This is a genomic window from Microbacterium lemovicicum (assembly GCF_003991875.1).
GTDB lineage: Bacteria > Actinomycetota > Actinomycetes > Actinomycetales > Microbacteriaceae > Microbacterium > Microbacterium lemovicicum.
Genome location: NZ_CP031423.1, coordinates 1,938,193 through 1,995,863 on the forward strand (window position 1 = coordinate 1,938,193; position 57,671 = coordinate 1,995,863).

Consider the following 57,671-nt stretch of genomic DNA (forward strand, 5'->3'; position numbering starts at 1 on the left):
GCTCGACACGGTCGATGTACCCCGACAGCACGACGCCGTGCTCATGATCCTCGGCGCCCTCGACGGCGATCGGGACCTCGAAGTGCGGCTCGGCGCCGATGAGCGTGCCGCCGGCATGCTCGAAGCGGCGCAGGTAGAGGTGCAGGCGACGCACGAGGTCGCGCGCCCGCGCCTGCTCGGCACGGTCGCGCCACGGCGCCTCGAAGGCCAGCTGTCCCCAGCGTGATTCGACCTCGCGCCACAGCGACTCCTCGTCCGAGCCGGCGGCGTGCTCGAGCGCCGCGTGGATGATGGTGCCGATGCCGGCGGTCGTGTTGCCCGGGTCGCCGCCGAGGTCGCCGATGACCCAGTTCAGCTCGCACTCCTCGAGGGCGTGGAGGCGCGACGGCGAGACCCGCACGTCTTCACGGTCGAGATCGCGCAGCGGCGCGGTGGAGGTGGGGCCGGCGACGCCGTACCAGTCGAGGGGATGCGCGCCCGGCACCGCGGCGTCGCTGAGCAGCGCGAGCTGCGACGCCGCGCGCTCCCGCACCCGCGCCGGCGACGACGGGTCGGTGAGGGCGCGACGGTGCCGTGCGACCGTGCCGCGCAGCGAGAGCGGGTGCTCCATGTCCCTGCCCGCGGACTCCGCCGTCGGCAGGAGCTCGAAGAACGGACTTGGCCCCGTGTCGTCGTCGTCCACGGCGGTGACGATCAGCTGCGCGCGGGCACGGGAGACGGCACGCGCCAGAAGCCGCAGCTCGTCGTGCATCGCCGCACGGCGGCGGTCGAGCACACCTGGGGCAGGTGCGTCGTCCCGCACCGCGGCATCCGCGAGCCGCCACGTCTCCAGCAGGCTGCCGCGCAGGCGGGTGTTGGGCCACACACCGTCCTGCACGCCGGCCACGACGACCGTGTCGAACTCGGTGCCCAGGGCGCCGGCGGGCGTCAGGATGCGCACGGACTGCTGCGGCGGCGGGGCCGACAGGCGATCCTCCGCCACGTCGGAGTCGAGCAGGCCGCGGACGAACACGCGCGGATCGGCGTCGGTGCCACGCTCCACGAACCGCTTGGCCGATTCGAAGAGCGCGACGACGGCGTCGAGGTCGCGGTGCGCCTGCTCGGCCAGCGGGCCGGAGCCGGCGGCGGCCTCGACGAGTGGCCGCTGCAGGCGGCACTCCTCCCACGCCGTCCAGAGGAGCTCGTGCGCCGTGGCGCCCTCGGCCGCCCGGCGGGCGACGAGCCCGAGAGCGCGCGCCATGCGGGCCGCGCGACGCGCCTCCCGCGTGTCGATGAGGTCGAACTCGAGCGGCTGCGCCATGGCCGAGGCCAGCAGCTCGCGCCCGGCGCGTTCCCCGTCGGCGGCGAGCTCGGCATGACGCAGAGCCGTCCGCAGACGGCGCACCTCGATCGGATCCATCCCGCCGCACGTGCCCAGCAGGGCGTCGGTGAGCTCGTCGGGCGTCCACGTCGCGGAGTCGCGCATGCCCAGCTCGAGGAGGCGCAGCAGATCGCGCGCCGGCCGGAGGGCGCCGAGCTCGCGCCCCGGCCCGCTGGCGCGCGCCGGCACCTCGCGCGCGGTGAGCTCGGCCTCGAGCGCGGACACCTGCCGCGTGTCGTGGGCGATCACGGCGCACTGCGACCACGGCACGCCGTCACGGACGTGGCGCTCCCGCAGCAGGCGCGCGATGACGTCGTACTCCTCCGAGGCCGAGCGGAGCGTCAGCGCCCGCACGGTGCCGTCGACGGGGGCGCCCGAGGGCGGTCGTCGGTGAGACACGAGGCCGACCGCGCCGATCCGCTGCGTCACCTCGCGGAGCAGGTCGGCCTGCGCGGTCGTGCCGCGGTGGCTGACGGGCAGCACGTGCACGGCACCGAGAGCGCGCGTCACACGGGCGAAGTTCTCCGGCGTCGCGCCGCGGAACGCCCCCGCCCCCACGTCGGGGTCGCCGAAGGCGATCACCGCGGCTCCGCGCGCGGCGCTGGCCTCGATGAGCTCGACGCCCCCGAGCGTGAGCTCCTGCGCGTCGTCGACGAGCACCACCCGCAGCCGGTCGAATGCGGCGACGACGGGCGAGCCGGCCGGCGCGTGGCGCAGGAGCCCGAGCGCCTCGCGCACGAGGCCCGCGGCGTCGCGGTGCGCGCCCCGCATGTCGGCTCGCACCTGGAGGTACTCCTCGGCGAACGACGCCAGCGACACCCACGCGGGCAGATCGAGCGACTCCCCCAGCGCGCGCAGCCGCGGCGGTTCGATGCCGAGCGTCGTGCACTCGGCCAGGAAGGCCCGCAGGTCGCCGCGGAATCCGCGCGTCGAGCGGATCGAGGCGCCGAGCCAGTCCGGCCACCGGCTCGTGCCCCCCGCCGCCTCGTCGTCGGCGTCGCCCGACAGGAGGTCCTGCAGGATCTGGTCCTCGTCGCCGCCGGTGAGCAGCTGCGGCGGCTCGTTGCCGGCGTTCACCTCCGCGCCGCGTACGAGCTGGAACGCGAACGACGCCACCGACCGCGCCAGCGCACCGGACGTCGCCCGCCCCACCGCGAGTGCCAGCCGGTCGCGCAGCGCCGTCGCGGTCTGCCGCGAGGGGGTCAGCACGAGCACCGCGTCGGGGTCGACACCCGATGCCACGAGCTCCGCCACGCGGGCGACCAGTGTGCGGGTCTTACCCGTGCCCGGAGCGCCGACCACGACCCCCGACGCCGAGGCCGGCAGCGTGATGACGGCGTGCTGCGCCTCGTCGTGGACGACTCCGGATGCCGCGGCCACCGGCATCCGGACGTCTGCCTCGTGACGCCCGGCGACGCTCTCCCCCATGCCCGCAACGCTATCCGCACCCGGCGACACCGCCGTTCGCCGAGAGCGTGCGCGACCCGCGCCGGGGCGGTGAGACCGTGTCATAGAGTTGGTCTGCGCCGGGGATCCGGGCTGTCGGGGAACGCCCCGCAGGCCCGCCCCGCAAGGGAAAGGCATTCATCCGTGGAGATCCGCATCGGCATCGCACAGACCGGCCGCGAGCTCAGCTTCGAGACGAACGAGGCCGCCGCCGACGTGAAGAAGTCCGTCGCCGACGCCCTCGATGCGGCCGCCACGCACGTGAGCTTCACCGACGCCAAGGGCAACTCGTACATCGTCCCCACCGCGGGACTCGCCTACATCGAGATCGGCACGGAGGAGTCCCGCCGCATCGGCTTCGTCGCCTGACCGTGGACATCCTCCTCGCCTTCATCGTGGGCGCGGCGCTCGGCATCGCCGCGCACTTCGCGGCCCCGCACCGCTCCACGCGGGGCACGGCGGTCGGGCCCGTGCTCGGGGCGATCGTCGGAGGAGCCGTGTGGGCGGCCTTCACCTGGAGCGGCGTCACCACCGAGAACCCGCTCATCTGGGTGGTCTCGTTCGTCATGCCGTTCGTCGTGACGTACCCGGTGCTGGCGTGGCTCGGCCGTGCACGCGTCACGCACGACGCGAAAGAGCGCGTGCGCCTGAAGATCTCCTAGGCGGCGAGCCCCATGGCGTCCATGCGACGCGAATGCGCGGACATCAGCTCGGTGAAGACGGGCTCCACCTTCTTCTCCTCGGCCGCGGCCAGGGTCGCGGGGCGGAGAGCCGCACGCGCGATCAGCAGCGTGTCGCCGACCAGCCGTCGTCCCCACAGAGCCAGGAGCGAACGCCACTGCTCGTCGCTGGAGATCGTCTCGCCGATGATGTCGACGATCGCCTGGCGGTCGTCGTCTCCGCGGAGGATCTTCGCGACGCGGTCGCCGGTGTCGCCGTAGCTGGCGGACAGCGCCAGATAGAAGTCGTCCAGCATCCCCGCCGTGATGTGGACGGACAGCATCGTCTCCTGCGGGCGCACGCCGTGGGTCGCGCGGCGGAAGGCGTCGAGCGGCTCACGGAACGGCAGCATCAGCGCGGTCGGGTCATCGCCCCGCGCGCGGATGAGCGCGACGAGCTCCTCGTGCTTCGTGAGGGCGGCACCGGCCGCCCGCGACAGCGACTCCTTCTGCGCGAGCTCGGGCGTCGAGGCGATCAGCTCGCTGAGCGTCTCGAAGTAGCCGAGCTGCAGGTAGGCCGCCTGCCCGAGGAAGGTGTCGATCTCGGGCGCGAGCTCCTCGAAGTCCACGCGGGTGGTGTCGCTCATCTCGCCGCGCGAGCGCAGGGTGAGCACACGACCCTGCGGGCGTCGCTGCCAGAACCAGGTGACCACGCGGCCAGCCTACTGGCGGGCCCGGCCACGCCGTGGCATCCCGAACCGGGCCATTGCGGGCTCCTCCGGTATCCTGGACCGGTCCCGGCATCGGATCGGGGCCCCCGCGCCTGTGGATGAGTGAAGGGCGTGGACCTCTCACCCCGGCGGAGATCTCACCGCCAGACAGGCAGAACATCGTGACGACCTTCGCCGAGCTCGGCGTCGATCAGGACATCGTGGATGTCCTCGCGGCCAAGGGCATCGTGGATGCCTTCCCCATCCAGGAGCAGACCATCCCGCTGGGACTCCCCGGCCAGGACATCATCGGACAGGCCAAGACCGGAACCGGCAAGACGTTCGGCTTCGGCATCCCCGTGGTCCAGCGCCTCGGGCCCGAGCCCGCCCACGGCGTCAAGGCGCTCATCGTCGTCCCGACGCGCGAGCTGTGCGTGCAGGTCTACGAGGACATCGACATGCTCACCTCCGGGCGCGCGACCAGCGTGGTCGCCATCTACGGCGGCAAGGCCTACGAGGGCCAGATCGACCAGCTGAAGGCCGGCGCGCAGATCGTCGTGGGCACCCCTGGGCGCCTCATCGACCTCAACAACCAGCGCCTCCTCGACCTCTCGAACGCCACCGAGGTCGTGCTCGACGAGGCCGACAAGATGCTCGACCTCGGCTTCCTCCCCGACATCGAGAAGATCTTCTCCAAGGTTCCCGCCGTCCGTCACACGCAGCTGTTCTCGGCGACGATGCCCGGCCCGATCGTCGCGCTCGCGCGCCGCTTCATGACCAACCCGATCCACATCCGGGCGACCGACCCCGACGAGGGGCTCACGCAGGCCAACATCAAGCACCTCGTTTACCGCGCGCACTCGCTCGACAAGGACGAGGTCATCGCCCGCATCCTGCAGTCCGAGGGTCGCGGCAAGACGGTCGTCTTCACGCGCACCAAGCGCGCCGCGCAGAAGCTCTCCGACGAGCTGAGCGACCGCGGCTTCAACACGGCCTCCGTGCACGGCGACATGAGCCAGGAGGCGCGCGAGCGCTCGATGGCCGCGTTCAAGGCCGGCAAGAAGGACGTCCTGATCGCGACCGACGTCGCGGCGCGCGGCATCGACGTGGACGACGTCACCCACGTCATCAACCACACGATCCCCGATGACGAGAAGACCTACCTGCACCGCGCCGGCCGTACCGGCCGCGCCGGCAAGACGGGCATCGCGGTGACCTTCGTCGACTGGGACGACCTGCACAAGTGGGCGCTCATCAATCGCGCCCTCGAGTTCGGCCAGCCCGAGCCCGTCGAGACCTACTCCTCGAGCCCGCATCTCTTCGAGGACCTCGACATCCCCGCCGGCACCAAGGGCCGCCTCGTGACGGCCCCGCGGACGCAGACCGTGGCGACCCAGGATGCCGCTCCGGCGCGCTCCTCGGAGCGCTCCTCCGACCGCTCGGGCGACCGCGCCCCGCGTCGTCGCCGTCGCGGGGAGTCCTCGACCGGTGCCGCGGCGCCCGCGGCCTCGGCGCCCGTCGTTCCCGCCGACCACGGCTCGGACGACGGCAACGACGGCGCCGGCACGCACGACGGCGGTGGTTCGCAGCACCACGACGGCAATGCGGCCCCTCGCCGTCGCCGCCGTCGCCGCGGCGGCTCGGGCGCCGGCGCTCCCGCGGGAGTCTGATGCGATCGGCGGGGGCCCGTGCGGGCCTCCGCCTACCCGAAGACCGGCGCTGAGCCCGTCCCCCGGTCGATGATGCGCGCCACCATGTCATCGGCGGTGGTGTTCTCGCCGGGGAGGTTCGGCTTGCCGGCCCCGTGATAGTCGCTGGAGCCCGTCACGATCAGGTCGCGCTCCCGGCTGAGCCGGCGCAGGATCTTCACGCCCGACTCGCGGTTCTCGCGGTGGTCGAGCTCGAATCCCGCCAGGCCCGCATCGAGCAGGCGCTCCAGCAGGGGCATCGGCAGCACGCCGGCGCGGCCGGCCGGATGAGCGATGATCGGCACGCCGCCGGCGCCGACCACCAATTCGACGGCGGTCACCGGATCGGGCGAGAAGAGCGGCACGTAGTAGTCGCCGCCGGCCCTCAGGATGCCGCCGAACGCCTCGGTGCGGTCGTGCACCAGGCCACGGGCGATGAGCGCGTCGGCGATGTGCGGCCGCCCGACGGTCGCCCCGTCCTGGGTCTGGGCGAGGATGTCCTCCCAGGTCAGGTCGTAGTCGCGGCCGATGAGCTCGGCCATCTGGTGGGCACGGTCGAGGCGCGACGCGCGGATGCGGTCGGTCATGGTGCGCAGGTCCGCATCGTCCGGGTCGACGAGATAGGCGAGCACGTGGATGCTGCGCCACTCGTGCTCGGCGGACAGCTCCATCCCGGGCAGGAACGTCATGCCCAGCGACGCGGCCGCCTCGGCGGCCCCCGCCCAGCCGGACGTGGTGTCGTGGTCGGTCAGGGCGGCCGTCCGCAGGCCGTGCCTGTGCGCCGCCGCCATGACCTCGCCGGCGGACTCGGTGCCGTCGGAGTGCACGGAATGCATGTGCAGGTCGCTCGGCCCATGGAAACGAGGCGATGACGGCATCCTCGAAGCGTATCGCTCCCGTCGTGGATGGCGCCCGTCTCCCACCCACCACTCCGCCGCCGCGCCGGGATCTCCCAGCCACCTGACATAGAGTCGCGGCGTGCTGCGCGTGCTGGGAGTCCTCCTCACCGCGCTCTGCGCCGTGGCGGCGGCGATCCTGACCTGGCCCCAGCTCTTCCACCTCGAGCGCACCTGGCCGATCGCGCAGCTCGTCTCCTTCCGCGGGCTCATCGCCGTGGGCTTCGCGGTGCTGCTGGTGCTTCTGCTGCTGCTCGCGTTCGCACGGCCCCTCCGCACGCTGGCGCTGTCGCTCGCCCTGGTCGCGGGCATCGCCGCGGCGGCCAACGCCGGTCTCGTCATGGTGCGCGGGATGGGAGCCGACACCCTGCCCGACAAGACACCGGGCAGCATCCGGGTCATGACCTGGAACACCGCCGGCAGCGCCACCTCTCCCGACACCGTGGCGCAGATCGCCGTCGCGATGGACGCCGACATCGTGACGCTCCCGGAGACGACCATCGAGACCGGCGAGCAGGTGGCGGTCGCCATGCGCGACCTGGGTCACCGGATGTGGGCGCACCACGCCGAGTACGGAACGGACGGCTGGGACGCGCGCTCGACGACGCTCCTCATCTCCCCCGACCTGGGTGACTACAGCGTCATCGAATCGTCGCAGGACGGCACCAGCAACACCTCCACGGTGCCGAGCGCCGTGGCGATGCCGGTCAGCGGGACGGGGCCGATCGTGGTCGCCGCCCACGCGGTCGCGCCGCGGCAGAGCTACATGCAGCACTGGCGCGACGACCTGCAGTGGCTCGCGAACCAGTGCGCCGATGCGAACGTCATCATGGCGGGCGACTTCAACGCGACGCTCGACCACATGAGCGGCCTCGGCGTCGACGGCGGCACCCTCGGCCGCTGCCACGACGCGGCGGCCGAGACCGGCAACGGCGGCGTGGGCACGTGGTCCACGAGCTTCCCCGCCCTCGCGGGCGCGCCCATCGACCACGTGATGACCTCCTCGCACTGGCGGGCGACCGGCTCGATGGTCGTCCCGAACCTGGACGGCTCGGGGAGTGATCACCGGCCCCTCGTCGTGCAGATCGAACCGGTCGACTGACCGCGCGGCGGGTGGAAGACTGGGGAGATGACCACCACGGGAGACGGCGACACGATCGCCACGACGGACACCACGACCGAGACGGCACAGGCGGCGCAGGCGGCGACGACCAACCGCAAGCAGCCCTTCCCCCGCGGCTTCCTCGACACCATCTCCACGGGCTGGGCCGAGCGTCCCGAATCGACTCCGCCGGAGCGCGACCAGGCCGCCTCCGCGGCCGCCCGCCGCGACGTCGTGTCCGCGGCCTTCCCCGGTGCGCGCCTCGTCATCCCCGCCGGTGACGCGAAGGTGCGCAGCAACGACACCGATTACCCCTTCCGCGCGCACTCCGCGTTCGCCCACCTCACGGGATGGGCCGCCGACGCCGAGCCCGGCGCGGTGCTCGTGTTCGAGCCGTCCGGCGACAGCGGCCACGACGTCACCCTCTACTTCCGCGAGCGCGCCGACCGCACCACGACGGAGTTCTACGGCGACGCCTCGATCGGCGAGTTCTGGATCGGTCCCCGGCCCTCCCTCGACGGCGTCGCGGCCGACCTCGGCATCGCGACCGCGCACATCGACGGGTTCGCGCCCGGCGACGACGACCGGGTCATCGACGCCGACGAGGACCTGACGCGCTTCGTGTCGGAGCTGCGCCTCGTGAAGGACGAGTACGAGGTCGCGCAGATGCGTCTGGCCGTCGAGGTGACCGCGCGCGGGTTCGACGACATCGTCGCCGACCTCCCCCGCATCATCGAGCACCCCCGGGGCGAGCGGATCGTCGAGGGCGTGTTCCACTCGCGGGCCCGCAGCGACGGCAACGCGGAGGGGTACAGCACGATCGCGGCATCCGGTCCCCACGCCTGCTACCTGCACTGGACGCGCAACGACGGCGCCGTCGTGCCCGGCGACCTCATCCTCATCGACGCCGGTGTCGAGGTCGACAGCCTCTACACGGCCGACATCACCCGCACGATTCCCGTCAGCGGCACCTTCACCCCCGTGCAGCGCCAGGTGTACGAGGCCGTCCGTGAAGCCGCCGACGCGGCTTTCGCGGCTGCCGTGCCCGGCGTCCGGTTCCGCACCGTCCATGAGGCCGCGATGAAGGTCATCGCGGCGAAGGTGCACGAGTGGGGTCTCCTCCCCGTGACCGCCGAGGAGGCGCTCGACGCCGACACCGGCGGCCAGCACCGTCGATACATGGTGCACGGCACGAGCCACCACCTGGGCATCGACGTGCACGACTGCGCGCAGGCGCGACGCGAGATGTACTACGACGGCGTCCTGGAGGCCGGCATGGTCTTCACGATCGAGCCGGGTCTCTACTTCCAGATCGACGACCTCACCGTGCCCGAGGAGTTCCGCGGCATCGGCGTGCGCATCGAGGACGACATCCTCATGACCTCCGACGGCCCGGTGAACCTCTCCGCCGGCATCCCGCGGACGGCCGACGACGTCGAGGAGTGGATCGCGCGCGCCGGCCGCTGATCGTGGCCTACACCGCCCCGGAGTCCTTCACCACGCGGCCCGACCTGCAGGGCACGTTCGGCATGTCGGCCTCGACGCACTGGCTGGCCACCGGCACGGCGCAGTCCGTGCTCGAGCGCGGCGGGAACGCCTTCGACGCGGCTGCGGCTGCGGCCTTCGTGCTGCACGTCGTCGAGCCGCACCTGAACGGCCCGGGCGGCGATCTGGTGGCCATCGTGCAGACGGCGGATGCCGCGGCCCCCGCCGTGCTGATGGGCCAGGGCCCGGCGCCGGCGGGTGCGAGCATCGAGCACCTGCGCGGTGAGGGTCTGGACCTGGTGCCCGGTGCGGGCGGCCTCGCCGCCGCCGTGCCCGGCGCGGTCGACGCCTGGCTCCTGCTGATGCGCGACCACGGCACCTGGGAGCTCGACGACGTCCTGGCCTACGCGATCGGCTACGCCCGCGACGGCCACCCGCTGAGTGCCGGTGCGGCGGCCACCGTGGCGCGCGTCGCCGAGCTGTTCCGCACGGACTGGCCGAGCTCCGCTGCGCTCTGGATGCCGGACGGCATGCCTCCGCCGGCCGGCACCATCGTGCGGAACCCCGCCTACGCCGCGGTGCTGGAATCCCTCATCCACGCCGCGTGCACGGTGCGCGACGACGGACCGGTGGGCCGCGCCGCGCGCATCGACGCCGCACGCCGGGAGTGGAAGACCGGCATGGTCGCGCAGGAGTCGTCCGCGTTCCTGTCCGCTCCGCACCGCCACAGCGGCACGGGGGTGCACGCGGGCGTGATCACGCCCGACGACTTCGCCGGCTTCGACGCCGGCTGGGAGCCTGCCGTCACGCGCGGCTTCCGAGGCCTGACGGTCGCGAAGGCCGGCGCCTGGTCGCAGGGTCCCGCACTGCTGCAGGTGCTCGGCATGCTGGAGCCGCTCGACGACGAACTGCTCGACCCGTCGCAGGAACGCGGCGCGCACACCATCCTCGAGGCGCAGAAGCTCGCCTTCGCCGACCGCGACGCCTGGTTCGGCGACGCCGACGTCGATCTCGACACCCTGCTCTCGAAGGAGTACCTCGCCGCGCGCCGCGCGCTCATCGGCGACACCGCATCGGCGGATTTCCGCCCCGGCGTCCTCCCCGGGCGCAGCGCGTTCCGCCCGCCGCTGCGAGAGACCTACGACGCGTTCTCGGTGGCGACCGGCGAGCCCACCGTCGCCTCCGACGGTCGCACACGCGGCGACACGTGCCACATCGACGTGATCGACCGCTGGGGCAACATCATCTCCGCCACCCCGTCCGGAGGGTGGCTGCAGTCCTCCCCCGCGATCCCCGCGCTCGGGTTCTGCCTGGGCACGCGCCTGCAGATGACGTGGCTCGAGCCGGGGCATCCGTCTTCGCTCGTACCTGGTCGCCGGCCGCGCACGACGCTCACGCCGACCCTGGTGCTGCGCGACGGACGACCGGAGTTCGCGCTGGGCTCCCCCGGCGGCGATCAGCAGGAGCAGTGGCAGCTGCTGGCGCTGCTGCGCATGACCGTCGGCGGCTACTCCCCCCAGCAGGCGATCGACGCTCCGGCGCTGCACACCACCGCACTCGCGGACTCGTTCTGGCCGCGCACATGGACGCCGGCCGGTGCCGTCGTCGAGGGCCGTCTCGGCGAGGAGCTCATCCGTGGCCTGGAGGCACGCGGACACCGCGTCACCCGCGCCGGCGACTGGTCGCTGGGCCGCGTGTCAGCGGTCGGCCGAGACTCTGCGACCGGACTGCTGTGGGCCGCCGCCAATCCCCGCGGCATGCAGGGCTACGCGGCGGGACGGTAGCCGAGCGTCTGCCTCAGCTCCTGCGCCACCAGGGGCGCGAGCGCAGCGCCGACCTCTTCGGCCGGCAGACGGCGTCCCTTCACCTCGAAGGAGTGGCCGCCGCCCTCGATCCAGACGATGCGGGCGTCCTGACAGCTCGCGACCGCAGCCTCGAGCTGCGCGTGCGGATCGATGAACGGGTCATTCGACCCCTCGATGAAGATCTGCGGTGCCGTCACCAGCGGCAGATGCTCGACGCGCGGCTTGTCGGGACGCCCCGGCGGATGCAGCGGGTAGCCGAGGTAGACGAGGGCGTCGGGTGAGATGAGCCCCTCCGCCGCGGCCATCGAGGCCATGCGACCCCCGTAGGACTTCCCCATCGCGACCATCGGCAGCCCGCGATGCAGCTCGGTCATCCGTCGCGCGATCGCCTGCCAGGTGGCGGTGGCGTGCGGAGCCGGCCCCGGCATCCGCCGACCCGCCTCGCTGTAGGGGAAGGCGAAGCGCACGACGGCGATGCCCTCCACCGCCAGCGCGTCGGCGAATCCCACGAGGAACGGATGCTGCATCCCCGCGCCCGCTCCGTGCGCGAGCCCCGCGACGGCCCAGGGTTCCGCGGGCGCGCTGACCCCGATCGAGACCTCCGTCGGCCCGACGGGCAGATCGACGGGAACGCGGTCGGCGGCCGTGCCGTCCATACCGGTCAGAGCGGCCGCGGAGTGCCCGGCTCGGCGGTCGGCGGCAGCGCGGCGCCGGGATCCGCGGCACCGGGCGGCGTCGGCGAGGGCCCGCCGGGGCCGGGGGCGATCTCCCCGGGTCCGTCGGCGCCGGGGGTCGCCGGGCCGGGAGCGGGAGGAGCGGGGGGCGCGGAGTCGGGGCCCGGCGCGGGCTCGCCGGCGGAAGCCGGACCGGAGGCGGGGCTGCCCGCGGGCACCGGCGGGATCCGCTCGCCGTAGCGCGGCGGCTCCTCGGGCGTCGGCTCCGGGGCAGGTCGCCAGGGCTCGGGGCTCGGCGCGGGCTGCGCGACGGGCGCCGCAGCGTGGGCGACCGGCGGGACGCCGTCGCGGCCGAGCACCTGACGGGCGCGGTGGATGTTGCCGTCGGCCACCGTCACCTCGTAGCGTTCGGCGGCGACCTGCATGACGGAGGCGAAGTCGCGGCGACGGCGCACGATCGCGAAGGTGATGATGCTCAGCAGCATGCCCACGGCGATGCCGATGAACATGACGCCCACGAACGCCTGGATGGGCGCCGCGGGAGTGCCCAGCACGAAGATCGCGGAGAAGAGCAGGCCGAGGAGCAGACCGTTGACGGCTCCCGACCGTGCGGCGGCGGCATAGCCGAGGCGCCCGGTCACGCGCTCGATCGAGCGCAGACCCTGCCCGACGATCGCGATGTCGCGGGCCGGTACCTCGCCGGCGATGAGGGCCGACACCGCCTTCTGCGCCGCCTCGTAGGTGGGGAACTCCGCCACCGTCTGCCCGACGTCCTCGCGTCCCGCGGGCACCCGTCCGCCTACCATGCTCATGTCCTCATCCTCTCACGGGGTCCTCCGGCCTCTCCGGGCGAGGACGCCAACCGGATCCGCGGGCGCACCGGACTACGCTGGACCGGTGAGCACGCAGAGGGTTTTCGTCGCACGCCTGGCGGGGTGCACGGTCTTCGACCCCGCGGGTGACCGGCTCGGGCGGGTGCGCGACGTCGTGGTCATCTATCGCAAGGACGATCCGCCGCGCGTCATCGGTCTCGTCGTCGAGATCCCGGGCCGGCGCCACGTCTTCGTGTCGATCGGCCGCGTCACCTCGATCGCCACGGGTCAGGTCATCACCACGGGCCTCATCAACGTGCGCCGCTTCCAGCAGCGGGGCGGTGAGGTGCGGGTGCTCGCCGAGATGCTCGGCCGCAAGGTCTACCTCGACTCCGGCTCCGTGCAGGCCGTCATCGAGGACGTCGCCATCGAGCACAGCCGCACCGGCGAGTGGGACGTGGGACAGCTGTTCCTGCGCAAGCCCAAGACGAGCGCCTCGCCGTTCGCGAAGGGCCCGACCACGTTCGCCAACTGGAGCGAGGTGCGGGAGAACGCGACGCCCGGTGAGGCGCAGTCCGCCGAGCAGCTGGTGGCCAGCTACTCCGAGCTCCGCCCCGCCGACCTCGCCAACACCCTCCTCGATCTCCCGGAGGAGCGCATGCTCGAGGTCGTCGACGAGCTCTCCGACGACCGGCTCGCCGACGCGCTCGAGGAGATGCCCGAAGACGAGCAGGTGCACATCCTCGAGTCGCTCGACGAAGAGCGCGCCGCCGACATCCTCGATGCCATGGAGCCCGACGACGCCGCCGACGTGCTCGGTCAGCTCTCCGAGGAGCAGCGGGAGGAGCTCCTCGAGCTGATGGAGCCCGAAGAGGCCGAGGACGTCCGCGCGCTGCTCATGTACCGCCCCGACACCGCCGGCGGCCTCATGACGCCGGAGCCGATCGTGCTGTCCGCCGACGCCACGGTCGCCGAGGCCCTCGCCCTCATCCGCCGGCACGAGCTGCACCCGGCTCTGGCCGCCGCCGTGTTCGTGACCCTGCCGCCGTACGAGACGCCCACCGGCCGGCTGCTGGGCACCGTGCATTTCCAGCGGATGCTGCGCTACCCCCCGCACGAGCGTCTGGGCACGATCATCGACGACTCCCTCGAGCCCGTGCCCGCCGACGCCTCGGCGGCCGAGGTCGCCCGCATGCTCGCCAGCTACAACCTCGTCTCACTCCCGGTCGTGGATGCCGCGCACCGTCTGGTCGGCGCGGTGAGCGTCGACGACGTGCTGGACTACCTCCTGCCCGACGACTGGCGTTCGCAGGACTCCGATGAGGATGCCGCGGCATCCCGCGTCCCGGTCACCACCGCGATGACCCCGCGGAGGCGCTGATGCCCCGCCAGTCGCGTCAGGTGTCGCTCGACGCGCCCCTCGGGCGCGGGAGCAAGCTCACCCGCAACCCGCAGCCGTCGAGCGACCGCTTCGGGCGGTTCTCCGAGTCGTTCGCCCGGGCGATGGGCACCAGCGGGTTCCTGATCGGCATGACGGTCTTCGTGACCCTCTGGCTGCTGTGGAACAGCCTCGCGCCCGTCGAGCTGCAGTTCGACCCGAAGGCCACCAACTTCACGCTGTTGACGCTCATCCTGTCGCTGCAGGCGTCGTACGCCGCCCCCCTGATCCTGCTCGCGCAGAACCGTCAGGACGATCGCGACCGCGTGCAGATCGAGCAGGACCGCCAGCGTGCGGAGCGCAACCTGGCCGACACCGAGTACCTCGCTCGCGAGATCGTCGCGCTGCGCATGGCGCTGACCGAGCGCTCCAGCGAGATGGTCACGCGCGACGTGCTGCGGGGCGAGCTGAAGACCCTCCTCGAGCACCTGGAGAAGGACGAGCGTCCGGAACAGACCGAGGACCGCGTCGGCGTACGGGTCGAGCGCGCCCATCGCGCGGAGCGCGCCTCGTCGTGAGCGACGCCGAAGACGTCCGGCGCCGTGTCGGCGCCGTCTCCGACCCCGAGCTCCGGCGTCCCCTCGAGGAGCTGGGCATGGTCCGCGGCGTCGAGGTGGCGGGCGATCTCGCCCGTGTCGCGATCGCCCTCACGATCGTCGGCTGCCCCGCGGCGACCCGGATCGAGGCGGACGTGCGTGCGGCCGCGGCATCCGCCCCCGGCATCTCCCGCGTCGAGGTCGAGGTCGGCGTGATGAGCCCCGAGGAGCGGAAGGCCCTCACCGAGCGCCTACGCGGAGGGCGTGCGGCGCGCGAGATGCCGTTCGGACCGGACTCCCTGACCCGCGTGATCGCCGTGACGAGCGGCAAGGGCGGCGTCGGCAAGTCGACCGTCACGGCGAACCTCGCCGTCGCGCTCGCGCAGCGGGGGCTCTCCGTCGGACTGGTCGACGCGGACGTCCACGGATTCTCCATTCCCGGGCTCCTGGGGCTCGTCGGCCCGGACGGCCTGCCGCCCTCGCCGACCCGGATCGACGACCTCATGCTGCCGCCGGTCGCCTACGACGTGAAGACGATCTCGATCGGCATGTTCCTGCGCCGCAGCACCGACGGCCCGCTCGGCGCCGTGGCGTGGCGCGGGCCGATGCTGCACCGCACCGTGCAGCAGTTCCTCACCGACGTCTTCTTCGGCGATCTGGACGTGCTGCTGCTGGACATGCCGCCGGGCACCGGCGACGTCGCCATCTCGGTCGGGCAGCTGCTCCCCCACGCCGAGGTCCTGGTGGTCACGACGCCGCAGTCGGCCGCGTCGGATGTCGCGATCCGCAGTGCTCTCGTCGCCAGGCAGACCGGTCAGCGCGTCATCGGCGTCGTCGAGAACATGGCGGCGATGACCCTCCCCGACGGCTCGACGCTCGATCTCTTCGGTGCGGGTGGGGGCGCGGAGGTCGCCGAGCGGCTGTCGACGCCGGAGGAGGAGGTCCCGCTGCTCGCGTCGATTCCCCTCAGCACGGCGCTGCGCGCCGACGGCGACGCGGGGACGCCGGTGGTCGCGGCATCCGCGTCGGATCCCGCCGCCCTCGCCGTCACGGCGCTGGCGGAGCGGATCGCGACGATGCCGCGCGGGCTGTCGGGCCGGAGCCTGACGGTGCGTCCGCGCTGACTCAGGTCGCTTCGGAGTCGAAGGGGGTCGGGCCCGCCTCGGCACGCTGGCCGGGCGTCAGCGCCGTCGCAGCGGCCCCGGCGGCGAGCATCGTCGCGGCGGTCGAGGCGGCGGTGACGGTCGGGACGGGTGCGTCGTCGAGGAGGGCCTCCCGGATGATGCGCCGCGGGTCGTACTGCCGGGGGTCGAGCTTGCGCCAGTCGACGTCGTCGAAGTCGTCGCCCATCTCCTCCTTGACGCGGGAGCGCGCGCCCTTGACGAACTCCCGTGCGCGGGTGGTGAAGCGGGCGAGTCCCTCGGCGTAGCGCGGCAGACGCTCGGGACCGATCAGGATCGCGGCGATGACGCCGATCACCAGAACCTTCTCGATGGTCAGGCCGAAGAACATGCTCACAGGTTACCCGCCGCGCCTGAGGGTGGGCTCGCGCGCGGCGACGTAGGCTGACGGGCATGGGTGATCACGACGCGGACCGCAGATTCGCCGCCGAGGCGACGATCGAGCCCGACCACATCACCCGTGCGCGCGCGCACGCACTAGAGCTCGGCGCGGCGCCCGTCAGCGCCCCCGTGGGTGCGCAGATCGCCGTGATCGCTGCGGTCTCGAACGCGCTGAACATCGTCGAGATCGGCACCGGCGCCGGCGTCTCCGGCCTGTGGCTGCTGCACGGGTCGCCCCGGGCGACGCTCACCACCATCGACAATGAGCCCGAGCACCTCGCCGTCGCCCGTGGCGCCTTCGCCGACGCGAAGATCCCGGCCGCGCGCGCCCGCTTCATCACCGGACGGGCATCGGATGTCCTCCCGCGCATGAACGAGGCGTCCTACGACATCGTGCTCGTCGACGCCGACCCGGCGGGCGTGATGGACTACGTCGAGCACGCCCTGCGCCTCGTGCGTGTCGGCGGCACGGTGCTCGTCCCCCGCGTCCTCGGCGGCGGCGCCGTCGCCGACCCGGTGCGCCGCGACGCGATCACGACCGCGTACCGCACCCTGATCCATGAGACCCAGGCCTCGCCCGCCGTCATCGGCGCGCTGTCGATCGTCGGCGAGGGCCTGCTGCAGCTCACCACCGTGCCCGACCGCACCTCCTGACGCGGTTCGCGGAGCGCTCCGCGAACGACGACGCGGCCGGCTCCCGAGAGGGAACCGGCCGCGTCGATGCGTCGGTCAGGCGGGTGCGACGACTCCACCCAGCACGTCGTAGAGCTCTTTGGCCTCGGCGTCGTTCACGGATACGACGAGGCGACCGCCACCCTCGAGCGGCACCCGCACGATGATCAGGCGCCCCTCCTTCACGGCCTCCATAGGTCCGTCTCCGGTTCTCGGCTTCATCGCTGCCATCGCGGCTCCCTTTCGTCGAATGTCTTCACGTGAAAGTTTATCGTGCGCTCGGGCACGTCGGACGACCGCGGCCGACCTCGCCGGCGGCGCTCACGGGATCTGCCAGTACGTGTACCCGAGCGCGTACATGTTGTAGATCCACCACCACTGCGCGAGCAGGCTCACGGCCAGCACGCCGAACCGCCAGACCTTCGACCGCGGCACGGCGACGGCCCCCCACAGCGGGGACAGCGGGAGGAGCAGTCGGAAGATGCTCGACTGCGGGAAGAACACCAGCAGGATGTACAGCAGATAGCTCGCCGCCCACAGCCGCAGCTCCACGCCGAGTCTGCGCACGGAGCGGCCCGCCACCAGCACCACGGCGATGAGCACGACGGATGCCGCGAGCACCACGTAGCCGACCACCGGGCCGAGTCCCCACGACGTGAACCAGAACGCCGCCGCCTGCACGAACCCCTCGAACGGGACGAAGCCGCTCTCGCCGCCCGGCAGCCAGTTGCGCCGCCAGGCGAGCTCGGTGGCGAGATAGGCGGTCGGATCCCCGGTCACGATGCCCGCGATCACCTGCCAGGAGAACCCGACGATCACCGCCAGCGCGCCGGTACCGAGGATGTGCACGACCTCGCGGGCCCGTAGGGGCTCCCGGTCGCGGGTCGCGAGGCGCCAGACGCCGAACAGGCCGAGGAAGAGGGCGAAGGCCAGCACACCGGGGCGCGTGAATCCCATGAGCGGGATCAGGAGGTACAGCAGCCCGTAGCGCCGCCGCATCACCGCGTCCAGCGCCAGCAGCATCCACAGCAGGAACAGCGACTCGGCGTAGCCGACCTGGAACATCGCCGCGAGTGGCGCGCACGAGAACAGCACCACCGCCCAGAACGCCGCCCGGGCGCCGATCCGCGGCCGCAGGATGCGGTGCAGCACCAGACACGACAGGTAGCCGGAGACGAGCGAGATCACGAGCGCGCCGGCGCCCCACGATCCGAGCAGCAGGCCGACCGCGGCCGAGGCGTAGGCGTACACGGGCATGAACGCCCACTGGTTCTCCGAGACGAGCCCGGCCGCTGTGCGCGGGAGCACGTCGGGATAGCCGTTCACCGCGGTGAACCAGTACCACGTGGCATCCCACCCCACCACGAAGGAGCCGAGCGATGGCGACGCGCCGAAGCGGGACCCGGGCACGGCCAGGGCCGACGCGAGCAGGAGGAACGCGGTCGTGACCAGCCGTGCCGCGACGTAGACCATCGCGATGCGGGCGGCGACCGGCAGGGCCGACCAGCGCCGCAGCGCGCGGGGAGCGGTCAGGGTGCTGTCAGCCACGACCGCAGTCCGCGCTCGACCGCCTCGATCTGCGCGAGCGGCACCCGCTCCTCGTCGTGGTGCGCGAGGTGCGGGTCACCGGGTCCGTAGTTCACGGCGGGCACGCCGAGGGCGCTGAAGCGGGCGACGTCGGTCCAGCCGTACTTGGGCCGGGGGACGGCGCCGACCGCGGCCACGAACTCCTGGGCGAGCGGCGCGTCGAGCCCCGGACGCGCCCCCTCCGCCAGGTCGACGATCTCCACGTCGAACCCCTCGAAGACGGACCGGACGTGACGGCTCGCCTCTGCGGCGTCACGGCTCGGCGCGAACCTGTAGTTGACCTCGACTTCGCAGAGGTCGGGGATGACGTTGCCGGCCACCCCTCCGCCGATCCGCACGGCGTTGAGGCCCTCACGGTAGGTGAGCCCTTCGACGGTGACATCGCGTGGGCGGTACTCGGCGAGCCGCGCGAGGATCGGGGCCGCGCGGTGGATCGCGTTCTCGCCGATCCACGACCGCGCGCTGTGCGCCCGCACGCCGTGCGTGCGCACGATGGCGCGGAGGTTGCCGTTGCAGCCGCCCTCGACCTCGCCGCCGGACGGCTCGCCGAGGATGGCGAAGTCGCCCGCGAACAGATCGGGGCGCGTGCGCGACAGGCGCGTGAGCCCGTTCAGGTCGGCGTCGACCTCCTCGTGGTCGTACCACATCCAGGTGATGTCGACCCGCGGCGAGACCAGCTCGGCGGCGAGCTTGAGCTGCACCGCGACGCCGGCCTTCATGTCGACGGTTCCGCGGCCCCACAGGTGCGGCTCTCCGTCGATGACGACGTCGCGCGTGGGGAGGTTGCCGTTCACCGGCACGGTGTCGATGTGGCCGGCGATGACCACGCGCTGCGCACGCCCGAGGTCGGTCCGGGCGATGATCGTGTCGCCGTCGCGGTGCAGCGTGAGGTGGCTCAGCGGCCGGATCGCCGCGTCGATCGCGTCGGCGAGGGTGACCTCGTCTCCGGACACGCTCGGGATGTCGCAGATCGCCCGGGTGAGGTCGACGGAGGACGCGGACAGATCGAGCACCGGCATGCCCCGAGTGTACCGGCGACGGCTGTGCCGCCCGGGTTCGCTAGCGTGGAGGCATGACCGGACAGCGATGGATCTGGGGCTTCGGCCTCGCGACGACGGCCGCCGACGGGACCGTGCTCGACACGTGGTTCCCCCAGCCGCAGCACGGCGGGCTGCCCCTCGGCTTCGACCCCGCGCTGCCCCCCGCCGAACTCGACCGCTTCGCCGTCCCCGACCCGCGACGCGCCGTGACCGTCGACGTGGTGGCACTGGAGATCGACGTGGATGCCGCGCCCACCTCCACCCCCGACGCGTACCTGCGCCTGCACGCACTGTCGCACCGGCTGGTGGAGCCGGGCGGGATCGACCTCACCGGCATCTTCGGCCATCTGCCGAACGTCGCCTGGACCAGTGCCGGACCGATGCATCCCGACGACGCCACCCGCCTCCGGCCCTTCCTCCAGCGCGACGGGCTCCAGATCCAAGGCCTGGACAAGTTCCCGCGGCTGCTGGACTACGTGACCCCGCCGGGCGTGCGCATCGCCGACGCCTCGCGCGTCCGTCTCGGCGCCTACCTCTCCCCCGGCACGACCGTCATGCACGAGGGCTTCGTCAACTTCAACGCCGGCACCCTGGGCGCCTCGATGGTCGAAGGGCGCATCTCGCAAGGTGTGGTGGTCGGCGACGGCAGCGACATCGGCGGCGGCGCGTCGATCATGGGCACGCTGTCGGGCGGCGGCACGCATCGGATCTCGGTCGGTGAGCGCACGCTGCTGGGCGCGAACGCCGGCATCGGCATCTCCCTCGGCGACGACTGCATCGTGGAGGCGGGCCTGTACGTGACCGCCGGCTCCAAGGTGGTGCTGGCCGACGAGCCGCCCACGGCCGACGGACGGCGCCCCTCCGTCAAGGGCGCAGAGCTGTCGGGCCGCGACGGCATGCTGCTCCGCCGCAACTCGCTCAGCGGAGCGATCGAGGCGGTCCGCCGTGCGGGCGCCGGAGTGACGCTCAACGAGGCGCTGCACGCCTGAGACTCGACGGGCTCACTCCCGCAGCCGCACCGACAGGCAGGTCACGCAGCCCTCGAGCTTCTCGAACTCGCTGACGTCCACCGTCACGACCTCGAGCCCGCGATCGTGCAGGAGGTCGCGTGTGCGCGGAGCGTCCGACGACATCAGCACCGTGCGCTCGTCGAGCACGACGACCGCCGTGCCGTGCTCCTCGGGCACCGCGAGGAACTCCGGGAACAGCGCCGGATCGTCGACGAGGGGTGCGAACCCGATCACCGTGCCGTCCGGCAGAGCGGTCACGCCCGACTTGAGGTGCAGCACGCGCGAGACCGGGATCTCGACGACCTCCCACCCCGCCGGCTCCACGACGGCGCGCAGCTGCGCGATGCCGTCGGCGTTGGTCCGCGACGACGCGCCGACGAAGACGGTGCGGCCGACCTTCAGCACGTCGCCGCCGTCGAGCGTTCCCGGGGCGGTGATCGTCGAGAGCGGGAGTCCGGCTGCTGCGGCCGCCACGCGCACGGTGACGGCCTCGCCGCGCCGCGACTCCGCTCCCGCCCGGCACAGCAGGGCGAGGTCGCCGAAGACGATGATCGCATCCTCCACGAAGACGCCGTCGGGCTGATCGTCGGCGGGATCGACCTCCAGCACCTCCCACCCGCGGGAGCGGAAGACGTCGACGTAGCCCGCCCATTGGCGCGCCGCGAGGTCGGGGTCGACCGCCACGCGGTCGAGGTGCGTCAGCTCGCCGTCGGCGAGGCGGGGCGACGGTCGGCGGACGAGAACGCGGGGCATCCCCCGACCCTACCCATCCGCCCCCGGGGCCTCAGGAGGACAGACCGGGGTAGTCGCGCGCCGGCGCACCCGTGTACAGCTGCTGCGGGCGCCCGATCTTCGTCTGCGGGTCGTTGATCGCCTCGCGCCACTGCGCCAGCCAGCCCGGCAGACGGCCGATGGCGAACAGCACCGTGAACATGCGCGTCGGGAAGCCCATCGCCTTGTAGATCACGCCGGTGTAGAAGTCGACGTTCGGGTAGAGACGACGCTCCTTGAAGTAGTCGTCCTCCAGGGCGATCTGCTCGAGCTCCTTGGCGAGGTCCAGCAGCGGGTCGCTGATGCCCAGCGCCTCGAGCACCTCGTCGGCGGACTCCTTGACGAGCTTCGCCCGCGGGTCGTAGTTCTTGTAGACGCGGTGTCCGAAGCCCATGAGCTTCACCCCGTCCTCCTTGTTCTTGACCCGCTCGACGAAGCGCTGCACGCTCTCGCCGGAGTCGCGGATGCGCCCGAGCATCTCGAGGACGGCCTCGTTCGCGCCGCCGTGCAGCGGTCCGTACAGGGCGTTGATGCCCGCGGAGATCGAGGAGAACTGGTTGGCGCCGGTGGAGCCGACGAGCCGCACCGTCGAGGTGGACGCGTTCTGCTCGTGGTCCTCGTGCAGGATGAGCAGGCGCTCCAGGGCGCGCGACATGACCGGGTTCACCTCGTACACCTCGGACAGCACACCGAAGTTCAGCTTGAGGAAGTTGTCGACGAAGCTCAGCGAGTTGTCGGGGTACAGGAAGGCCTGCCCGACGCTCTTCTTGTGCGCGTAGGCGGCGATCACGGGGAGCTTCGCGAGCATCCGCACCGTGTTCAGCTCGACGTGCTCGGGGTTGTGCGGGTCGGACTGGTTCTCGTAGTAGGTGGAGAGCGCCGAGACGGCCGACGACAGCACCGACATGGGGTGCGCCGTGTGCGGAAGGGCGGGGAAGAAGCGCTTGAGGTCTTCGTGCAGCAGCGTGTGACGGCGGATCCGCTCGTCGAACTGACCGAGCTCGTCGACCGTCGGGAGCTCGCCGTAGAGAAGGAGCCAGGCCACCTCGAGGTAGCTGCTGTTCTGGGCGAGCTGCTCGATCGGATAGCCGCGATAGCGCAGGATGCCCTTGTCGCCGTCGATGAAGGTGACGGCCGACTTCGTCGCCGAGGTGTTCACGAACCCGTAGTCCAGCGTCGTGTGGCCGGTCTGGCGCGTGAACGTCGAGATGTCGACACTCGGGATGCCGTCCGTGCCGGTGAGCACCGGGAACTCGGCGGTCCGATCCCCGATCGTGAGCCTGGCCGTCGTCGGCGCCGCCTCTGCCGGAGTGGACGTGTCCTTGGGGGTGCCCGCGTCGTTCACGAAGCCTCCATGCGATTTCTGGTCGGTCAGGGGTGCCTTCGACCCGTCGGCTTCGCAAGTGACGCGTCATCCGAGGTTCCGGCGTGCGGGGTCGGGGATGCCGCACCGCCGCGTCCTTACAGCCTAGTGGGCCTGCTGACCTCCCACCGTTCCCCCCAATGCGCGCGGGGATCCGCTGGAGGAAACCTCCAGATGACCGTCGTCGTCAGGCCGCGAGGCGCGCAGCCGCGGCACGGACGCGCTCGTCGGTCGCGGTGAGAGACAGACGGATGTGCTGCGGAAAGTGGGGTCCGTAGAAGTGCCCGGGGCCGACGAGGATGCCGAGCCCGGCCATCTGCTCGACGCTCTCCCACGCGTCCCGGCCCTCAGTCGCCCAGAGGTAGAGGCCGGCCTCGCTGCGGTCGATCCGGAAGCCCGCGGCCTCGAGTGCGGGCTTCAGCACGTCGCGTCGGGCCCGGTACAGCGCCTTCTGTGCCCGGACGTGCTCGTCGTCGCCGAGCGCCGCGATCATGGCCGCCTGAACCGGGCCGGGCGCCATCAGCCCGAGGTGCTTGCGGGCGGCGACCAGTCGTGCGGCCAGCTCCGCGTCGCCGGCGAGGAACGCCGCGCGGTAGCCGGCGAGGTTGGACTGCTTCGAGAGCGAGTAGACCGACAGGACTCCGCGCAGGTCGCCGCCGACGACGGCGGGATCCAGGATGCTGGGGGTCGCGGCATCCGTCCACGGCTCGTCCCAGCCCAGCTCGGCGTAGCACTCGTCGGACGCGATCACCGCACCGAGCTCCCGTGCCCGGGCGACCGCGCGGGAGAGGTCGGCGGCATCGCGCACCGCGCCGTCGGGGTTGCCGGGCGAGTTGACCCACACGAGCCGCGTGCCCTCGGGCCAGTGGTCCGGGTCGTCGGCGGCGACGGAAGTCGCGCCGACGAGGCGGGCGCCGACCTCGTACGTCGGGTAGGCCGCGCGCGGGTGCACGACGATGTCGCCGTCGCCGAGACCCAGCAGCAGCGGCAGCAGCGCGACGAGCTCCTTGGAGCCGATCGTGGGCAGGACATTATCCGGCGTCAGCCCCGGCACGCCACGCCGGCGCGCGTACCAGGCGGCGATCGCCTCGCGCAACGCGGGAGTGCCCACGGTCTGAGGGTAGGAGTGCGCGTCCGTGGCACGGGTGAGCGCGTCGGCGATGAGGGCCGGCGTCGGGTCGACCGGAGACCCGATCGACAGGTCGACGATGCCGTCGGCGTGCGCGCGTGCGCGGGCCGCGTAGGGCGCCATCGCGTCCCAGGGGTAATCGGCCAGATCGGTGACCGCCATCAGCGCACCCTCCGGCGGGAGATCACGAGCCCTGGGGAGGAACCGCGGTGACGACGGGGTGGTCCTTGTGGATCACGCCGACCTTCGCGGCGCCGCCCGGGGACCCCACGTCCTCGAACCACTCGACGTTCGCCTTGTAGTAGTCCGCCCACTCCTCGGGGAGGTCGTCCTCGTAGTAGATGGCCTCGACCGGACAGACGGGTTCGCAGGCACCGCAGTCGACGCACTCGTCGGGGTGGATGTACAGCATCCGGTCACCCTCGTAGATGCAGTCGACGGGGCATTCGTCGATGCAGGCACGGTCCTTCACATCGACGCACGGGAGGGCGATCACGTAGGTCACTCCCCCAGTCTAGTTCGGTCGGGCGTCCTCGCTCCGCGCGGCGGAGGGCGCGCCGGAGTCCCGCGCGGCGGAGAGATCGGGCCACGCCACGACGACCGCGACGAGCACCGGCACCGCGATGGTCCAGATGATGCCGGTGCCGATGGTGCCCTCGGGCGGCTGCGGCACGATGACCGACCCGCCCGGTCCCGCGCCCGAGAAGACGAGCGTCGCCGTCATGATGCCGAGGCCCACGAGCAGGGTCGACCAGCGGTCGCCGGTGAGCAGGCGCACCGCGGCGAGGAGAGCGGCGCTGCCGATGATCGCGAGCACCAGGCCCACCGGAAGGACACCTACCGAGAAGCTCTGCGCGATCGTGCCGGCCAGGCCGTAGACCACGCCCACCACGAGCGCGATCACCCAGGTGACGAGGCGGGGCCACAGCGAGCTCATGTCCCGAGTCTAGGCGCGCCGCCCTTCAGGCCGCCCAGCCCCAGAGCCGCAGAAGGGCGGCGGATGCCGCGGCCGCCGCGACCACCACGAGGAACGGCGCCCGCACGAGCAGCAGTCCCGCGGCGATCAGCAGCGCCGGCACGCGGGCGTCGACCACCACGTCCTGACCGACGGCGAGAGCCTGCACGCCGACGAGGGCGGCCAGCAGCGCGACGGTGAGCAGGTCGGCGATGCGCGACGGCCGCGGCGCCTCCAGCACGCGCGGCGGAACGAGGTAGCCGAGCGTCTTGAGCGCCACGCAGATGATCGCCGAGAGCAGCACGGCGGTCCACAGCGTCATGGCAGTCCCCCGAGCTCGGGGACGTCGTCGGGCTCCGCGGGACGATCCCTGCGGCCGAGCCAGTTGAACCAGCCGACGACCACGGCCACGAGGGCGGCGACGATCACCGGCAGACCGGGCATCAGCACCGGGGTGAGCACGACGGCCAGGACGGCGGCGGCCACGCCGACCGCGATCGGCTGGAGGGCGCGCAGCCGCGGCCACAGCAGCGCCAGGAATGCGGCGGCGGCCGCGGCATCCAATCCGTACGCCTTCGGGTCCCCCAGCACGTCGCCCAGCAGCGCCCCGGCGAGGGTCGACAGGTTCCAGCCCGCGTAGATGCCGAGGCCGGTGACCCAGAAGCCGATCGTCCGCGCGCGCGGGGAGTCCTGCGCGAGCGAGACCGCCGTCGACTCGTCGATCGTGAACTGCGCCGCGGCTGCCCGCCGCCAGAAGCCGCGGCCGATCACCGGTGACATCCGCATGCCGTAGGCGATGTTGCGCACCCCGAGCAGCGAGGCCGACGCGATGGCGGCGGGAGCCGCGGCGAGCCCGCCGGCGCCGATGACGCCGACGAACGCGAACTGCGATCCACCGGTGAACATCAGCAGGCTGAGCACGCAGGTCTGCCACACGTCGAGGCCGGAGGCCACGCTCAGCGCGCCGAACGAGATCCCGTAGGCGCTCGTCGCGAGGGCGACGCCGATCCCGTCGCGCCACGCACGGCTCTCCGCCCGACCGGGATCGGGGACGACGGGGGGTTCGGCGGCCACCACCCCATCATGTCGGGCCGTCGGGGGACGCATCGACGGAGCGGATGCCGCGGGACTACCCTCGACGGCATGGAGCGCATCTTCGCCATGCCGGTGTCCCGTGTCTATCCGCTCTACGTGCAGAAGGTCGAGCGCAAAGGGCGCACGCGTGCGGAGGTCGACGAGGTCACGCAGTGGCTGACCGGCTACTCGCAGGACGAGATCGACGCGCACCTGTCGGCCGACACGACGTTCCGCGACTTCTTCGCGCAGGCGCGGCTGAACCCCGCGGCATCCCTGATCACCGGCGTCATCTGCGGCGTGCGCGTGCAGGAGATCGAGGATCCCCTGATGCAGCGGATCCGCTACCTCGACAAGCTCGTCGACGAGGTGGCGAAGGGGAAGGCGATGGAGAGGATCCTCAGATCCTGAGGCCGCCGCCCTCGCCCCACCCGGGCTGACGCGAGGGTCAGACCGAGGCGTCCTGGCGCTTGAGGCGGGCCGTCGCGCGTGCGCGCTCCGTGGCGTCCAGGTTCACCTTGCGGATGCGGACGATCTCGGGCGTCACCTCGACGCACTCATCCTCGCGGGCGAACTCGAGGCTCTCCTCGAGGGACAGCTGGCGCGAGGGGGTCATGGACTCGAACGTGTCGGAGGTGGACTGACGCATGTTGGTCAGCTTCTTCTCCTTCGTGATGTTCACGTCCATGTCGTCGTTGCGCGAGTTCTCGCCGATGACCATGCCCTCGTAGACCTCCTGCGTGGGCTGCACGAAGAACGACATCCGCTCCTGGAGCGCGATGATCGCGAACGGCGTGACCACGCCCGTGCGGTCGGCGACGATCGACCCGTTCTGGCGGGTCACGATCTGACCGGCCCAGGGCTCGTAGCCGTGCGAGATGGCGTTGGCGATGCCGGTGCCGCGGGTCGTGGTGAGGAACTCCGTGCGGAAGCCGATGAGACCGCGCGAGGGGACGATGAACTCCATGCGCACCCAGCCGGTGCCGTGGTTCGTCATGTTCTCCATGCGGCCCTTGCGGGTCGCGAGCAGCTGCGTGATCGCGCCGAGGTACTCCTCGGGGGCGTCGATCGTGAGGTGCTCGAACGGCTCGAACGTCTTGCCGTCGACCTTCTTCGTGACCACCTGGGGCTTGCCCACGGTCAGCTCGAAGCCCTCGCGGCGCATGTTCTCGACGAGGATCGCCAGGGCGAGCTCGCCGCGGCCCTGCACCTCCCACGCGTCGGGGCGTCCGATGTCGACGACCTTGAGCGAGACGTTTCCGATCAGCTCGCGGTCGAGGCGGTCCTTGACGAGACGCGCCGTGAGCTTGTGGCCCTTGACCTTGCCGGCGAGCGGCGAGGTGTTGGTGCCGATGGTCATCGAGATGGCCGGGTCGTCGACGTGGATCTGCGGCAGCGGACGCACGTCCTCCGGGTCGGCGATGGTCTCGCCGATGGTGATGTCGGGGAAGCCCGCGATCGCGACGATGTCGCCGGGGGCGGCGCTCTCGGCCGGGTAGCGCTCGAGGGCGCGGGTCTTGAGCAGCTCGGTGATGCGCGCGCTGCTGACGGTGCCGTCGGCACGCACCCAGGCGACGGTCTGGCCCTTCTTCAGCGTGCCGTTGAAGACGCGCAGGAGGGCGAGACGGCCGAGGAACGGGCTGGAGTCGAGATTGGTGACCCATGCCTGCAGCGGAGCGTCGTCGTCGTACGACGGGGCCGGGATGTGCTCGAGGATCGCGCCGAAGAGGGGCTCGAGGTCGTCGTTGTCGGGGAGGGTGCCGTTGGCGGGCCGGTTGAGCGATGCGGCGCCGGCACGGCCGCTGGCGTAGACCACGGGAACGTCGAGGAGCGCGTCGACGTCGAGGTCGGGCACGTCGTCGACGAGGTCGGACGCGAGCCCCAGCAGCAGGTCGTGGGCCTCCTCCTCGACCTCGGCGATGCGGGCGTCGGGGCGGTCGGTCTTGTTGACCAGCAGAATGACGGGGAGCTTGGCCTCGAGGGCCTTGCGCAGCACGAAGCGCGTCTGGGGCAGGGGGCCCTCGCTCGCGTCGACGAGGAGGACGACGCCGTCGACCATCGACAGGCCGCGCTCGACCTCGCCGCCGAAGTCGGCGTGACCCGGGGTGTCGATGACGTTGATGGTGATCTCGTCACCGCCGGCGTGCGCGCCCTTGTAGGTGATGGCCGTGTTCTTGGCCAGGATCGTGATGCCCTTCTCACGCTCGAGGTCGTTCGAGTCCATCGCGCGCTCGTCGACGTGCGCGTGCTCGCCGAAGGAGCCGGTCTGGCGCAGCATGGCGTCGACGAGGGTCGTCTTGCCGTGGTCGACGTGGGCGACGATCGCGACGTTGCGGAGATCTGAACGGAGGGCGCGCGCCATGGAGAATCCTTGCAGGAGGGGAAAGAAGAGAGCCGGCGGATGAGGGAGAAGTCCCGTGGCCGGATGACCAGCGTACCGCAGGGCTCCCTGGGAACTTCCGGGAGCACGCCGACGGGGCGGGGTCCCGGAGGATCCCCGCCCCGCCGTCTGCAGGACCGAGCGGCCGAGGCCGCGCGTCATCCGATCAGGACGTGGCCCAGCCGACCGTCGTCCAGTCGATGGTCTCGAACTGCGTGGCGCCCCAGTTCACGAGGCCGTCCTTGATCGCGTACACGTTCGGCAGCGGAGCGATCGGGAACATGGGCACGTAGTCCCAGATCACGTCGTTGATCTCCTTGGCCGTCTCGATGCGTGCGTCCGCGTCGAGCTCGGTGTTCGCCTCGTCGAACAGCGGGCCCAGACGGTCGTCCGTCGTGCCGGTGAAGTTCGACTCGGAATCGAGCGGGTAGTACAGCGCCTCCGACGACGAGATCGGGAAGGCGGTGCCCTGCCAGGAGAACGACACCATCTCGTAGTTGCCGGGGATGACGTAGTCGCTGAAGTACTGCGCCGCCGGCACCGTGACCAGCTCGACCGGGATGCCGGCGTCGCCGAGATCGGCCTGCACCTGCTCCGAGCGCTGGATGTTGGTGGCGGTGTCGGCCGGAACGGTGATCGTCAGCGAGAGCGCCTCGCCGTCCTTCGTCCAGCTGTCGCCGTCCTTGGTGTACCCGGCCGCCTCGAGGAAGGACGAGCCCGCCTCGGGGTCGTAGGGCAGCGCCTTGTCCTCATAGCCGTTCTGGCCGGGCATGAAGATGTAGTCGCCGTTGGTGACCGGGGGCGCGTCCACGGGGGTGTTCGCCGAGGCCGCGATCTGCTCGCGGTTGACGATCGACGCCACGGCCTTGCGCACGTTGACGTCGGAGAGCGGCCCCTCCTTGGCGTTCATCGTGACGTGCGTCCAGGTGGTGCCGCCGGACGTCTGGATGGCGGCGTCGGACCGCGTCTGCGCCGTGGCGTACAGGTCGGCGTTCGCCGAGATGTAGAGCCCGTCCAGCTCGCTGTTGGCGAACGAGGAGCCCTGCTGGTCCTGGCTCACGGCCTTGAACAGCACGGTCTCGAGCTTCGGGGTCTCGCCCCACCAGTTCGGGTTGCGCTCGAGCGTGACGACCTGGCCGGTCGCGTCGATGTTCGAGATGCGGAACGGACCGCTGGAGGGCACGGCCTGCGTGCGGTAGCTGTTGTTGTAGGTCTCCGGGTCGCCGGAGATCGACGCGGGCAGGAGGCCGCCGGTGAACAGGCCCTGCCAGTCGGCGTAGACGGATGAGAAGGTCACGACCATGTCGTACTCGTCGGTGCCCTGCTCGATCGAGGCGATGTCCTCGAAGCCCGCCGTCGATGCGGGCGTGTAGGCCTCGTTGGTCCCGTTCTGGGCGGCCCAGAACGACTGGTAGTCGGCCACCGTGATCGGGGTGCCGTCCTCCCAGACGGCGGAGGGGTTCAGCTTGATCTCCACGATCTGGGGGTCGTCCTGGGTGACCTCGGCCGACGAGGCATAGTCCTCGTTGAGGACGGGCGTGCCGTCCTCCTCGATCTTGATCGGACCGCCGGTCGTGGGCGAGACGATGCTGACGGTGTCGACCTCGTTGCCGTCGACCTCGTTGATGTTGAACTGCACGGGCAGGGAGCCCACGGCCAGGGTCAGCGTGCCGCCGTCCTGGACGTCGGCGGCATCCGCACGCACCCACGCGGTGGCGGGCAGCGCCGCCACGTCGGACGGTTCGGCGCTGGGGCCGGCAGAGTTGCCGGCTGCGCAGCCCGAGACGATGAGCGCCGCAGCGCCGAGCATCGCCAGGGAACCGAGCGTCTTCACACTCCGAGTTCTCATGTGATCGTTCCTCTCGTTTCTTTGGGGAGCCCCGGCTCGGCTTGGTGCGGCCGGCCGGGGGGTCTTCAGGGTGTGGCCGTCGTGACGGCGACCACGTCGACGAGCGACGACTGGTCGACATGGTGACAGGCCACCCGCGCGCTGCCGTGGGGCAGCAGGGTGGGATCGATGTCGCGGCACTTCTGCTTGCGCGACTCGTCGACGAGCTCGTACAGAGGGCACCGGGTGCGGAAGCGGCATCCGGTGATCTCCTGCGTCGGACTCGGCAGATCGCCCTTCAGCAGGATGCGCGCGCGCCCCCGCTCGATCCGCGGATCGGGGATGGGCGCCGCCGAGATGAGGGCCTTCGTGTACGGATGCCGCGGGTTGTTGAACACCTCGGCGATCGGGCCCTGCTCCACCACGGCGCCGAGGTACATGACCGCGACGTCGTCCGCCATCTGCCGCACGACCGCGAGGTCGTGCGCGACGAAGATGTACGACAGGCCGAGTCGCTCCTTCAGGTCTTCGAGCAGGTTGATCACGCCGGCCTGGATCGAGACGTCGAGCGCGGACAGCGGTTCGTCCAGCACGATGACCGACGGATTGGTCGCCAGGGCACGGGCGATGCCGATGCGCTGGCGCTGGCCGCCCGAGAACTCGTGCGGGTACCGATCGGACATGGACCCGTCGAGCCCCACGAGGTCGAGCAGCTCCACGACGCGTGCGTCCCGTGCGGACTTGGAGGCGCCCTGCACCAGCAGCGGCTCGGTGATCACTTCGCCGATCGGCAGGCGGGGGTCGATGGCCCCCATCGGGTCCTGGAAGACGATCTGCACGTCTCGGCGCAGACCCTTCAGATCCTTGCCGGAGAGGGAGGAAACGTCCTTGCCCTGGATCGTGATGCGCCCGTGCTGCGGCTTGGCCATCTCCATGACCTCGAGGATCGTGGTGGTCTTGCCGCAGCCCGACTCGCCCACGAGACCGAGCGTGCGCCCGGGACGCAGCTCGAAGCTCACGCCGTCGACCGCGCGCACCGTGCCGATGCGGCGGGGGAACACCGCGCCCTTCATGAGCGGGAAGTGACGCTTGAGGTCTTCGACGACGACGACGGGAGCGTTGCCGGTCTCGGCGATCGCCTCCTCGGGCAGCGGCTCGGGCCGCGGGAACACGTCGGAGCGGGTCAGCTCGCCCCGCGCGATCTCTCCGGAGCGGATGCATGCGGCGAGGTGCGGGGGCTCGCTGCCGGGATCGTAGGCCTGCAGCGGCGGCTCGATCGTGCGGCACTCGTCGATCGCGATCGGGCAGCGCGGTGCGAAGGGGCAGCCGGACGGCAGGCTGCTCAGCGACGGCGGTCGGCCTTCCAGCGGCACCAGCCGCTGCGAGCCCGCGGTGAGCATGTTGGGGACCGAGCGCAGCAGGCCGATCGTGTACGGCATGTGCGGCTCGTGGAAGATCTCGTCGGTCGTGCCGATCTCGACGAGCTTGCCGGCGTACATGACGCCCACACGGTCGGCGTGACCGGCGACGACGCCGAGGTCGTGCGTGATGAGCACGACCGCCGCGCCGGTGATGTCCTTCGCCTTCTCGAGGACCTCGAGGATCTGAGCCTGGATGGTCACGTCGAGCGCCGTGGTGGGCTCGTCGGCGATGATCACCTTCGGGTCGTTCGCGATGGCCATGGCGATCATCGCGCGCTGCCGCATGCCGCCGGAGTACTCGTGCGGGAAGGCGCGCGCCCGGCGTTCGGCGTCGGGGATGCCGACGGTCTTGAGCAGCTCGATCGCCCGCGCCTCGGCACCCTGCGCCGACAGACGACGGTCGTGGAGCCGCAGCGCCTCGCTGATCTGCTGGCCCACGGAGTAGACGGGCGTCAGGGCCGACAGCGGGTCCTGAAACACCATCGCCAGCTCCTTGCCGCGGATGCGCGACAGCTGGGCGTCATCCATGGTGAGCAGCGAACGGCCGTCGAACTCGATCTCGCCCTGGATGCGGGCGCTCGAGGGAAGAAGGCCCATGACCGCGAGCGAGGAGACCGATTTGCCCGAACCGGACTCCCCCACGATGCCCAGGAACTCGCCCGGGTGCACGTCGTAGGAGATGCCGCGCACGGCCTGGACAGGGTTGCCGTCGCGCTGCGGGAAGGTGACGCTGAGGTCGCGGACCGAGAGCAGGGGCGCACTCGAGCGCGCTCCGCGGCTCGAGAGTCCGACGGAGAGGGATTCAGCCATTGTTCACTCCGGAGGTGGGGTCGATGGCGTCGCGCAGGGCGTCGCCGATCAGGCTGATCGCGAACAGCAGGGCGATCAGCACCATCGCGGGGAAGACGAACAGCCACGGGCGCGTGAGCGCGGCGGCGGTGCCGTCGGCCAGCAGCGTGCCGAGCGACACCTCCGGCTTCTGGACGCCGAAGCCGAAGTAGCTCAGCGACGTCTCCGACATGATCGCCGCCACGACGCCGAGCGTGGCGTCGATGATCAGCAGCGAGGCGATGTTGGGGATGATGTGGCGCCGCAGGATGGCGCCGGTGGGCATGCCCATGTAGCGCGCCGCGCGCACGAAGTCGCGATTGCGCAGGGATCGCGTCTGACTGCGCACCACCTGCGCCATGATCATCCAGCTGAAGATGGCGAGGAACACCGTGAGCGCCACCCACGACAGTCCCCGGTACAGCGGGCTGAGCAGCACGAGGATGAAGAACGCGGGGATGACGAGCAGCAGGTGGACGAACCATCCGATGGTCTTGTCGACCCAGCCCCCGAGATAGCCCGCGGTCGAGCCGACGACGGCCGCGATGATGGTCGCCGCAGGACCGGCGATGAGACCGATGACGAGGGACTTCTGGAGGCCGGACAGCGTCTGGGCGTAGATGTCCTGCCCGATCGCGTTCGTGCCGAACCAGTGCATCATGGTCGGTCCGAGGTTCATGTTGTACGAGTCGCGCTGCGTCGGCGACCACTGGTACAGCAGGGGTCCGAGGAAGGCCCACAGCACGATGAACACCAGCACCGACGCGCCCACCCAGAACCGCGGCATCCCCTTCAGGCGCAGCCAGACCAGTCGGTTGCGCGACAGGGGGCGGCGCGCCTGGGTGATGACCTTGTCGTCGTCGAGGGAGGCCTCGATGACGTCTTCCTGCATGACGCTCACGTCAGCTCCTCACTCGAGGGTCCAGAGCCGAGTACAGCACTTCGGACAGGGTGGATGACAGCAGCACCAGCACGGCGATGTACAGCGTGGAGCCCGCCATCACGTTGATGTCGTTCTTCGTGACGGCCTCGAGCGTGAACTGGCCCATGCCGCGCCAGCTGAACACGATCTCCAGCATCGCGGAACCCGCGATGAGGGTGCCGAAGCTGTAGGCGAAGAACGTGGTCATCGGGATGAGCGCGATGCGGACGCCGTGGCGCACCAGTGCGGCGTTGCGCTGGAGGCCCTTGGACCGGGCGGTGCGGATGTAGTCGGCGCCGAGCACGTCGAGCATGACGCTGCGCTGGTAGCGGGAGTACGACGCCGCGCCGATGAGGGCGAGTGCGATCGTCGGCAGGAGCAGATGGATGCCGCGGTCCAGGGCGAGATCCCACCAGTTCCCCGATATGCCCGCGGTGTACTCCCCCGTGAACTGGATCACCTGCGAGCCGACCGCGTTGTTGAACGCGGTGGCGGCGATCATCAGGAGGACGCCGATGACGAAGGTCGGGGTGGCGAAGACGAGGAACGAGCTGTAGGTGACGACCTGGTCGCTCGCCTTGTACTGCCGCACCGCACCCCAGACGCCCAGGACGACGCCGAGCACCGCGCCGATGAGCGAGCCGATGAGCAGAAGCCGGAGGCTGGCGCCCGACCGCGTGATGATCTCCTCGGTCACGGACTGTCCGCCGACGGTCTGACCGAGCGAGAACTGCGTGAACAGCCCCACGAGCCAGTTCCACAGCCGCACGAGCACCGGCACGTCGGGGTTCACGCCCATCGCGTTGAGCGACGCGTCGATCGACGCCTGCGGCGGGCGGGGGTTCTTGCCGTAGAAGCGCTCCGCCGGGTCGAGGACGACGCTGGCGAGGATGTAGGCGAGGCAGGTGGCGACGAGGCTGAGGATCGCGTAGTTGATGAACCTGCGCACGATGTACAGGGTCATCGACCGAGCCTCGGGCTCCGCTGCTGAACAGTCAGACGCATCATCGTCTTTCCTTGCTGTGCGGCCGCGATCTCGTGGATCACGGCTTCGGGAAGTCGCCGAGCCGCAACCCGGTGAATCGACCCTAACCCCGCGATCGGCTGTGACCGGGAGTCAAAGGGAGTCTTTTCACGACCGTAACATTGCGTGACGTATTGGCAAAGTGCTTTGTTCAGCTCTCACGGATTCATCAGAATAGTCACGCCGGCACGCTTGTGATGAACACCGCGACAAGCGCGCCCACCGCAATGACCCCGAAAGCGACGAGCGCGAGGATGTCCCACGAGCGCGTCACGGGCGTGTCGGGAGTGCCCTGCTCCCTGGCGGTCTCCCACTGCTCCTGGATGAGGCTGAGCTCTCGCAGTGCCGGCGGCTCCCGGCGCATCTGCAGCCCCATGCGCCCGCGGTCGCGGACCGGGCGCCCCGCCACGGGGCCGCCGTACGCCTTGAACAGCCGTCCGTCGTCGAGTTCGAAGACGACCTGGTAGCGGAGGCGGATGTCCTGCACCTTCGCCCACGGCACCCGCGTGCGACGCAGGAAGTTCTGCACGGTGGCACCCGCGGCATCCGTCTCGATCGCCGAGGCGTACATGGAGACGTAGATGAGCCACACCACGAGAAGCACCCAGGGGGCGAGGAGCAGCATCTGACCCCAGCCCGCGCGCACGACGGCGTCGCCGAGGAGGAGCAGCGCCACCACGCCGGCCGCGATCAGCGCGATGGTCCCCGACGTCGCGCGGAACACCCGCCGCGCGGGTGCGCCGCCGGCCCCACGGGGGCCGGCGGCGGAGAAGCGGCCGCTCAGAGTCCGCCGCCGGCGCCGCCCCCGAGGGGGATGGACGCTCCGGGGATGGCGTCGAGGAGGCGACGGGTGTACTCCTGCGAGGGATTGGCGAAGATCTCGTCCACCGTGCCCTTCTCGACGACGCGCCCGCGCTCCATGACGCACACGAGGTCGGCCGCGACGCGGACGACGGCGAGGTCGTGGGTGATGAACAGATACGTGAGGTTCAGCTCGCTCTGGAGCTCTGCCAGCAGCTGGAGCACCTGATCCTGGACGAGCACGTCCAGCGCGGAGACGGCCTCATCGAGGATGAGGATGTCGGGCTTGAGCGCGAGCGCGCGGGCGATGGCGACGCGCTGGCGCTGGCCGCCGGAGAGCTCGTTGGCGTAGCGCGAGGCGAGCGCCTGCGGCAGGGAGACCTGATCGAGGAGCTCTCGCACGCGTGCGCGACGGGACGCCTTGTCGCCCACCTTGTGGATGTTGAGCGGCTCGGCGATCGTGTTGCCGATGTTGCGGAGCGGATCGATGGAGCCGTACGGGTCCTGGAACACGGGCTGCATGCGCCGGCGCAGCGCGAACACGTCCGACCGGCCCAGCGACGCGATGTCCTTGCCGTCGACCTCGATCGAGCCCGACGTGGGGCTCTCGAGGGCGAGCACCATGCGGGCCACCGTCGACTTGCCCGAGCCGGACTCCCCCACGAGGGCCATCGTGCGACCGCGCGGGATGTCGAAGGAGACGGCGTCCACGGCGCGGAAGGGCTCGCTGCGGAACCCGCCCATGCGGATCTTGTAGTCCTTGGTGAGGTCGCGCACGCGCAGTGTGGGCGGGATGCCGGCGACGTCGTCCATCGTCTCGATGCCGCGGTCCTCGACCTTCGCCTGGATCCGCTGCGAAGCGAGGCTGGGCGCGGCCGCGACGAGTCGACGGGTGTAGGGGTGCACCGGGTTCTCGAGGATGAGGCGGCTGGGCCCCGCCTCGACGATCTCCCCGTCCTTCATCACGATGATGCGCTCGGCGCGCTCCGCCGCGAGACCGAGGTCGTGCGTGATCAGCAGCACCGATGTGCCCTTCTCACGGGTGAGACCGGCCATGTGATCGAGGATGACCCGCTGCACGGTGACGTCGAGCGCCGAGGTGGGCTCGTCGGCGATGAGCAGCTTGGGGTCGGCCGCCAGTCCGATGCCGATCAGCGCCCGCTGGCGCATGCCGCCGGAGAACTGGTGCGGGTACTGGTGCATGCGCTTGTCGGCATCGGCCAGACCCGCCTGCTTGAGCACCTCGATGGCGCGGGCCTCGATGTCCTTCTTGCCGGTCGCGATGCCGTTCGCTCGGACGGCCTCCTTCACCTGGAACCCGATGGACCACACCGGATTAAGGTTCGACATCGGGTCCTGCGGCACGTAGCCGATGTCGCGGCCCCGCACGCGCTCCATGTCGGAGGATGTGAGGTCGGTGAGCTCCATGCCGTCCAGCGTGATGCTGCCCGCGGTGACGTGCCCGGTGCCGGGGAGCAGATTGATGACGGCGGAGGCGGTCGTGGACTTCCCCGACCCCGATTCGCCGACGATCGCGACCGTCTCGCCGGGGAAGATGTCGAAGCTGACCCCGTGGATGACCTCGCGGGAGCCCGACTGCGAGTCGAACGCGATCTTGAGGTCGCGGATGCTCAGCAGTGGCGTGGTGGCGATGCCGCTCATCGGCGCGCCCTCGCTCTCGGGTCGAGGGCGTCTCTGATGAGCTCGCCCAGAAGGATGAAGGCCAGGACCGTGACCGTCAGCAGGATCGACGGGTAGATCAGGGCCATGGGCGCCACGCGCAGCGACTGCTGCGCCTGGCTGATGTCGTTGCCCCACGACATCGTCCCGCTGCCGAGGCCGACGCCCAGGAACGACAGCGTCGCCTCCGCGACGATGGCCGCGGCGAGGCTGATCGTGGTGACCACGATCAGGGGTGCGATGGCGTTCGGGACGACGTGGGTGATGAGCGTCGAGAAGCGCGACTGGCCGAGCGCCCGCGAGGCGGTGACGAAGTCGGCCTGACGGACGCGGAGGATCTCCGCGCGCACGATGCGCGCCGTCGACGCCCACGCGAACCCGCCGATCGCGAACCCGAGCGTCAGCACGGTGCGGTTCTCGGAGAACACGCTCATGACCACGATCGCCGCGAGGATGTACGGGATCGAGAAGAAGATGTCGCCGATGCGCGAGAGGACGCCGTCCAGCCAGCCGCCGTAGAAGCCGGCCAGGGCACCGACCACCAGGCCGATGACGGTGCCGATGACCGTGGCCAGCAGGCCGACGACCAGCGAGGTCTGCGCGCCCCACACCATGCGCGACCAGATGTCGCAGCCGAGGAAGGTGAAGCCGAGCGGGTGCCCGCTGGCGGGGCCTGCGTTGCTGTCGGACAGCTGGCAGTTGTCGTTCGGCGGGACCTGCGTGAACAGCGTGGGCCACACCGCCATGAGCAGCACGGTGAGGATGACGACGAGGCAGACCCAGAAGGTCGGGCGCTTGCGGATGTCCCGCCAGGCGTCGCTCCAGAGGTTGCTCGGCTTCTCCTGCACACGGACGACGTCCACGGCGAGCGTGTCGTCCGTGATCGGGGCGACGAAGTGCGCCTGCGGGGCTCGTTCACTTGACATAGCGGATCCTCGGGTCGAGCAGGCCGTAGAGCAGATCCACGACGAGGTTGACCAGCACGTAGATGATGACGAAGACGGTGACGAAGGACACGATCGTCGGGCCCTCGTGGCGGAGCGTCGCCTGGAAGAGGGTGTTGCCGACGCCGGGGACGTTGAAGATGCCCTCCGTGACCGTGGCTCCCACGAGCAGCACGCCGAAGTTCGTCGCGGAGTTCGTGATGACGGGGATGAGCGAGTTGCGCAGGACGTGCACGGGGATGACGCGACGTCGGGGCAGGCCCTTGCTGTAGGCGGTGCGCACCCAATCCTGGTTCAGGGTCTCGATGACCGAGCTGCGCATCAGGCGCATGCTGGTCGCGTACAGGCTGAATCCGAGCACCAGAGCCGGCAGCAGCAGGTCTCCCCAGTCGTTCTGGGCGCCCACGGTCGGCTTGAACCACCCGAGTTGGATCGCGAGGAAGTACTGCGCGAGGAAGCTCAGCACGAAGATCGGCAGCGCCACGAAGATCAGCGCGATGACGAGCATCGTGTTGTCGAACAGCTTGCCCTTGCGGATGGCCGAGACCGTGCCGATGATGATGGCCAGGGTGAACTCGATGGCGATCGCCATGACCGCGAGGCGCCCGGTGACGGGCAGGGTGCGGGCGAGGACGTCGTTCACGGACTGTCCCGAGAAGGTCTGCCCCAGGTCCAGGCGGAAGATGCCGAGGATGTAGTAGAAGTACTGGACGATGAACGGCTGGTCCAGGTGGTACTGCGCACGCAGCTGCGCGACGAGCTGAGGGCTCGGCGCCTTGTCCCCGAAGAGCCCGAGGATGGGGTCTCCCGGCATGGCGAACACCAGGAAGTAGATGAGCAGCGTGGCCCCGAAGAAGACGGGAATCACCTGCAGTAGACGTCTGAGGATGTAGCCGAGCATCCGCTCTCTTTCCGAACAAGTGGGCCGCCCCACCGCTGCGGCACGAGGTCACGAGCCGATGAGAGCATCGTGTCGCGTCACGCGGCGCAGCGCGAGGGGGTGGTGCTGAGCAGGCCGCGAGGCGGTGACGAAATCGTCACCGCCTCGCGGGTGGAGCAGTTACTCGGACTTGGTGATCTCGTAGTACAGCGGGACGGAGTTCCAGCCGAACTGGACGTTCTGCACGCCCTCGCCGTAGCCGCCGCTGACGTTGGAGTACCACAGCGGGATGACGGGCAGGTCCTGGAGGAGGATCTCCTGGGCCTTGACGTACTCGGCGTTGGCCGCCTCGGTGTTCTCTGCGGCCGCGCCGTCGGCGAGGAGCGCATCGAACTCGGGGTTGGTGTAGTCACCGTCGTTCGAGCTCGCGCCCGTCACGTACAGCGGTGCCAGGAAGTTGTACAGACCGGGGTAGTCGGCCTGCCATCCCGTGCGGAACGCCGTCGTGATGGTGCGGTTGGTGACCTCGGTGCGCAGCGACGCGAAGTCGACGTACGGTGCGCCCGACGCGTCGATGCCGAGCGTGTTCTTGATCGAGTTGCTCACCGCGTCGACCCAGGTCTGGTGGCCGCCGTCGGAGTTGTACGCGATCTGGAACGTGCCGTCCCAGGGCGAGATGGCGTCGGCTTCCGCCCACAGCTTCTTCGCCTCGTCCGGGTTGTAGTCCAGCACCTCGGCGCCGGTCAGGGAGTCGGACCAGCCGTCGATGACCGGCGACGTGAAGTCGCTCGCCGGCGTGCGGGTGTCGTTGAAGACGGTCTTGGTGATCTCCGGCCGGTTGATCGACATCGAGATCGCCTGGCGACGCAGCGTGCCCTCTTCGCCCGAGAAGTGCGCGAAGGACTCCGGGATGGTGAAGGACTGGAAGATGGCGGCGGGCTGATTGACCGCGCGGTCACCGAGGTCGGACTGATAGGTCGCGAGCGCTGCCGGCGGAACACCGTCGATCACGTCGACGTTGCCGCCGAGGAGGTCGGCGTAGGACGCGTCCTGCGTGGCGTAGAAGACGATGGTCAGGCCACCGTTCTGCACCGTGCGACCGCCCTGGTAGTCGTCGTTCTTGACCAGCGTGATCTGCACGTCGTGCTCCCACGCGCTGTCGCTGGACAGCTTGTAGGGGCCGTTGCCGATCGGCGCCTCGCCGAACGCCTCCATGTCGTCGAACGCGACGTCAGGGAGCGGGAAGTACGCCGAGTAGCCGAGGCGCAGCGCGAAGTCGGCGGCGACGGGAGAGCTCAGCGCGATGGTGAACGTGTAGTCGTCGACCTCGGCCAGGCCGGTGAGCTCCGAGTCGGACTCCTCGGAGAAGCCCTCGATGTCGGAGAACCAGGACTGGTTCAGCTGGGCGTTGGAGGCCTGAGCGCCGTAGTTCCAGGCCTTGATGAAGTTGCTGGCCTTGACCTCGGTGCCGTCCGTGAACTTCTGGCCCTGCTTGAGCTTCACGGTCAGGGTGGAGGAGTCGTCCACCGTGATCGAGTCGGCCATCTCGTTGACGATCGCGCCGTCGCCGTCGTAGTAGGCGAGACCGGCGAAGATCGAGTCGAGGATCTTTCCGCCGCCCACCTCGTTGGTGTTCGTCGGGATGAGTCCGTTCTGGGGCTCGGAGCCGTTGACGCGGATGACGGCGGACGTGCTGCCGCCCTCCGCCGAGCCCGAGGTGGTGCCGCCGCCGCCGCCCGCGCAACCGGCGAGCGCGATGCTCCCGGCTGCGAGCAGCGCCACGCCCAGCAGGGCGATCTTATTGCGCTTCAAGGAATCCTCCTGTGCAGGGATGATGCGCACACAGCAATGCCAAAGCATGCTGGGGCGCGGATACGAGAACACTAGGTAAACGGTTCGCGATGGTCAAAACGATCCGGGAAAACGTTACAAACCCTTAACTCGAATTCATGGAGATGTGGCAATCTGACAACATGTCGCTCGATCGACCCCGGAATGAGGGGCAGGATGCCGCGGCTGACGCCCCGTGGGGACAGGCTGCCCGCACCCGCCGCTGGTGGGAGATGGGCCTGGTCCTCGCGGTCACGGTGGGGCAGTCCGCGCTCTACTCGGTGCTCACGCTCGTGCGCAGACTGCTCGCGCCGGCTCCCCTCGGTCAGCAGACCACTCAGCTGAACCCGTCGCAGGACACCGCCGCTCTGTGGGACGTCCTCTACCGGACACTGGCCGTCTTCTTCGACCTCGCCCTGGTCGCCCTCGTGGTCTATCTGCTGTGGGAGCCCGGGAAGAGCGCGCTCCGGCGGATCGGGCTGGACTTCCGGAGGTTCGGCGGCGACGTGGGGCGCGGCATCCTGCTGCTCGCGGTCATCGGCATCCCCGGACTCGGTCTCTACGCCGTCGGCCGTGCGCTCGGCATCACGGTGCAGGTGCAGGCCTCGGGGCTCGACTCCGCGTGGTGGACGGTGCCGCTGCTGGTGCTCTCGGCCCTGCGGGCGGGGCTGACCGAGGAGGTCGTCTTCATCGGCTACCTCTTCGACCGGCTGCGCCGGCAGGGCTGGGGCTGGTGGACGATCATCCTGTCGACGGCCGCGCTGCGGGCGGCGTACCACGCCTACCAGGGCATCGGTCCGATCATCGGCAACTTCGTGATGGGCGTCGTCTTCGGCTGGTGCTACCGCCGCTGGGGACGCGTCATGCCGCTCGTCGTCGCCCACACCCTCATCGACATCATCGCCTTCGTGGGCTATCCCCTGGCGGTCGGCCTGTGGCCGGGGCTGTTCGGTCCGGTGCCGATGCCGACCGGCACGCCGACCCCGACCCCGTCGGCCGGCTGACCCGCGTCCTGCTTCCTTCCGCGAGACTGCAGCCGGCCGACGAGACGTAGGGGTTTCCCCTGCGTCTCGCGCGTCCGGTGCAGTCTCGGTGGAAGGTGAGTGGATGCCGGGGGCTCCTGCACAGGCGAGCGTGCGGGTGGGCGCAGCCCAGGTGGAACGAGTCCCGGGCACGCGTGGACGGGATGGCACGATGCTTCGAGCATGACTCTCAGCGTGCAGACCTCGTCGCCCGTCGGCGAGACGCGGTCGCCTCTTCCGCTTCTGCTCTCATCGTCGGTCTCGCACGCCGAGCGGTCGGTGGACGCAGGCCTTCTCGTGCGCGTACGCCGCGGGGTACTGGCGTCGGCCGCGCTCTGGGGCGATCTCAGTCCGTGGGAACGCTACGCGGCACGGGTGCACGCGGCGGTGCTGACCAACCCGGGCTGCGTGTTCAGCCACGAGTCCGCCGCCGTCCTTCTCGGGCTGCCGATCATCGGCGAGCCGCGCGACGTGCACGTCCTCGACGGATCGTCTGCGACGTCGCGACTCACGGGTGGCATCCGCCTGCACACGACGGCGGGCGATCGCGGGATCGTGGACGTCGGCGGCATCCTGGTCACATCGGTGCTCGCCACGACGATCGATCTCGCGCGCTCGCGGCACTGTGCGTGGGGACTGGCGGTGTCGGATGCCGCGCTCCGCCTCGACGACACGCTGACGGTCGAGGCTCTCGTCGCGCACAACGAGAGCCGCCTCGGCAGCCGCGGGCGGCGGCGCGCACGGTGGGCGCTCCACCGTGCCTCTCCGCTGGCGGAGACGACCCTCGAGTCACTCAGTCGCGCGGCGATCGAGTGGCTCGGATTCGAGGAACCGGAGCTCCAGAAGTGGTTCGACGGCGACCGGGTCGACATGTGGTGGGCGGGGAGTCGCATCATCGGCGAGTCGGACGGGGACGTGAAGTACGACGGATCACGACAAGACCCTGTGGTCGCCATCCGTAGGGAGAAGGAGCGGGATCGACGGCTGGCGGGAGTGTCAGACGGACTCGCGCACTGGGGCTGGGCTGACGTCGCGCGCATCGATCCGCTGCGATCTGCGCTGCGCAACGCGGGTCTGAGTCCTGTGGCGCCCGAGTCCTCTCCCGAGCTGTACTCGCTGAGTGCGCTGATGGCCCCGCGGCGCCGCCGCGGCGGCGAGACTGCACCTGGCCGGCGAGACTGAGGGAAATCCCCTCTGTCTCGCCGCGCCGGTGCAGTCTCACGGGAAGGCCCGGAAGACCCCGGAAGGCCCGGGAAGGCCCGGGACGGCCGGGACGAGCGCGTCGGCTCGCGTCTCAGGCGAAGGCTTCGATCGGCGGGCACGCGCACACGAGATTGCGATCGCCGTAGGCCTGATCGATGCGCCGCACCGGCGGCCAGTACTTCGTGCGGATGAGCGCCCGCACCGGGTAGACCGCGGTCTCGCGGGAGTACGGGTGCTCCCACTCCTCGACCACCACGGCCTCGGCGGTGTGCGGCGCGTTGACGAGCGGGTTGTCGTCGGCGGGCCACTCCCCCGCGCCGACCGCGATGGCCTCGGCCTTGATCGCGATCATGGCCTCGACGAAGCGGTCGAGCTCGGCGAGGTCCTCCGACTCGGTGGGCTCCACCATGAGGGTGCCCGCCACGGGGAACGACATCGTCGGTGCGTGGAAGCCGTAGTCGATGAGGCGCTTGGCCACGTCGTCCACGGTCACACCGGTCTCCTCGCGGAGCGGACGCAGATCGAGGATGCACTCGTGCGCCACGAGCCCCGACTCCCCCGTGTAGAGCACCGGGAAGTGGCGGCGCAGGCGGGCCGCGACGTAGTTGGCCGACAGCACGGCGGCGGCCGTGGCATCCCTCAGTCCGTCTCCGCCCATCATGCGCACGTACGCCCACGAGATGGGGAGGATGCCGGCCGAGCCGTACGGCGCCGCCGAGATCGCGCCGCCCTCGAACGTGTAGCCGCCGGCGTGGTCGTCGCGCTGCGCGAACGGGTGCGACGGCAGGTGCGGCGCGAGATGCGCCTTGGCCGCCACCGGGCCGACGCCGGGTCCGCCGCCGCCGTGCGGGATGGCGAACGTCTTGTGCAGGTTGAGGTGCGACACATCGCCGCCGAGGTCGCCGAAGCGGGCGTAGCCCAGCAGCGCGTTGAGGTTCGCACCGTCGACGTAGACCTGCCCGCCGGCGTCGTGGACGGCCTGCGTGATCTCGAGCACGTCGTGCTCGTACACGCCGTGCGTGGACGGGTAGGTGATCATGAGCGCCGCGAGCGTGTCGGCATGCGCGGCGATCTTCGCCCGCAGGTCGTCGAGGTCGACGTTGCCGGCCTCGTCGCACGCCACCACGACCACCTTCATGCCGGCGAGCACGGCCGAGGCGGCGTTCGTGCCGTGGGCCGAGGACGGGATGAGGCAGACGGTGCGCTCGAGGTCGCCGTTGGCGCGGTGGTAGCCGCGGATCGCGAGGAGCCCGGCGAGCTCCCCCTGCGAGCCGGCGTTCGGCTGCAGCGACACCGTGTCGTAGCCGGTGACCTCCGCGAGCCACGTCTCGAGCTGCTCGATCATGGCGAGATAGCCGATCACGTCGTCCGCCGGGGCGAACGGGTGCACACGCGAGAACTCCGGCCACGAGACGGCGGCCATCTCGGTGGCGGCGTTGAGCTTCATGGTGCACGAGCCGAGCGGGATCATGCCCCTGTCGAGCGCGTAGTCGCGGTCGGCCAGAGCCTTGAGGTAGCGCATCATCGCCGTCTCGCTGCGGTGCATGCGGAAGACGGGGTGCTGGAGGTACTCGTCCTGACGGTGGAGGTCGGCAGGGACGGATGCCAGGGGCACGGCTCCCTCGGGATCCACCGGCGCCCCGTCGTCCGGCAGGCCGAAGGCCGTCGCCACGGCGGCCAGGTCGGCGGCGGTCGTCGTCTCGTCGACCGAGACGCCGACCGTGGCGTCGTCGACCCGGAGCAGCTGGTAGCCGAGAGCGCGCGCGCGCTCGATCACGCGGTCGGCGGTGCCGGGGACGACCACCCGCAGCGTGTCGAAGAACGCGTCGGACACCAGCGTGAGGCCGTAGCCGCGCAGCTGCGCGGCGAGGGTCTCGGTCTTGGTGGCGACGTCCTCGGCGATCGCGCGGAGTCCGTCGGGCCCGTGGTAAACGGCGTACATCGCGGCCATGACGGCCAGCAGCACCTGCGCGGTGCAGATGTTGGACGTCGCCTTCTCACGTCGGATGTGCTGCTCGCGCGTCTGGAGCGACAGGCGGTACGCGGAGTGGCCGACGGCGTCCTGCGAGACGCCCACGAGGCGGCCCGGGAGCTGTCGTTCGAGTCCGGCGCGCACGGCCATGTAGCCGGCGTGGGGTCCGCCGAAGCCGAGGGGGACGCCGAAGCGCTGCGTCGTGCCCACCGCGACGTCGGCCCCGAAGGAGCCGGGCGAGCGCAGGAGGGTGAGGGCGAGCAGGTCGGCCGCGGCGACGACGAGTCCGCCCGCGGAGTGCACCGCGGCGACGACGTCGGAGGGGTCCCACACGCGCCCCGAGGCGCCGGGGTACTGGACGAAGGCGCCGAAGGCGTCGGGAAGCGTCGCGGGCGTCTCGTCCCGGTGCGCTGGCTCGACGCCCGGCTGGCGGGCGAAGTCGACCACCTGCAGCTCGATCCCGAGCGCGGCGGCGCGGTGCTCGAGCAGCGCGCGGGTCTGCGGGAGGGCGTCGGCGTCCACGAGGAAGACGTCGGACGTCGACTTCGAGGCACGGCGGGCCACCAGCATCCCCTCCACGACCGCGGTCGACTCGTCGAGCATCGACGCGTTCGCGGTGGCGAGTCCCGTGAGGTCGGTCACCATCGTCTGGAAGTTGATGAGCGCCTCGAGCCGGCCCTGCGAGATCTCGGGCTGGTACGGCGTGTAGGCCGTGTACCAGGAGGGGTTCTCCAGCACGTTGCGCGCGATGACGGACGGGGTGAACGTGTCGTAGTAGCCCAGCCCGATCATCGGGCGGGCCGTGCGGTTCTGCGAGGCGAGCTCGCGCAGCTCCGCCAGCGCCTCGGCCTCCGTGGCCGCGGCGGGGATGTCGCTCGTGGCGCGAGGGTCGACGTGGATGGATGCCGGCACGGCGGCCTTCACGAGCTCGTCGACGCTGGCGTAGCCGACCGCTGCGAGCATGGTGGCCTGGGCCGCGGCATCCGTCCCGATGTGACGCGCGGTGAACCCGGCGACGGTCGGGGGCACGGGGGCGGCGCTCACGCCTCGCCACCCGTGAGAGCGAGGTAGGCGTCGCGGTCGAGGAGGCCCTCGGTCGAGGCGGCGTCGACGCGCAGCTTGATGAGCCAGCCGGCGCCGAACGGGTCGGAGTTGATGAGCGAGGGGTCGTCGACGACGTCCTGGTTGGCCTCGACGACCTCTCCGCTCAGCGGCGCGTAGAGCTCGCCCACCGACTTGGTCGACTCGATCTCGCCGACGACGGTCGCGCCGCCGACGCTCGAGCCGGCGTCGGGCAGGTCGACGAAGACGACGTCGCCGAGCTTCTCCGCGGCGTAGTCGGTGATGCCGACCGTCGCGATGTCGCCGTCGAACGAGATCCACTCGTGGTCGGACGTGTAGGACAGGGCGGTGAGATCGGTCATTTCGCGTTCCTCTGGTGGACGGGCCTCGTGTAGAAGGGCAGGGCGGTCACGGTCGCGGGGATCCGCGTGCCGCGCACATCGATGGTCAGGGCGGCGCCGGGGGCGGCGACGCGCGGTGAGACGAGGGCCATCGCGATCGGATGGCCGAGGGTGGGGCTGAGCGCGCCGCTGGTGATGACGCCGACGCGCTCGTCGCCGTCGAAGACCTCATAGCCGGCGCGGCCGGCGCGACGCCCCTCCGACACGAGCCCGACGAGCACGGGGGCATCGTCCTCGAGGGGTGCGGCGACGCCGTCCTTGCCGACGAAGTCGTCCTTGTCGGCGGCGACCGCGCGAGCGAGCCCCGCCTGCGCGGGAAGCACGTCCAGGCCCAGCTCGTGTCCGTAGAGCGGCATCCCCGCCTCGAGCCGCAGGGTGTCGCGGGCGGCGAGCCCCGCCGGCACGAGGCCGAGAGGCTCACCGGCGCGCAGCAGGGCGTCCCAGAGCGCGGGCGCCTGGTCCCACGGCACGAAGACCTCGAACCCGTCCTCGCCCGTGTAGCCGGTGCGCCCGAGGTCGATGTCGACCGCCGCCCCGCCCTCGGGCGTGAAGCGGGCGTGGCTCATGCGGTAGTACCGCAGATCGGCCAGCGGAGTGGAGTATCCGGAGATCTCGGATGCGGCGCCCAGCACCTCCGCGGCGATCGGCCCCTGCACGGCGACGAGCGCGACGGCGTCGGTGTGATCGGCGACGTCGACATCGCGCCCTCCCGCGCGCCGGCGCAGGGCCGCGCGGACGGCGTCGCGGTTGCCCGCGTTCGCCACGACCAGGAAGCTGTGCGCGCCGCGGCGGTAGACGATGACGTCGTCGATGATGCCGCCGCGCTCGTCGAGGACGAGCGAGTACTTGGCGCGGTCGTCGGCGATGTCGGACAGGCGTCCGGCGAGGGCGTAGTCGAGGAAGGACCCCGCGTCGGGGCCGTCGACCTCGAACTCCGCCATGTGCGAGATGTCGAAGAGGCCGGCCGCGCGACGCACGGCGTGGTGCTCGGCCAGGTCGGAGGTGTAGCGGACCGGCATCTCCCAGCCGCCGAAATCGGTGAAGGACGCACCGAGCGCCTCGTGTCGATCGCGCAGCGACGTCGTGCGCGGTGCAGGGCGGGGGTCTGTCATGAGTTCTCCCGGTACGGGGCGGGGCGGCACCGGACGGTGCCTGAGAACTCCCCCTCTGTCATGGGCCTGAGAGATTCCTCGCTCCTCCGTGAGGAGACGAGTTTCACCGTCGGCGGATGACGGGTGGACGCCATCGCTTTTCAGAGTGGCCCGATCGAGGCGGTACGAGTACCTGAGAGATTGGCGGGGAGGCTTGCTCCTTCGGTGCCCGGCGTCACGCGCCGAGGCTCTCCCGCATCGATCATGGGGCCGATATGCGATTGTGCGGTCACTCTAGCAGTGCCGCTGCGCCGGCCGCCTCAGGACGTGCAGTCCCCCGTGGACACGGGCGCCTGCAGCGCCGGGGCCTCGGCCACCACGGCCGCGAACTCGGCCGGCGTCATGGCGTAGCCGCGGTCGGCGTCGTCCTGCGACCGCGCGAACACCACGCCGGCCACCGCGCCGGCGGGCGTGAGCAGCGGCCCACCCGAGTTGCCCGGCTGCACGACGGCGGCGAGCGCGTAGATCTCGCGCGGCGCCGAGACGGTGTCGTAGACGTCGGGCACGGGCACGACCCCGACCGAGAGCACGGACGCGTTCACGCTGGTGAAGGGTCCCCCGAACGGGTAGCCCTGCACGACCGCCTGCGAGCCGGGCGCGAGGGTGTCGACGACGCTGAGCGGCTGCGCCTCGAGCCCGTCGACCGCGACGACGGCGAGGTCGTCGACCGGATCGAAGTAGACGACCGTGCCGTCGCGGGCCGTCAGGCCGGGCAGCTCGACGACGGGGGTCGTGACGCCGGCCAGCACGTGGGCGTTGGTGAGCACCCGCCCCGGCGCGATGACGAAGCCGCTCCCGGTGAGGCTCCGTCCGCAGGCGAACGCGGTGCCCGAGACGCGCGCGACGGATGCCGCGGCCTGGCTGAGATCGGACTGATCCAGCGCCACGGGCGGCGCCGTGGGCGCCGTCTCGTCGCTGAGGATCGACCCGAGCCGCGGGATGGTCTCGTCGAGCACCGCCGCGCGCAGCTGGGCGAGCGCGGCGGTGACGGGCGGCGGTGTGGCCTGCTCGATCACCATGAGCACGCGGGAGGACGCCACCGACGCCGACAGCACGGGCGTGCCGGTCACGGCCACGCTCGACCCGATGAGCGACAGCACGAGCGCCGCCACGACGGCGCTGATCACCCCGCCGAGCGCGCGGTCGATCCACTTGAGCTTGATCTTGTCGACGCCGCGGCGCAGGAGCGCCCCGATCACGCCGCCGATGGACGCGCCGAGCACGAGCAGCAGCACGCCGACCACCACGACGGCCAGCGGACGCCACTCCTGCCACGGCCAGGCGTCGTTGACGACGGGCATCAGCCAGAAGGCCGCGACGGCTCCCGCGATGAGGCCCACCAGTGCGCCCAGGCTCGCCACGAGACCGCGCTGGATGCCGATCGCGAACGACAGCACGAGCACGACGAGCAGCACGACGTCGATGATGAGCACGGGGACCTCCGCGAGCCAGCGTACGGAGTGTTCCTGTGTCGCTCCGGCGCGTCGCGCGCGGCGGGCAGGGCGTGTCGTCAGCGCCGGGTTGCCCTTCTGGTCCGTGTGACACTAAGCTCCTGCGCGGAGGTAAAAGTCATGATGACCCGAACCGCGATCGAGACCGCACCGGCGCCGCGCGCGCCCTCGGCGGACGACGCCACGCGCGTGGCGGTGTCGACGGTGATCTTCAGCCTCCGCCGCGAGCCCGGCGCGGAGCGGCCGACCGTCGTGCTGCCCCTCGTCACGCGGACGCGTGACCCCTTCGAGGGCATGTGGGCGCTGCCCGGCGGATGGCTGGACGCCTCCGAGAGCCTGGATGCCGCGGCATCCCGCACCCTGCAGGAGACCACGGGACTCGCCCCGAGCTACCTCGAGCAGCTGTACGCCTTCGGGGAGGTCGACCGCTCCCCCACGCGGGTGGTGTCGATCGTCTACTGGGCGCTCATCCGCCCCGACGAGGTCGACGCCGTCGCCGCGCCCGAGAACACCGCATGGTTCGAGGCGGAGTCGTGCACCGAGCTCGCCTTCGACCACACGCAGATCGTTCAGTACGCCCTCTGGCGCCTGCGCAACAAGGCCGGCTACAGCCGCATCGCCCACGGCCTGCTCGCCGACGAGTTCACCCTCGCCGAGCTGCGCGAGGTGTACGAGTCGATCCTCCGTCGCCGTCTCGATCCCGCGAACTTCCGGCGGCAGGCCGAGGCCTCCGGCACGCTGATCCCGACCGACCGGTTCCGCACCGGCAGCCACCGGCCCGCGCGGCTCTACCGCTACGACCGCGACCTCGAGCTCGCCGACCGCGGGCCCCTCACCACCTCGCACTGACCCCTCGCCCGAACGACCCGCACTGAGCGCCCCACCGAGAGAAGCACTCATGACCACCATCACCCCCGCCCCCGCACCGCTCGACCCGTCGGTCGACCACGAGATCCGCTCGATCGTCGCCGGCTCCTCGGTCGCCGAGACGTGCAACACCGACCTGGCCGCCGGCCCGTGGGCCTTCGACGAGCGCCCCGGCTACGGTCCCGGCTCGTCGATGGGCGACGTCATCCCGGTCGGCGCGCCGCGCCAGGGCGAGCTGCCGCAGTCCTATCGCGACGCCTCCGAGGACGAGCTCGACGCCCGCATCCGTGCGGCGAAGGCCACCCTCGGCGATCGCGTCGTGGTGCTCGGGCACTTCTATCAGCGGGAGGAGGTCGTGCGTCACGCGGACTACGTCGGCGACTCGTTCCAGCTCGCCAACGCCGCCGCGTCGCGCCCGGAGGCCGAGGCGATCGTCTTCTGCGGCGTGCACTTCATGGCCGAGACCGCCGACCTCCTCTCCGGCGCCGACCAGGCCGTCATCCTGCCCAACCTCGCCGCCGGGTGCTCGATGGCCGACATGGCCGACATCGACCAGGTCGAGGAGTGCTGGGAGCAGCTCGCAGACGTCTACGGCGACCTCGAGGCCGTCGACGCGGACGGACTCGTCCCCGTGGTGCCGGTCACCTACATGAACTCCTCCGCCGCGATCAAGGGCTTCGTCGGCCGTCACGGCGGCATCGTCTGCACGTCGTCCAACGCCCGCACGGTGCTCGAGTGGGCCTTCGCCCGCGGACGCCGCGTGCTGTTCTTCCCCGACCAGCACCTCGGACGCAACACGGCCAAGGCGATGGGCGTGCCGGTGGAGGAGATGCCGATGTGGAACCCGCGCCGACCCCTCGGCGGATCCACGGAGGAGCAGCTCGAGGAGGCCCGGGTGATCCTCTGGCACGGCTTCTGCTCGGTGCACCGCCGCTTCACGGTCGACCAGATCGCGGCCGCGCGTGCCGAGCACCCCGGGGTGCGGGTCATCGTGCATCCCGAGTGCCCCATGGCCGTGGTCGACGCCGCCGACGAGGCGGGGTCGACGGACTACATCCGCAAGGCCATCGCCGCCGCGACGGAGCCCACCGTCTTCGCCGTCGGCACCGAGGTCAACCTCGTGCAGCGCCTCGCCGCCGAGCATCCCCAGCACACGATCTTCTGCCTCGACCCGGTGGTCTGCCCGTGCTCGACGATGTACCGCATCCACCCCGGCTACCTGGCCTGGGTGCTCGAGGGCCTCGTCGACGGCCAGGTGCACAATCGCATCACGGTCCCCGCCGACGTGGCCGACCCCGCCCGCGTCGCCCTCGAGCGGATGCTGGCGGCCAAGCCCCCGGCAGCACCCGCGGCCGCGTGGGAGAACGCCTCGTGACCCCGCCGGTCGCCGAGCGAGCGCTGCGAGACGATTCGATCGCCGCCCCGGTCGACGTCCTCGTCGTCGGCAGCGGCATCGCGGGGCTCACCACCGCCCTCCACGCCGTCGAGGCGGGCTGCCGTGTCACCCTCGTCACGAAGGACGTGCTCGAGCACGCCAACACCCGCTACGCGCAGGGCGGCATCGCGGGGGTCATGTTCGACGACGACTCCGCCGCCGCCCACATCCACGACACCCTCGTCGCCGGCGCCGGGCTGTCCGACCCCGACGCGGTCCGCGTCCTCGTCGACGAGGGACCCACCCGCATCCGCGAGCTCGTCGAGCTCGGCGTCGCCTTCGACCGGGCCGCCGACGGCACCTGGGTGAAAGGCCTCGAGGCCGCGCACTCGTACCCGCGCATCCTGCACGCCGGAGGGGATGCCACGGGCACCGCCATCGAGCTGGCCCTCGTCGCGCGGCTGCGCGCCTCCGCCGTGCGCGTGATCGAGCACGCCTTTCTCCTCGACCTGATCGTGGAGGGCGGACGGGTCCGCGGGGTGGAGCTGCTCGTGGGCGACGTGGCCGCCGAGCCGGACGGTCGCGCGGCCGTCGAGGGTCGCACCGAGCGACTCGACGCCGACGCGGTCGTCATCGCCACGGGTGGGGCCGGACGCCTCTACGCCCACACGACGAATCCGCCCGTCGCGACCGGCGACGGCATCGCGGCGGCCCTGCGCGCGGGCGCCGACGTGCGCGACCTGGAGTTCTTCCAGTTCCACCCCACCGTGCTGGAGACCCGCGTCGGGCCTGCCGGCGACGACGCCCCGGAGGATGCCTTCCTCGTCTCGGAGGCCGTCCGCGGAGAGGGTGCGGTGCTGCGCGACGAGACCGGACGCCGGTTCATGCTCGACGTGCACCCCGACGCCGAGCTCGCCCCGCGCGACATCGTGGCCCGGGCGATCGCCCAGCGCATGTCCGAGCAGGGCGGCCGCCCGGTGGTCCTCGACACGACGGAGCTCCGCCCCGGCCTCGTCGAGCGCCGCGTGTTCCTCACCCGCCGGTTCCCGACGATCGACGCCGCCGCCCGTGAGCGCGGCTACGACTGGGCCCTGACGCCGCTGCCGGTGACGCCGGCGGCGCACTACCTGATGGGCGGCATCACGACCGATCTCCAGGGCCGCACGTCGCTGCCCGGGCTCTACGCCGTCGGCGAGGCTGCGCGCACCGGCGTGCACGGCGCCAACCGGCTCGCCTCGAACTCGCTGCTGGAGGGCGCCGTGTTCGGCGCGCGCGCGGGCGACGCGATCCCCCCCGACGCGGCCTCCTCCGCGTGGCCCGTGCCACCCGTGCATCCGCTGGCGGCTCACCCGCCTGCAGATGCGGGAACGGACGGTGGATTCCGGTCGGAGGCGGCAGGTGAGCCGTTCAGCCGTGCCGCGCTGCAGGAGCTCATGTGGGCCGACGCGGGACTCGTGCGCGACGCCCACGGCCTGCAGCGCGCCGCGCAGCAGCTCGCCCGGTGGCGGGCGGAGCCGCGGCATCCTGTCTCCGAACGCGACCTCGAGGATGAGAACCTCCTCCTCGTCGCGGCGCACCTCGTCGATGCGGCGCGGCGGCGCACGGAATCCGTGGGCGCGCACCACCGCAGCGACGCGCCCGAGGCGCAAGCTGCGACGACGGATGCCGCGGCCTCCGACCCCCCGGCGATCACGCCCGTCGCCGACCGGCCGTCGAAATCCCGGACCGCAGAGGCGATCGCATGCTGACGCGCGCCGTGCTCGAGCGCTCCGTGGCCGCGGCGCTCGAGGAGGACGCCCCCTGGGGCGACCTGACGAGCGAGACGCTCATCCCGGCGACCGCCGTCGCCACGGCCGACCTGGTCGCGCGCGAGTCCGGCGTCTTCAGCGGCGGCGAGGTGTTCGCCGCCGCGTTCAGGCTCACCGATGCCGCCGTGCGGGTCGAGCTCGCCGTCGCCGACGGCTCCGCCTTCGAGGCGGGGACCGTGCTGGCCACCGTCTCGGGTCCGGCCCGCGCCGTGCTCACGGCCGAGCGCATCGGGCTGAACTTCGTGCAGCGCATGTCGGGGATCGCGACCCTGACGGCGCGCTACGTCGCGGAGGTGGCCGGCACCGGCACGCGGATCGCCGACACCCGCAAGACGACGCCCGGGCTCCGCGCGTTCGAGCGGCAGGCCGTGCTCGACGGCGGCGGGCGCAACCACCGCCACTCGCTGTCGGATGCCGTGATGGCCAAGGACAACCACCTCGCCGTGCTCGCCCAGCGCGGACTGTCGGTGACGGAGGCGCTGCGCGAGGCGATCGCCCGCCTGCCGCACACCACGCACGTGGAGGTCGAGGTCGACCGGCTCGACCAGATCGACGCGGTGCTGGCCGCCCGCATCGGCACGATCATGCTCGACAACTTCTCGCTCGACGACCTGCGGGCCGGCGTCGCGCAGGTCGCCGGACGCGCGACGGTGGAGGCGTCGGGCGGCGTCAGCCTCGAGACCGTGCGCGCGATCGCCGAGACCGGCGTCGACGTCATCTCGGTCGGGGCGCTCACCCACTCCGCGCGCGCCCTCGACCTGGGCCTCGACATCCGCATCGAGGACCCCGGGGCCTGAGACCGTGCTCTACCTGGACAACGCCGCGACCACCGCGGTGCGCCCCGAGGTGCTCGAGGCGATGCTGCCGTTCCTCACCCGCCGCTTCGGCAACCCGTCCAGTCATCACACGGTCGGGGAGGACGCCGCGGCCGCGCTCGCCGACGCCCGCGCGCGCATCGCGAGGGTGCTCGGGATGCGCGCCTCCGACATCGTCTTCACCTCGGGAGGCACCGAGGCCAACAACCTCGCGGTGAAGGGCATCGCCGTCGCGGCGATGCTGCAGCGCGGCGCGCGCCATGTCGTGACCAGCCCGATCGAGCACGAGTCGATCCTCGAATCGGTCGATCACCTCGTGCGCGTGCACGGGTTCGAGCGGACGCTCGTCCCCGTCGACGCCCTCGGGCGCCTCTCCCCCGACGACGTGGCCGGGGCGCTCCGCGACGACACCGCTCTCGTCTCCATCGGCTACGCGAACAACGAGGTGGGCACGGTCCAGGATGCTGCGGCTCTCGTCGCCGTGACACAGGGCCGCGGCATCCCGCTGCACCTCGATGCGGTCCAGGCCGCCGGCTGGCTGCCGCTGGACCGGAGTTCGCACGGCGCCGACGCCCTCTCCCTCGCCGGGCACAAGCTCGGCGCGCCGAAGGGCACCGGCCTGCTCGCGGTGCGGGGGCGGATCCCGCTCGAGCCGCTGCTGCACGGCGGCGGACAGGAGCGGGGCCGCCGCAGCGGCACGGAGGACGTGGCCGGCGCTGTGGGGCTCGCGACGGCGCTGGAGCTCGCCGAGCGGGAGCGCGCCGTCGAGGCTGCGGCCCTCAGCGCCCTGCGCGACGACTTCATCGCGCGGGTGCTGACCGCGGTGCCCTCGGCCCGACTGACCGGCGATCCCGGGAAGCGCCTGCCGGCGACGGCGAGCTTCACCTTCGCCGGCACGAGCGGCGAGGCGGTGCTGCTCGAGCTGGAGCGCCGCGGTGTCGTGTCCTCGAGCGGATCTGCGTGCGCGGCCGGGAGCGACGAGCCGTCCCACGTGCTGGTCGCCCTGGGCGTCGCCCCCGAGGTCGCCCAGACCGCCGTGCGCTTCACGTTCCCGCACGGCCGCCGGGAAGCACTGACGCCCGTCGCCGACGCCGTGGCGGCATCGGTGGCCGCCGTAGGATCGGGCGGGTGAGCCCCCCGCCGCTGGTCACCGTGATCGTGCCCGGCTTCGACGTCGAGGGGTACGCCCCGGAGGCCGTGGACTCGCTCCGCGCGCAGACGCTGCAGGAGTGGACCGCCGTCCTCGTCGACGACGCCTCGACGGATGCGACGGCGGCCGTGTTCGACGCCGCGGCGGCAGCGGATCCTCGCTTCCGGGCCGTCCGGCTGTCGGAGCGGCGCGGACTCGGCGCGGCGCGCAACGCCGGGCTCGACCTGGTCGACACCCCCTACGTCGCCTTCCTCGACGCCGACGACCGCCTGGCGCCGACGGCGCTGGAACGCATGGTCGCGACCCTGGCCGCGAGCGGCAGCGATTTCGTCGTCGGCGCCTACGTCCGGCTGCGCCCGGACGCCGACGGCGGGTACACCCCCGGGGTGGTCCAGCCGTGGGTGGCGGCCGCCACCGACCCCGCGCGCACCGGCACGACGCTGCGGGAGCACCCCGCGGCATCCGGCAACATCGTCGCGTGGTCGAAGGTGAGCCGGACCGACTTCTGGACCCGCAGCGGCCTGCGCTTCCCCGAGGGCAAGCTCTACGAGGACCAGATCGTCGCCCAGCAGATGTACGTGCGCGCCCGGGCGTTCGACGTCGTGCCCGATGCGATCGTGCAGTGGCGGGAGCGCGCCGACGGCAGCTCCATCACGCAGCGGCAGGCGTCGCTGCCGGTGCTGCACGACTACCTCGAGGCGATGTCGGCCGGCATCGGGGTGCTCGAGGCCGCCGGCCACGACGCCGCGGTCGACGCGCGCGTGCGTCTGATCCTCGCGATGGACGTCCCGCCGCTCGTGCGCCTCGCCGCCGACCACCCCGACGACGTCTACCGGCGCACGCTGGGCGCTTTCGTCCGCGACCTCCAGGATCGGGATGCGGCGACCCCGCCGTCGCCGGAGCTCTCGGCCGCGCTGCTCTGGTAGCCGCGCTGCTCCGGTCCCGGTGCCTCAGCGGGGGCTGGAGAGAGTGCCGAGATGGGGCCAGGAGCGCTCGTCCACCGGAACCGGCCCCGTCAGGGCCGCCACAACGTCGGGTCGCACCGGCGACGGATCCGCGGGCGGACGGTCGGCGCGGCGATCCTCGTGGTCGGCCGGCACGTCGTCCTCCTCGATGTCGAGGATGCGCGAGGCGGCCAGCTGCTGAGCCGCGAGCTCCGCGTACAGGCCGTCCTGCTCCATGAGCGAGGCGTGGGTGCCCGACTCGACGATGCGCCCCCCGTCGACGACGTGGATGACGTCGGCGTTGATGACCGTCGAGAGGCGGTGGGCGATGGACAGCGTCGTGCGACCGCGGGCCGCGGCATCCAGCGCCTCCTGCACGACGCGCTCCGAGACCGTGTCGAGCGCGGACGTCGCCTCGTCGAGCAGCAGCACCGCGGGGTCCTTGAGCAGCACACGCGCGATGGCGATGCGCTGCTTCTCGCCACCGGAGAGCCGGTAGCCGCGCTCGCCCACGATCGTGTCGTAGCCCTGCTCGAAGCCGACGATCACGTGGTGGATGTTGGCGGCCCGGCAGGCCGCGTCGATCTCTTCCTGCGTGGCCTCGGGCTTGGCGTAGCGCAGGTTGTCGCCGATGGACGCGTGGAACAGGTAGGTCTCCTGCGAGACGATCCCGACGTTGTCGATGATCGACGCGTGCTGGAGCGTGCGGACGTCCTGGCCGGCGAAGAGCACCGACCCGGCCGAGGCCTCGTACATGCGGGGGGTCAGATAGAGGATGGTCGTCTTGCCCGCACCGGACGGACCGACGAACGCCACGTGCTGACCCGGCTGCACGCGGAACGACACGCCGCCGAGCGTCGGGCGGGAATCGGACGCGGCGTCGGGATAGCGGAAGACGACGTCGCGGAACTCCACGCTGCCCAGCGGCCCCGGCGCCTCCTCGGCGGAGATCGCGTCGGGCGAGTCCTGGATGGCCGGGACGAGGTCGAGGTACTCGAAGATGCGCGCGAACAGCGCCCGGGAGGTCTGCAGGTCGAGCGCCACGCGCATGAGCGCCATCAGCGGGAACAGGAGTCGCGCCTGCACGGTGGTGAAGGCGACGATCACACCCGCGGTGATGTCGGCGCTGCCGCCCGTGATGAGGAAGCCCGCCACGAGGTAGATGATGGCCGGCACGGAGGACATCAGCACGCCGACGACGCCGAAGAACCACTGGCCGCTCATGGTCTGGCGCACCTGCAGGCGCACCTGGTTGGCCGTCTCGGCCTCGTAGCGGGCCTCCTCGGTGCGCTGGCGGTTGAACGACTTCGACAGCAGGATGCCCGAGACGCTCAGCGTCTCCTGGGTGATGGCCGTCAGCTCCGACAGCGACTCCTGCGTCTCCCCCGCGATGCGCGCGCGGACGATGCCGACGCGGCGCTGCACCAGCGCGAGGATCGGGAGCATGATGACGGCGATGATCGTCAGTCGCCAGTCGATGAGGATCATGGCGACCAGCGACGCGATCACGGTCACGAGGTTGCCGAGGATGCTCGTCATGGTCGAGGTGAGCACGCCCGCCACGCCGCCGACGTCGTTCTGCAGACGGGACTGGATGACGCCGGTCTTCGTGCGGGTGAAGAAGGCGAGGTCCATGCGCTGCAGGTGGGAGAAGAGCCGCAGCCGGAGGTCGCCGGTCACGCGGTTGCCCACCGAGGAGGTGAGCCAGGTCTGCACGATGTTGATGCCCGAGGAGGCCACGAACAGCACGATCATCAGCACGACGAGCTCGACCAGCAGAGGCAGCTGCGGGCCGCCGGCAGGGGGGAAGAGGGCGTCGTCGAAGATGCGCTCGATGATGAGCGCGGGAACGACGCCGAGTGCGGCGCTGACGATCACCATCACACCGGTGAGGATGAGCTTGGCCCGGTAGGGGCCGAAGAGGGAGAGGATGCGCTGACCCAGGTCGGCGATCTTCGGCGCGGCCGCGTTCTCGGCCTTCTGCACCTTCGGATCGACCAGCCGGGATCCCGCCGGCCTGCCGCGCATGCCCATGCTCATCCGGTCAGCGTAAACCCGCCCGGCGACATGACGGGCCCGTCCCGCCCCGAGGCGACGGCGCAGGGACGGGAATGGGCTGTCGGCCGCCGCGGTTAGGG

Annotated in this window: 51 protein-coding genes and 2 riboswitches (1 of these 53 running past the window's edge); of the genes, 20 read left to right on the forward strand and 31 right to left on the reverse strand. The window is 71.4% G+C overall.

The window, feature by feature from the left end:
• A protein-coding gene (locus tag CVS47_RS09105) for an ATP-dependent helicase (RefSeq protein WP_241240088.1) crosses the window boundary here: on the reverse strand, nt 1-2,788 show its 5' portion. The gene continues 386 nt to the left of window position 1, outside the view; only the first 2,788 of its 3,174 coding nucleotides appear in the window; the start codon lies at nt 2,786-2,788; its stop codon lies beyond the left edge, outside the window.
• A 162-nt stretch (nt 2,789-2,950) separates the two neighbouring features.
• Between CVS47_RS09105 and CVS47_RS09110 the strand changes: the two genes are divergently transcribed.
• Both CVS47_RS09110 and CVS47_RS09115 read left to right on the forward strand, forming a co-directional pair.
• Complete coding sequence (locus tag CVS47_RS09110) at nt 2,951-3,175, forward strand: DUF3107 domain-containing protein (protein WP_127095797.1); 225 nt, start codon at nt 2,951-2,953, stop codon at nt 3,173-3,175.
• Between the two features lie 2 nt (nt 3,176-3,177).
• Nucleotides 3,178-3,468, forward strand: coding sequence for a hypothetical protein (locus tag CVS47_RS09115; protein ID WP_127095798.1), 291 nt, complete (start codon nt 3,178-3,180; stop codon nt 3,466-3,468).
• Here the strand turns inward: CVS47_RS09115 and CVS47_RS09120 are convergent.
• Nucleotides 3,465-4,178: a ferritin-like fold-containing protein gene (locus CVS47_RS09120; protein ID WP_127095799.1), complete on the reverse strand. Its 714-nt coding sequence runs from the start codon at nt 4,176-4,178 to the stop codon at nt 3,465-3,467. The two genes, CVS47_RS09115 and CVS47_RS09120, sit on opposite strands and share 4 nt — an antisense overlap.
• Nucleotides 4,179-4,357: 179 nt before the next feature.
• Between CVS47_RS09120 and CVS47_RS09125 the strand changes: the two genes are divergently transcribed.
• Nucleotides 4,358-5,845: a DEAD/DEAH box helicase gene (locus tag CVS47_RS09125; protein ID WP_127095800.1), complete on the forward strand. Its 1,488-nt coding sequence runs from the start codon at nt 4,358-4,360 to the stop codon at nt 5,843-5,845.
• A gap of 32 nt (nt 5,846-5,877) precedes the next feature.
• On the opposite strand, the gene CVS47_RS09130 is transcribed toward CVS47_RS09125, so the two are convergent.
• On the reverse strand, nt 5,878-6,741 hold the full coding sequence (locus CVS47_RS09130; protein ID WP_127095801.1) for a PHP domain-containing protein: 864 nt from the start codon (nt 6,739-6,741) through the stop codon (nt 5,878-5,880).
• 100 nt (nt 6,742-6,841) lie between these two features.
• Between CVS47_RS09130 and CVS47_RS09135 the strand changes: the two genes are divergently transcribed.
• From CVS47_RS09135 to CVS47_RS09145, 3 genes are read left to right on the forward strand one after another with little or no spacing between them, the layout of a single operon-like run.
• Nucleotides 6,842-7,861, forward strand: a complete 1,020-nt coding sequence (locus tag CVS47_RS09135) for an endonuclease/exonuclease/phosphatase family protein (protein WP_127095802.1) — start codon at nt 6,842-6,844, stop codon at nt 7,859-7,861.
• Nucleotides 7,862-7,888: 27 nt separating this feature from the next.
• Entirely contained in the window at nt 7,889-9,328 is a 1,440-nt protein-coding gene (locus CVS47_RS09140) for an aminopeptidase P family protein (protein WP_127095803.1), read from the forward strand.
• A 2-nt stretch (nt 9,329-9,330) separates the two neighbouring features.
• A complete protein-coding gene (locus CVS47_RS09145; RefSeq protein ID WP_127097280.1) occupies nt 9,331-11,130 on the forward strand; it encodes a gamma-glutamyltransferase family protein in 1,800 nt (599 codons plus the stop codon).
• Here CVS47_RS09145 and CVS47_RS09150 read toward each other — a convergent pair.
• Nucleotides 11,112-11,807, reverse strand: a complete 696-nt coding sequence (locus CVS47_RS09150; RefSeq protein WP_127095804.1) for an alpha/beta hydrolase family protein — start codon at nt 11,805-11,807, stop codon at nt 11,112-11,114. The genes CVS47_RS09145 and CVS47_RS09150 overlap by 19 nt on opposite strands.
• Nucleotides 11,808-11,812: 5 nt before the next feature.
• Nucleotides 11,813-12,637 (reverse strand): YflT domain-containing protein, encoded by an 825-nt coding sequence (locus CVS47_RS09155; protein ID WP_127095805.1) that lies wholly within the window; start codon nt 12,635-12,637, stop codon nt 11,813-11,815.
• 85 nt (nt 12,638-12,722) lie between these two features.
• On the opposite strand from CVS47_RS09155, the gene CVS47_RS09160 reads away from it, so the two are divergent.
• The 3 genes from CVS47_RS09160 to CVS47_RS09170 are packed head-to-tail and all read left to right on the forward strand — an operon-like array spanning nt 12,723 to nt 15,735.
• Nucleotides 12,723-14,018 carry a magnesium transporter MgtE N-terminal domain-containing protein gene (locus CVS47_RS09160; RefSeq protein ID WP_127095806.1) on the forward strand — a complete coding sequence of 432 codons (1,296 nt, stop codon included), beginning with the start codon at nt 12,723-12,725 and terminating at the stop codon, nt 14,016-14,018.
• A complete protein-coding gene (locus CVS47_RS09165; protein WP_127095807.1) occupies nt 14,018-14,593 on the forward strand; it encodes a DUF1003 domain-containing protein in 576 nt (191 codons plus the stop codon). Before CVS47_RS09160 ends, CVS47_RS09165 begins: the two co-directional genes overlap by 1 nt.
• The gene (locus CVS47_RS09170) at nt 14,590-15,735 is read left to right on the forward strand and encodes an Mrp/NBP35 family ATP-binding protein (protein WP_127095808.1); all 1,146 of its coding nucleotides are present in this window, start codon (nt 14,590-14,592) and stop codon (nt 15,733-15,735) included. Before CVS47_RS09165 ends, CVS47_RS09170 begins: the two co-directional genes overlap by 4 nt.
• A 1-nt stretch (nt 15,736) precedes the next feature.
• Here CVS47_RS09170 and CVS47_RS09175 read toward each other — a convergent pair whose 3' ends face one another.
• Nucleotides 15,737-16,123: a twin-arginine translocase TatA/TatE family subunit gene (locus tag CVS47_RS09175; RefSeq protein ID WP_127095809.1), complete on the reverse strand. Its 387-nt coding sequence runs from the start codon at nt 16,121-16,123 to the stop codon at nt 15,737-15,739.
• A gap of 62 nt (nt 16,124-16,185) precedes the next feature.
• On the opposite strand from CVS47_RS09175, the gene CVS47_RS09180 reads away from it, so the two are divergent.
• Nucleotides 16,186-16,827, forward strand: a complete 642-nt coding sequence (locus tag CVS47_RS09180) for an O-methyltransferase (protein WP_127095810.1) — start codon at nt 16,186-16,188, stop codon at nt 16,825-16,827.
• A gap of 75 nt (nt 16,828-16,902) precedes the next feature.
• Here CVS47_RS09180 and CVS47_RS09185 read toward each other — a convergent pair whose 3' ends face one another.
• The 3 genes from CVS47_RS09185 to dapE form a co-directional block, all read right to left on the reverse strand.
• Nucleotides 16,903-17,076: a DUF3117 domain-containing protein gene (locus CVS47_RS09185; RefSeq protein ID WP_127095811.1), complete on the reverse strand. Its 174-nt coding sequence runs from the start codon at nt 17,074-17,076 to the stop codon at nt 16,903-16,905.
• 90 nt (nt 17,077-17,166) lie between these two features.
• Entirely contained in the window at nt 17,167-18,393 is a 1,227-nt protein-coding gene (locus CVS47_RS09190; protein WP_241240089.1) for a hypothetical protein, read from the reverse strand.
• Nucleotides 18,375-19,451 carry a succinyl-diaminopimelate desuccinylase gene (gene dapE, locus CVS47_RS09195; RefSeq protein WP_127095812.1) on the reverse strand — a complete coding sequence of 359 codons (1,077 nt, stop codon included), beginning with the start codon at nt 19,449-19,451 and terminating at the stop codon, nt 18,375-18,377. Before dapE ends, CVS47_RS09190 begins: the two co-directional genes overlap by 19 nt.
• Before the next feature lie 53 nt (nt 19,452-19,504).
• Here dapE and dapD point away from each other — a divergent pair, with 53 nt between their 5' ends.
• Nucleotides 19,505-20,461 (forward strand): 2,3,4,5-tetrahydropyridine-2,6-dicarboxylate N-succinyltransferase, encoded by a 957-nt coding sequence (dapD, locus tag CVS47_RS09200; RefSeq protein ID WP_127095813.1) that lies wholly within the window; start codon nt 19,505-19,507, stop codon nt 20,459-20,461.
• Nucleotides 20,462-20,473: 12 nt separating this feature from the next.
• Here dapD and ddaH read toward each other — a convergent pair whose 3' ends face one another.
• The 7 genes from ddaH to CVS47_RS09235 form a co-directional block, all read right to left on the reverse strand.
• Entirely contained in the window at nt 20,474-21,235 is a 762-nt protein-coding gene (gene ddaH, locus CVS47_RS09205; protein WP_127095814.1) for a dimethylargininase, read from the reverse strand.
• A gap of 31 nt (nt 21,236-21,266) precedes the next feature.
• A complete protein-coding gene (locus CVS47_RS09210) occupies nt 21,267-22,598 on the reverse strand; it encodes a citrate synthase (RefSeq protein ID WP_277600926.1) in 1,332 nt (443 codons plus the stop codon).
• A 205-nt stretch (nt 22,599-22,803) separates the two neighbouring features.
• On the reverse strand, nt 22,804-23,907 hold the full coding sequence (gene dapC / locus CVS47_RS09215) for a succinyldiaminopimelate transaminase (protein ID WP_127095815.1): 1,104 nt from the start codon (nt 23,905-23,907) through the stop codon (nt 22,804-22,806).
• A gap of 22 nt (nt 23,908-23,929) precedes the next feature.
• On the reverse strand, nt 23,930-24,250 hold the full coding sequence (fdxA, locus tag CVS47_RS09220; protein WP_127095816.1) for a ferredoxin: 321 nt from the start codon (nt 24,248-24,250) through the stop codon (nt 23,930-23,932).
• Nucleotides 24,251-24,259: 9 nt separating this feature from the next.
• A complete protein-coding gene (locus tag CVS47_RS09225; protein WP_127095817.1) occupies nt 24,260-24,682 on the reverse strand; it encodes a histidinol dehydrogenase in 423 nt (140 codons plus the stop codon).
• Between the two features lie 25 nt (nt 24,683-24,707).
• On the reverse strand, nt 24,708-25,022 hold the full coding sequence (locus tag CVS47_RS09230) for an AzlD domain-containing protein (RefSeq protein WP_127095818.1): 315 nt from the start codon (nt 25,020-25,022) through the stop codon (nt 24,708-24,710).
• Nucleotides 25,019-25,774: an AzlC family ABC transporter permease gene (locus CVS47_RS09235; RefSeq protein ID WP_241240090.1), complete on the reverse strand. Its 756-nt coding sequence runs from the start codon at nt 25,772-25,774 to the stop codon at nt 25,019-25,021. The genes CVS47_RS09230 and CVS47_RS09235 overlap by 4 nt, the downstream gene beginning before the upstream one ends.
• 69 nt (nt 25,775-25,843) lie before the next feature.
• Here CVS47_RS09235 and CVS47_RS09240 point away from each other — a divergent pair, with 69 nt between their 5' ends.
• Nucleotides 25,844-26,185, forward strand: coding sequence for a DUF2200 domain-containing protein (locus CVS47_RS09240; protein ID WP_127095820.1), 342 nt, complete (start codon nt 25,844-25,846; stop codon nt 26,183-26,185).
• A gap of 37 nt (nt 26,186-26,222) precedes the next feature.
• Here CVS47_RS09240 and typA read toward each other — a convergent pair whose 3' ends face one another.
• The 10 genes from typA to CVS47_RS09290 form a co-directional block, all read right to left on the reverse strand.
• On the reverse strand, nt 26,223-28,136 hold the full coding sequence (typA, locus tag CVS47_RS09245) for a translational GTPase TypA (protein WP_127095821.1): 1,914 nt from the start codon (nt 28,134-28,136) through the stop codon (nt 26,223-26,225).
• A gap of 184 nt (nt 28,137-28,320) precedes the next feature.
• Entirely contained in the window at nt 28,321-30,003 is a 1,683-nt protein-coding gene (locus CVS47_RS09250; RefSeq protein ID WP_206502585.1) for an ABC transporter family substrate-binding protein, read from the reverse strand.
• 65 nt (nt 30,004-30,068) lie between these two features.
• Entirely contained in the window at nt 30,069-32,213 is a 2,145-nt protein-coding gene (locus tag CVS47_RS09255; protein WP_127095822.1) for an ABC transporter ATP-binding protein, read from the reverse strand.
• Nucleotides 32,206-33,123 carry an ABC transporter permease gene (locus CVS47_RS09260; protein ID WP_241240340.1) on the reverse strand — a complete coding sequence of 306 codons (918 nt, stop codon included), beginning with the start codon at nt 33,121-33,123 and terminating at the stop codon, nt 32,206-32,208. The genes CVS47_RS09255 and CVS47_RS09260 overlap by 8 nt, the downstream gene beginning before the upstream one ends.
• Before the next feature lie 10 nt (nt 33,124-33,133).
• Nucleotides 33,134-34,117 (reverse strand): ABC transporter permease, encoded by a 984-nt coding sequence (locus CVS47_RS09265; RefSeq protein WP_127095824.1) that lies wholly within the window; start codon nt 34,115-34,117, stop codon nt 33,134-33,136.
• Nucleotides 34,118-34,355: 238 nt separating this feature from the next.
• The gene (locus tag CVS47_RS09270; RefSeq protein WP_241240091.1) at nt 34,356-34,901 is read right to left on the reverse strand and encodes a PH domain-containing protein; all 546 of its coding nucleotides are present in this window, start codon (nt 34,899-34,901) and stop codon (nt 34,356-34,358) included.
• Between the two features lie 56 nt (nt 34,902-34,957).
• Complete coding sequence (locus CVS47_RS09275) at nt 34,958-36,640, reverse strand: dipeptide ABC transporter ATP-binding protein (RefSeq protein WP_127095825.1); 1,683 nt, start codon at nt 36,638-36,640, stop codon at nt 34,958-34,960.
• Nucleotides 36,637-37,584 (reverse strand): ABC transporter permease, encoded by a 948-nt coding sequence (locus CVS47_RS09280; RefSeq protein WP_127095826.1) that lies wholly within the window; start codon nt 37,582-37,584, stop codon nt 36,637-36,639. The genes CVS47_RS09275 and CVS47_RS09280 overlap by 4 nt, the downstream gene beginning before the upstream one ends.
• Nucleotides 37,574-38,503 carry an ABC transporter permease gene (locus CVS47_RS09285; protein ID WP_127095827.1) on the reverse strand — a complete coding sequence of 310 codons (930 nt, stop codon included), beginning with the start codon at nt 38,501-38,503 and terminating at the stop codon, nt 37,574-37,576. Before CVS47_RS09285 ends, CVS47_RS09280 begins: the two co-directional genes overlap by 11 nt.
• A 159-nt stretch (nt 38,504-38,662) precedes the next feature.
• Nucleotides 38,663-40,294, reverse strand: a complete 1,632-nt coding sequence (locus CVS47_RS09290; RefSeq protein WP_127095828.1) for a peptide ABC transporter substrate-binding protein — start codon at nt 40,292-40,294, stop codon at nt 38,663-38,665.
• Nucleotides 40,295-40,455: 161 nt separating this feature from the next.
• Between CVS47_RS09290 and CVS47_RS09295 the strand changes: the two genes are divergently transcribed.
• A complete protein-coding gene (locus CVS47_RS09295) occupies nt 40,456-41,316 on the forward strand; it encodes a CPBP family intramembrane glutamic endopeptidase (protein WP_127095829.1) in 861 nt (286 codons plus the stop codon).
• Nucleotides 41,317-41,517: 201 nt separating this feature from the next.
• Nucleotides 41,518-42,516 carry a hypothetical protein gene (locus tag CVS47_RS09300; RefSeq protein WP_206502587.1) on the forward strand — a complete coding sequence of 333 codons (999 nt, stop codon included), beginning with the start codon at nt 41,518-41,520 and terminating at the stop codon, nt 42,514-42,516.
• A gap of 112 nt (nt 42,517-42,628) precedes the next feature.
• Here CVS47_RS09300 and gcvP read toward each other — a convergent pair whose 3' ends face one another.
• The 4 genes from gcvP to CVS47_RS09320 all read right to left on the reverse strand — a co-directional run bounded on the left by gcvP (nt 42,629) and on the right by CVS47_RS09320 (nt 48,556).
• Nucleotides 42,629-45,472, reverse strand: coding sequence for an aminomethyl-transferring glycine dehydrogenase (gene gcvP / locus CVS47_RS09305; protein ID WP_241240342.1), 2,844 nt, complete (start codon nt 45,470-45,472; stop codon nt 42,629-42,631).
• A 77-nt stretch (nt 45,473-45,549) separates the two neighbouring features.
• Entirely contained in the window at nt 45,550-45,933 is a 384-nt protein-coding gene (gene gcvH, locus CVS47_RS09310) for a glycine cleavage system protein GcvH (RefSeq protein ID WP_127095831.1), read from the reverse strand.
• The gene (gcvT, locus tag CVS47_RS09315; RefSeq protein ID WP_127095832.1) at nt 45,930-47,084 is read right to left on the reverse strand and encodes a glycine cleavage system aminomethyltransferase GcvT; all 1,155 of its coding nucleotides are present in this window, start codon (nt 47,082-47,084) and stop codon (nt 45,930-45,932) included. Before gcvT ends, gcvH begins: the two co-directional genes overlap by 4 nt.
• Nucleotides 47,085-47,129: 45 nt before the next feature.
• A riboswitch (glycine riboswitch) is annotated at nt 47,130-47,234 on the reverse strand.
• Nucleotides 47,235-47,329: riboswitch (glycine riboswitch) on the reverse strand.
• A gap of 54 nt (nt 47,330-47,383) precedes the next feature.
• On the reverse strand, nt 47,384-48,556 hold the full coding sequence (locus tag CVS47_RS09320) for a MarP family serine protease (RefSeq protein WP_127095833.1): 1,173 nt from the start codon (nt 48,554-48,556) through the stop codon (nt 47,384-47,386).
• Between the two features lie 141 nt (nt 48,557-48,697).
• Between CVS47_RS09320 and CVS47_RS09325 the strand changes: the two genes are divergently transcribed.
• The 6 genes from CVS47_RS09325 to CVS47_RS09350 are packed head-to-tail and all read left to right on the forward strand — an operon-like array spanning nt 48,698 to nt 55,515.
• On the forward strand, nt 48,698-49,423 hold the full coding sequence (locus CVS47_RS09325) for an NUDIX hydrolase (RefSeq protein ID WP_127097285.1): 726 nt from the start codon (nt 48,698-48,700) through the stop codon (nt 49,421-49,423).
• Between the two features lie 49 nt (nt 49,424-49,472).
• Nucleotides 49,473-50,816 carry a quinolinate synthase NadA gene (gene nadA / locus CVS47_RS09330; RefSeq protein WP_127095834.1) on the forward strand — a complete coding sequence of 448 codons (1,344 nt, stop codon included), beginning with the start codon at nt 49,473-49,475 and terminating at the stop codon, nt 50,814-50,816.
• Nucleotides 50,813-52,564 carry an L-aspartate oxidase gene (nadB, locus tag CVS47_RS09335; protein WP_241240092.1) on the forward strand — a complete coding sequence of 584 codons (1,752 nt, stop codon included), beginning with the start codon at nt 50,813-50,815 and terminating at the stop codon, nt 52,562-52,564. Before nadA ends, nadB begins: the two co-directional genes overlap by 4 nt.
• On the forward strand, nt 52,558-53,421 hold the full coding sequence (gene nadC, locus CVS47_RS09340; RefSeq protein WP_127095835.1) for a carboxylating nicotinate-nucleotide diphosphorylase: 864 nt from the start codon (nt 52,558-52,560) through the stop codon (nt 53,419-53,421). Before nadB ends, nadC begins: the two co-directional genes overlap by 7 nt.
• Before the next feature lie 4 nt (nt 53,422-53,425).
• The gene (locus tag CVS47_RS09345; protein ID WP_127095836.1) at nt 53,426-54,571 is read left to right on the forward strand and encodes a cysteine desulfurase family protein; all 1,146 of its coding nucleotides are present in this window, start codon (nt 53,426-53,428) and stop codon (nt 54,569-54,571) included.
• Nucleotides 54,568-55,515 carry a glycosyltransferase family 2 protein gene (locus CVS47_RS09350; protein WP_241240093.1) on the forward strand — a complete coding sequence of 316 codons (948 nt, stop codon included), beginning with the start codon at nt 54,568-54,570 and terminating at the stop codon, nt 55,513-55,515. Before CVS47_RS09345 ends, CVS47_RS09350 begins: the two co-directional genes overlap by 4 nt.
• 24 nt (nt 55,516-55,539) lie before the next feature.
• Here the strand turns inward: CVS47_RS09350 and CVS47_RS09355 are convergent, their stop codons facing one another.
• A complete protein-coding gene (locus CVS47_RS09355) occupies nt 55,540-57,567 on the reverse strand; it encodes an ABC transporter ATP-binding protein (protein WP_478354273.1) in 2,028 nt (675 codons plus the stop codon).
• Nucleotides 57,568-57,671: the final 104 nt, after the last annotated feature.

Coding starts and splice junctions, on each gene's coding strand:
- CVS47_RS09155 (WP_127095805.1), bottom strand. CDS start 12,637: ATGAGCATGGTAGGCGGACGGGTGCCCGCGGGACGCGAGGACGTCGGG.
- typA (WP_127095821.1), bottom strand. CDS start 28,136: ATGGCGCGCGCCCTCCGTTCAGATCTCCGCAACGTCGCGATCGTCGCC.
- gcvP (WP_241240342.1), bottom strand. CDS start 45,472: ATGCTCGCAGCGGTCGGCTACGCCAGCGTCGACGAGCTCGTGAAGGCC.
- CVS47_RS09325 (WP_127097285.1), top strand. CDS start 48,698: ATGACCCGAACCGCGATCGAGACCGCACCGGCGCCGCGCGCGCCCTCG.
- CVS47_RS09225 (WP_127095817.1), bottom strand. CDS start 24,682: ATGAGCTCGCTGTGGCCCCGCCTCGTCACCTGGGTGATCGCGCTCGTG.
- CVS47_RS09180 (WP_127095810.1), top strand. CDS start 16,186: ATGGGTGATCACGACGCGGACCGCAGATTCGCCGCCGAGGCGACGATC.
- CVS47_RS09260 (WP_241240340.1), bottom strand. CDS start 33,123: ATGCAGGAAGACGTCATCGAGGCCTCCCTCGACGACGACAAGGTCATC.
- nadA (WP_127095834.1), top strand. CDS start 49,473: ATGACCACCATCACCCCCGCCCCCGCACCGCTCGACCCGTCGGTCGAC.
- CVS47_RS09230 (WP_127095818.1), bottom strand. CDS start 25,022: ATGACGCTGTGGACCGCCGTGCTGCTCTCGGCGATCATCTGCGTGGCG.
- CVS47_RS09240 (WP_127095820.1), top strand. CDS start 25,844: ATGGAGCGCATCTTCGCCATGCCGGTGTCCCGTGTCTATCCGCTCTAC.
- CVS47_RS09265 (WP_127095824.1), bottom strand. CDS start 34,117: ATGACCCTGTACATCGTGCGCAGGTTCATCAACTACGCGATCCTCAGC.
- CVS47_RS09165 (WP_127095807.1), top strand. CDS start 14,018: ATGCCCCGCCAGTCGCGTCAGGTGTCGCTCGACGCGCCCCTCGGGCGC.
- CVS47_RS09280 (WP_127095826.1), bottom strand. CDS start 37,584: ATGTCAAGTGAACGAGCCCCGCAGGCGCACTTCGTCGCCCCGATCACG.
- CVS47_RS09175 (WP_127095809.1), bottom strand. CDS start 16,123: ATGTTCTTCGGCCTGACCATCGAGAAGGTTCTGGTGATCGGCGTCATC.
- CVS47_RS09275 (WP_127095825.1), bottom strand. CDS start 36,640: ATGAGCGGCATCGCCACCACGCCACTGCTGAGCATCCGCGACCTCAAG.
- ddaH (WP_127095814.1), bottom strand. CDS start 21,235: ATGCCCCGCGTTCTCGTCCGCCGACCGTCGCCCCGCCTCGCCGACGGC.
- dapE (WP_127095812.1), bottom strand. CDS start 19,451: ATGCCGGTGCTCGATCTGTCCGCGTCCTCCGTCGACCTCACCCGGGCG.
- CVS47_RS09300 (WP_206502587.1), top strand. CDS start 41,518: ATGACTCTCAGCGTGCAGACCTCGTCGCCCGTCGGCGAGACGCGGTCG.
- CVS47_RS09285 (WP_127095827.1), bottom strand. CDS start 38,503: ATGCTCGGCTACATCCTCAGACGTCTACTGCAGGTGATTCCCGTCTTC.
- dapD (WP_127095813.1), top strand. CDS start 19,505: ATGACCGGACAGCGATGGATCTGGGGCTTCGGCCTCGCGACGACGGCC.
- dapC (WP_127095815.1), bottom strand. CDS start 23,907: ATGGCGGTCACCGATCTGGCCGATTACCCCTGGGACGCGATGGCGCCC.
- CVS47_RS09255 (WP_127095822.1), bottom strand. CDS start 32,213: ATGGCTGAATCCCTCTCCGTCGGACTCTCGAGCCGCGGAGCGCGCTCG.
- gcvH (WP_127095831.1), bottom strand. CDS start 45,933: ATGACCGATCTCACCGCCCTGTCCTACACGTCCGACCACGAGTGGATC.
- CVS47_RS09295 (WP_127095829.1), top strand. CDS start 40,456: ATGTCGCTCGATCGACCCCGGAATGAGGGGCAGGATGCCGCGGCTGAC.
- CVS47_RS09355 (WP_478354273.1), bottom strand. CDS start 57,567: ATGGGCATGCGCGGCAGGCCGGCGGGATCCCGGCTGGTCGATCCGAAG.
- CVS47_RS09250 (WP_206502585.1), bottom strand. CDS start 30,003: ATGAGAACTCGGAGTGTGAAGACGCTCGGTTCCCTGGCGATGCTCGGC.
- CVS47_RS09140 (WP_127095803.1), top strand. CDS start 7,889: ATGACCACCACGGGAGACGGCGACACGATCGCCACGACGGACACCACG.
- gcvT (WP_127095832.1), bottom strand. CDS start 47,084: ATGACAGACCCCCGCCCTGCACCGCGCACGACGTCGCTGCGCGATCGA.
- nadC (WP_127095835.1), top strand. CDS start 52,558: ATGCTGACGCGCGCCGTGCTCGAGCGCTCCGTGGCCGCGGCGCTCGAG.
- CVS47_RS09150 (WP_127095804.1), bottom strand. CDS start 11,807: ATGGACGGCACGGCCGCCGACCGCGTTCCCGTCGATCTGCCCGTCGGG.
- CVS47_RS09130 (WP_127095801.1), bottom strand. CDS start 6,741: ATGCCGTCATCGCCTCGTTTCCATGGGCCGAGCGACCTGCACATGCAT.
- CVS47_RS09185 (WP_127095811.1), bottom strand. CDS start 17,076: ATGGCAGCGATGAAGCCGAGAACCGGAGACGGACCTATGGAGGCCGTG.